This window comes from Curtobacterium sp. PhB115, assembly GCF_003752025.1.
Taxonomy (GTDB): domain Bacteria; phylum Actinomycetota; class Actinomycetes; order Actinomycetales; family Microbacteriaceae; genus Curtobacterium.
The window spans coordinates 493320-550990 of the sequence record NZ_RJKR01000006.1 but is presented as its reverse complement, the minus strand read 5'-3'; the positions used below and the strand labels follow the sequence as shown (position 1 = coordinate 550990).

The 57671-nt window shown below is 69.2% G+C and carries 55 protein-coding genes and 1 pseudogene (1 of these 56 only partly in view); 36 read left to right on the top strand and 20 right to left on the bottom strand.

The window, feature by feature from the left end:
* Positions 1–91: 91 nt before the first annotated feature.
* The 6 genes from gyrB to dnaA all read right to left on the bottom strand — a co-directional run bounded on the left by gyrB (position 92) and on the right by dnaA (position 8117).
* Complete coding sequence (gene gyrB, locus EDF19_RS08225) at positions 92–2095, bottom strand: DNA topoisomerase (ATP-hydrolyzing) subunit B (protein ID WP_123680405.1); 2004 nt, start codon at positions 2093–2095, stop codon at positions 92–94.
* Between the two features lie 133 nt (positions 2096–2228).
* Positions 2229–2729: a DUF721 domain-containing protein gene (locus tag EDF19_RS08220; RefSeq protein ID WP_123680404.1), complete on the bottom strand. Its 501-nt coding sequence runs from the start codon at positions 2727–2729 to the stop codon at positions 2229–2231.
* Positions 2729–4105, bottom strand: a complete 1377-nt coding sequence (recF, locus tag EDF19_RS08210; RefSeq protein WP_260217021.1) for a DNA replication/repair protein RecF — start codon at positions 4103–4105, stop codon at positions 2729–2731. Before recF ends, EDF19_RS08220 begins: the two co-directional genes overlap by 1 nt.
* Positions 4106–4136: 31 nt before the next feature.
* On the bottom strand, positions 4137–5024 hold the full coding sequence (gene gnd, locus EDF19_RS08205) for a phosphogluconate dehydrogenase (NAD(+)-dependent, decarboxylating) (protein ID WP_123292939.1): 888 nt from the start codon (positions 5022–5024) through the stop codon (positions 4137–4139).
* A 67-nt stretch (positions 5025–5091) separates the two neighbouring features.
* Positions 5092–6255 (bottom strand): DNA polymerase III subunit beta, encoded by a 1164-nt coding sequence (dnaN, locus tag EDF19_RS08200; RefSeq protein WP_123680403.1) that lies wholly within the window; start codon positions 6253–6255, stop codon positions 5092–5094.
* 407 nt (positions 6256–6662) lie between these two features.
* The gene (dnaA, locus tag EDF19_RS08195) at positions 6663–8117 is read right to left on the bottom strand and encodes a chromosomal replication initiator protein DnaA (RefSeq protein ID WP_123680402.1); all 1455 of its coding nucleotides are present in this window, start codon (positions 8115–8117) and stop codon (positions 6663–6665) included.
* 514 nt (positions 8118–8631) lie between these two features.
* On the opposite strand from dnaA, the gene rpmH reads away from it, so the two are divergent.
* The 8 genes from rpmH (at position 8632) to EDF19_RS08155 (ending at position 13631) form a co-directional block, all read left to right on the top strand.
* On the top strand, positions 8632–8769 hold the full coding sequence (gene rpmH, locus EDF19_RS08190) for a 50S ribosomal protein L34 (protein WP_022889115.1): 138 nt from the start codon (positions 8632–8634) through the stop codon (positions 8767–8769).
* Between the two features lie 48 nt (positions 8770–8817).
* Positions 8818–9168 (top strand): ribonuclease P protein component, encoded by a 351-nt coding sequence (rnpA, locus tag EDF19_RS08185; RefSeq protein ID WP_123680401.1) that lies wholly within the window; start codon positions 8818–8820, stop codon positions 9166–9168.
* Entirely contained in the window at positions 9165–9545 is a 381-nt protein-coding gene (yidD, locus tag EDF19_RS08180) for a membrane protein insertion efficiency factor YidD (protein WP_185022745.1), read from the top strand. The genes rnpA and yidD overlap by 4 nt, the downstream gene beginning before the upstream one ends.
* Before the next feature lie 8 nt (positions 9546–9553).
* The gene (gene yidC / locus EDF19_RS08175; RefSeq protein ID WP_123680400.1) at positions 9554–10525 is read left to right on the top strand and encodes a membrane protein insertase YidC; all 972 of its coding nucleotides are present in this window, start codon (positions 9554–9556) and stop codon (positions 10523–10525) included.
* Positions 10526–11035, top strand: coding sequence for a R3H domain-containing nucleic acid-binding protein (locus tag EDF19_RS08170; RefSeq protein WP_185022744.1), 510 nt, complete (start codon positions 10526–10528; stop codon positions 11033–11035).
* Positions 11032–11691, top strand: coding sequence for a 16S rRNA (guanine(527)-N(7))-methyltransferase RsmG (gene rsmG / locus EDF19_RS08165; protein ID WP_123680399.1), 660 nt, complete (start codon positions 11032–11034; stop codon positions 11689–11691). Before EDF19_RS08170 ends, rsmG begins: the two co-directional genes overlap by 4 nt.
* A gap of 81 nt (positions 11692–11772) precedes the next feature.
* Positions 11773–12666 carry a ParA family protein gene (locus tag EDF19_RS08160; RefSeq protein WP_311317099.1) on the top strand — a complete coding sequence of 298 codons (894 nt, stop codon included), beginning with the start codon at positions 11773–11775 and terminating at the stop codon, positions 12664–12666.
* A complete protein-coding gene (locus EDF19_RS08155) occupies positions 12666–13631 on the top strand; it encodes a ParB/RepB/Spo0J family partition protein (protein WP_123680397.1) in 966 nt (321 codons plus the stop codon). Before EDF19_RS08160 ends, EDF19_RS08155 begins: the two co-directional genes overlap by 1 nt.
* 1235 nt (positions 13632–14866) lie before the next feature.
* Here EDF19_RS08155 and EDF19_RS08150 read toward each other — a convergent pair.
* The 6 genes from EDF19_RS08150 to EDF19_RS08125 form a co-directional block, all read right to left on the bottom strand.
* Positions 14867–15349, bottom strand: a complete 483-nt coding sequence (locus EDF19_RS08150) for an ElyC/SanA/YdcF family protein (protein ID WP_123680396.1) — start codon at positions 15347–15349, stop codon at positions 14867–14869.
* Between the two features lie 164 nt (positions 15350–15513).
* Positions 15514–16476, bottom strand: a complete 963-nt coding sequence (locus tag EDF19_RS08145) for a D-alanine--D-alanine ligase (protein WP_123680395.1) — start codon at positions 16474–16476, stop codon at positions 15514–15516.
* Positions 16477–16528: 52 nt separating this feature from the next.
* A complete protein-coding gene (locus EDF19_RS08140) occupies positions 16529–17833 on the bottom strand; it encodes a PLP-dependent aminotransferase family protein (RefSeq protein WP_123680394.1) in 1305 nt (434 codons plus the stop codon).
* Positions 17834–17994: 161 nt separating this feature from the next.
* Positions 17995–18321, bottom strand: coding sequence for a thioredoxin (gene trxA / locus EDF19_RS08135; protein ID WP_123680393.1), 327 nt, complete (start codon positions 18319–18321; stop codon positions 17995–17997).
* A gap of 63 nt (positions 18322–18384) precedes the next feature.
* Entirely contained in the window at positions 18385–19380 is a 996-nt protein-coding gene (gene trxB / locus EDF19_RS08130; protein WP_123680392.1) for a thioredoxin-disulfide reductase, read from the bottom strand.
* Positions 19381–19447: 67 nt separating this feature from the next.
* On the bottom strand, positions 19448–23506 hold the full coding sequence (locus tag EDF19_RS08125; RefSeq protein ID WP_185022743.1) for a DUF6049 family protein: 4059 nt from the start codon (positions 23504–23506) through the stop codon (positions 19448–19450).
* A 125-nt stretch (positions 23507–23631) separates the two neighbouring features.
* Here EDF19_RS08125 and EDF19_RS08120 point away from each other — a divergent pair, with 125 nt between their 5' ends.
* The 8 genes and pseudogenes from EDF19_RS08120 (at position 23632) to EDF19_RS08085 (ending at position 30413) form a co-directional block, all read left to right on the top strand.
* Complete coding sequence (locus tag EDF19_RS08120; protein ID WP_123680390.1) at positions 23632–25068, top strand: CCA tRNA nucleotidyltransferase; 1437 nt, start codon at positions 23632–23634, stop codon at positions 25066–25068.
* 158 nt (positions 25069–25226) lie between these two features.
* Positions 25227–25610, top strand: coding sequence for a 30S ribosomal protein S6 (gene rpsF, locus EDF19_RS08115; protein ID WP_111083667.1), 384 nt, complete (start codon positions 25227–25229; stop codon positions 25608–25610).
* 3 nt (positions 25611–25613) lie between these two features.
* Positions 25614–26183 carry a single-stranded DNA-binding protein gene (locus tag EDF19_RS08110; protein WP_110862690.1) on the top strand — a complete coding sequence of 190 codons (570 nt, stop codon included), beginning with the start codon at positions 25614–25616 and terminating at the stop codon, positions 26181–26183.
* Positions 26184–26233: 50 nt separating this feature from the next.
* Complete coding sequence (rpsR, locus tag EDF19_RS08105; RefSeq protein ID WP_017887834.1) at positions 26234–26491, top strand: 30S ribosomal protein S18; 258 nt, start codon at positions 26234–26236, stop codon at positions 26489–26491.
* 14 nt (positions 26492–26505) lie between these two features.
* Positions 26506–26958, top strand: a complete 453-nt coding sequence (gene rplI / locus EDF19_RS08100) for a 50S ribosomal protein L9 (protein WP_123680389.1) — start codon at positions 26506–26508, stop codon at positions 26956–26958.
* A 664-nt stretch (positions 26959–27622) separates the two neighbouring features.
* Positions 27623–28987 carry a replicative DNA helicase gene (gene dnaB / locus EDF19_RS08095; protein WP_123680388.1) on the top strand — a complete coding sequence of 455 codons (1365 nt, stop codon included), beginning with the start codon at positions 27623–27625 and terminating at the stop codon, positions 28985–28987.
* A 2-nt stretch (positions 28988–28989) separates the two neighbouring features.
* A pseudogene (locus EDF19_RS08090) lies at positions 28990–29163 on the top strand (SDR family oxidoreductase); the annotation flags it as partial.
* A 209-nt stretch (positions 29164–29372) separates the two neighbouring features.
* A complete protein-coding gene (locus tag EDF19_RS08085) occupies positions 29373–30413 on the top strand; it encodes a LacI family DNA-binding transcriptional regulator (protein ID WP_221180631.1) in 1041 nt (346 codons plus the stop codon).
* 25 nt (positions 30414–30438) lie between these two features.
* On the opposite strand, the gene EDF19_RS08080 is transcribed toward EDF19_RS08085, so the two are convergent.
* Entirely contained in the window at positions 30439–31662 is a 1224-nt protein-coding gene (locus tag EDF19_RS08080; RefSeq protein ID WP_260217018.1) for an MFS transporter, read from the bottom strand.
* A 153-nt stretch (positions 31663–31815) separates the two neighbouring features.
* Here EDF19_RS08080 and EDF19_RS08075 point away from each other — a divergent pair, with 153 nt between their 5' ends.
* From EDF19_RS08075 to EDF19_RS08060, 4 genes are read left to right on the top strand one after another with little or no spacing between them, the layout of a single operon-like run.
* On the top strand, positions 31816–32928 hold the full coding sequence (locus EDF19_RS08075) for a Gfo/Idh/MocA family protein (protein ID WP_123680385.1): 1113 nt from the start codon (positions 31816–31818) through the stop codon (positions 32926–32928).
* Positions 32925–33872: a hypothetical protein gene (locus EDF19_RS08070; RefSeq protein ID WP_123680384.1), complete on the top strand. Its 948-nt coding sequence runs from the start codon at positions 32925–32927 to the stop codon at positions 33870–33872. Before EDF19_RS08075 ends, EDF19_RS08070 begins: the two co-directional genes overlap by 4 nt.
* Positions 33869–34909, top strand: coding sequence for a Gfo/Idh/MocA family protein (locus EDF19_RS08065; RefSeq protein WP_123680383.1), 1041 nt, complete (start codon positions 33869–33871; stop codon positions 34907–34909). Before EDF19_RS08070 ends, EDF19_RS08065 begins: the two co-directional genes overlap by 4 nt.
* Positions 34906–35391, top strand: coding sequence for a heme-degrading domain-containing protein (locus EDF19_RS08060; RefSeq protein ID WP_123680382.1), 486 nt, complete (start codon positions 34906–34908; stop codon positions 35389–35391). The genes EDF19_RS08065 and EDF19_RS08060 overlap by 4 nt, the downstream gene beginning before the upstream one ends.
* 125 nt (positions 35392–35516) lie before the next feature.
* Here EDF19_RS08060 and EDF19_RS08055 read toward each other — a convergent pair whose 3' ends face one another.
* From EDF19_RS08055 to EDF19_RS08040, 3 genes are all read right to left on the bottom strand, one after another.
* Positions 35517–36500: an aldo/keto reductase gene (locus EDF19_RS08055; RefSeq protein ID WP_123680381.1), complete on the bottom strand. Its 984-nt coding sequence runs from the start codon at positions 36498–36500 to the stop codon at positions 35517–35519.
* Positions 36501–36502: 2 nt separating this feature from the next.
* Entirely contained in the window at positions 36503–37489 is a 987-nt protein-coding gene (locus EDF19_RS08050; protein ID WP_123680380.1) for an aldo/keto reductase, read from the bottom strand.
* A gap of 156 nt (positions 37490–37645) precedes the next feature.
* Positions 37646–38548 carry a helix-turn-helix domain-containing protein gene (locus EDF19_RS08040; protein ID WP_123680379.1) on the bottom strand — a complete coding sequence of 301 codons (903 nt, stop codon included), beginning with the start codon at positions 38546–38548 and terminating at the stop codon, positions 37646–37648.
* A gap of 101 nt (positions 38549–38649) precedes the next feature.
* Here EDF19_RS08040 and EDF19_RS08035 point away from each other — a divergent pair, with 101 nt between their 5' ends.
* The 5 genes from EDF19_RS08035 to EDF19_RS08015 all read left to right on the top strand — a co-directional run bounded on the left by EDF19_RS08035 (position 38650) and on the right by EDF19_RS08015 (position 42189).
* Positions 38650–39510, top strand: coding sequence for an aldo/keto reductase (locus EDF19_RS08035; protein WP_123680378.1), 861 nt, complete (start codon positions 38650–38652; stop codon positions 39508–39510).
* Between the two features lie 74 nt (positions 39511–39584).
* Entirely contained in the window at positions 39585–40265 is a 681-nt protein-coding gene (locus EDF19_RS08030) for a flavodoxin (RefSeq protein ID WP_123680377.1), read from the top strand.
* A gap of 40 nt (positions 40266–40305) precedes the next feature.
* A complete protein-coding gene (locus tag EDF19_RS08025) occupies positions 40306–41064 on the top strand; it encodes an SDR family oxidoreductase (protein WP_123680376.1) in 759 nt (252 codons plus the stop codon).
* 49 nt (positions 41065–41113) lie between these two features.
* Positions 41114–41956: an oxidoreductase gene (locus EDF19_RS08020; protein WP_123680375.1), complete on the top strand. Its 843-nt coding sequence runs from the start codon at positions 41114–41116 to the stop codon at positions 41954–41956.
* A complete protein-coding gene (locus tag EDF19_RS08015) occupies positions 41953–42189 on the top strand; it encodes an SDR family NAD(P)-dependent oxidoreductase (RefSeq protein ID WP_123680374.1) in 237 nt (78 codons plus the stop codon). The genes EDF19_RS08020 and EDF19_RS08015 overlap by 4 nt, the downstream gene beginning before the upstream one ends.
* A gap of 267 nt (positions 42190–42456) precedes the next feature.
* On the opposite strand, the gene EDF19_RS08010 is transcribed toward EDF19_RS08015, so the two are convergent.
* Positions 42457–43170, bottom strand: a complete 714-nt coding sequence (locus EDF19_RS08010) for a TetR/AcrR family transcriptional regulator (RefSeq protein WP_123680373.1) — start codon at positions 43168–43170, stop codon at positions 42457–42459.
* A gap of 39 nt (positions 43171–43209) precedes the next feature.
* Between EDF19_RS08010 and EDF19_RS08005 the strand changes: the two genes are divergently transcribed.
* From EDF19_RS08005 to EDF19_RS07995, 3 genes are all read left to right on the top strand, one after another.
* Positions 43210–44631, top strand: a complete 1422-nt coding sequence (locus EDF19_RS08005) for an MFS transporter (RefSeq protein ID WP_311317098.1) — start codon at positions 43210–43212, stop codon at positions 44629–44631.
* Between the two features lie 14 nt (positions 44632–44645).
* Complete coding sequence (locus EDF19_RS08000) at positions 44646–45287, top strand: NAD(P)-dependent oxidoreductase (RefSeq protein WP_123680371.1); 642 nt, start codon at positions 44646–44648, stop codon at positions 45285–45287.
* A 474-nt stretch (positions 45288–45761) separates the two neighbouring features.
* The gene (locus tag EDF19_RS07995; RefSeq protein ID WP_123680370.1) at positions 45762–46202 is read left to right on the top strand and encodes a VOC family protein; all 441 of its coding nucleotides are present in this window, start codon (positions 45762–45764) and stop codon (positions 46200–46202) included.
* Between the two features lie 72 nt (positions 46203–46274).
* Here the strand turns inward: EDF19_RS07995 and EDF19_RS07990 are convergent, their stop codons facing one another.
* Positions 46275–46688, bottom strand: coding sequence for a MarR family winged helix-turn-helix transcriptional regulator (locus tag EDF19_RS07990; protein ID WP_123680369.1), 414 nt, complete (start codon positions 46686–46688; stop codon positions 46275–46277).
* A 50-nt stretch (positions 46689–46738) separates the two neighbouring features.
* Between EDF19_RS07990 and EDF19_RS07985 the strand changes: the two genes are divergently transcribed.
* The 5 genes from EDF19_RS07985 (at position 46739) to EDF19_RS07965 (ending at position 54037) form a co-directional block, all read left to right on the top strand.
* Positions 46739–47473 (top strand): alpha/beta fold hydrolase, encoded by a 735-nt coding sequence (locus EDF19_RS07985; protein WP_123680368.1) that lies wholly within the window; start codon positions 46739–46741, stop codon positions 47471–47473.
* A 20-nt stretch (positions 47474–47493) separates the two neighbouring features.
* On the top strand, positions 47494–49545 hold the full coding sequence (locus EDF19_RS07980; RefSeq protein ID WP_123680367.1) for a GMC oxidoreductase: 2052 nt from the start codon (positions 47494–47496) through the stop codon (positions 49543–49545).
* A gap of 217 nt (positions 49546–49762) precedes the next feature.
* Complete coding sequence (locus EDF19_RS07975) at positions 49763–51259, top strand: MFS transporter (protein WP_123680366.1); 1497 nt, start codon at positions 49763–49765, stop codon at positions 51257–51259.
* A gap of 34 nt (positions 51260–51293) precedes the next feature.
* Positions 51294–51959 (top strand): TetR/AcrR family transcriptional regulator, encoded by a 666-nt coding sequence (locus EDF19_RS07970; protein ID WP_123680365.1) that lies wholly within the window; start codon positions 51294–51296, stop codon positions 51957–51959.
* Between the two features lie 47 nt (positions 51960–52006).
* Positions 52007–54037 (top strand): hypothetical protein, encoded by a 2031-nt coding sequence (locus EDF19_RS07965; protein ID WP_123680364.1) that lies wholly within the window; start codon positions 52007–52009, stop codon positions 54035–54037.
* Positions 54038–54055: 18 nt separating this feature from the next.
* On the opposite strand, the gene EDF19_RS07960 is transcribed toward EDF19_RS07965, so the two are convergent.
* Positions 54056–54511 carry a MarR family winged helix-turn-helix transcriptional regulator gene (locus tag EDF19_RS07960; RefSeq protein ID WP_123680363.1) on the bottom strand — a complete coding sequence of 152 codons (456 nt, stop codon included), beginning with the start codon at positions 54509–54511 and terminating at the stop codon, positions 54056–54058.
* Positions 54512–54683: 172 nt separating this feature from the next.
* Between EDF19_RS07960 and EDF19_RS07955 the strand changes: the two genes are divergently transcribed.
* From EDF19_RS07955 to EDF19_RS07945, 3 genes are all read left to right on the top strand, one after another.
* Positions 54684–55337: a hypothetical protein gene (locus EDF19_RS07955; RefSeq protein ID WP_123680362.1), complete on the top strand. Its 654-nt coding sequence runs from the start codon at positions 54684–54686 to the stop codon at positions 55335–55337.
* Between the two features lie 155 nt (positions 55338–55492).
* A complete protein-coding gene (locus tag EDF19_RS07950; protein ID WP_123680361.1) occupies positions 55493–56377 on the top strand; it encodes a S26 family signal peptidase in 885 nt (294 codons plus the stop codon).
* On the top strand, positions 56374–57228 hold the full coding sequence (locus tag EDF19_RS07945; protein WP_123680360.1) for a LamG domain-containing protein: 855 nt from the start codon (positions 56374–56376) through the stop codon (positions 57226–57228). Before EDF19_RS07950 ends, EDF19_RS07945 begins: the two co-directional genes overlap by 4 nt.
* Before the next feature lie 57 nt (positions 57229–57285).
* Here EDF19_RS07945 and EDF19_RS07940 read toward each other — a convergent pair whose 3' ends face one another.
* Positions 57286–57671 carry the 3' portion of an alpha/beta fold hydrolase gene (locus tag EDF19_RS07940; protein WP_123680359.1) on the bottom strand. The gene runs 352 nt beyond the window's last position, so 386 of the gene's 738 nt are visible here — the last part of the coding sequence; the start codon falls outside the window, past its right edge; the stop codon is at positions 57286–57288.

The window sequence follows — 57671 nt, the reverse complement described above, 5'->3', positions numbered from 1 at the left end:
GGTTCCGTTGGTCGCGCCGGGCGCGACCACAGGTGGTCGGGACTGGTCGACGCGGCTCACGCCGCGCCTCCAGGCCTGGATCTCGAGACGGTCAGATGTCCAGGAACCGGACGTCCTTGGCGTTCTGCTGGATGAACTGGCGACGTGCGTCGACGTCCTCACCCATCAGCGTCGAGAAGACGCTGTCCACCGCGGCGGCGTCCTCGAGCGTGACCTGCAGGAGCGTGCGGGTGTCCGGGTTCATCGTGGTGTCCCAGAGCTCCTTGTAGTCCATCTCGCCGAGACCCTTGTAACGCTGGATGCCGTTGTCCTTCGGGATCCGCTTGCCGGCGGCGATGCCAGCCTGCATGAGGGCGTCGCGCTCCCGGTCGCTGAACACGTACTCGTGCGCCGCGTTCGACCACTTCAGGCGGTACAGCGGCGGCTGCGCGAGGTACACGTAGCCGCGCTCGATGAGCGGACGCATGTAGCGGAACAGCAGCGTGAGCAGCAGCGTGGTGATGTGTTGGCCGTCGACGTCGGCATCGGCCATCAGCACGATCTTGTGGTAGCGGGCCTTGTCCGGGTCGAAGTCCTCGCCGATGCCGGCACCGAACGCCGTGATCATCGACTGGATCTCCTGGTTGGCGAGCGCACGGTCGAGCCGGGCCTTCTCGACGTTCAGGATCTTGCCGCGCAGGGGCAGGATCGCCTGGGTCATCGGGTTGCGACCCTGCACGGCGGAACCGCCGGCGGAGTCACCCTCGACCATGAAGATCTCCGACAGGGTCGGGTCCTTCGACTGGCAGTCCTTCAGCTTGCCGGGCATGCCACCCGACTCGAGCAGCCCCTTGCGACGGGTGGTCTCACGGGCCTTGCGGGCCGCGAGCCGGGCCTGCGACGCCTGGATCGCCTTGCGCACGACGTCGCGCGCCTGCGTCGGGTTGCTCTCGAACCAGTGCGTCAGCTCGGTACCGACGACGCGCTGGACGAACGACTTCGCCTCGGTGTTGCCGAGCTTCGTCTTCGTCTGGCCCTCGAACTGCGGCTCGCCGAGCTTCACCGAGATGACGGCCGTCAGCCCTTCACGGATGTCGTCACCCGTCAGGTTGTCGTCCTTCTCCTTGATGATCTTCGTCTCGCGCGCGTAGCGGTTGACGAGGGTCGTCAGTGCGGCACGGAAGCCCTCTTCGTGGGTACCGCCCTCGTGCGTGTTGATCGTGTTCGCGAAGGTGTGGACGCTCTCCTGGTACGAGGTGTTCCACTGCATCGCGACCTCGAGCGCGATCTTGCGCTCGGTGTCCTCGGACTCGAAGCCGATGACGTCCGGGTGGACGAGGTCGGCCTTCTTCTGCGCGTTGATGTACTCGACGTAGTCAGCGAGACCACGCTCGTACATGAAGGAGTCGCCCCGAGCCTCTTCCCCTTCGGCGGGGGTGCGCTCGTCGCGCAGGTTGATCCGCAGGCCCTTGTTGAGGAAGGCCATCTGCTGGAACCGGGTGCGCAGGGTCTCGTAGTCGAAGACCACGGTCTCGAAGATCTCGGCGTTCGGCCAGAAGGTGATCGTGGTGCCGTGCTCGTCGGACGGTTCGTCCTTGGTCAGCGGTGCGACCGGGACGCCGTCGGTGTAGCTCTGGCGCCAGACGTGACCCTGCTGGCGGACCTCGACGTCGAGCTCGGAGCTCAGTGCGTTCACGACGGAGGAACCCACACCGTGCAGACCACCGGACACCGCGTACGCGCCGCCGCCGAACTTGCCGCCGGCGTGCAGGACGGTCAGGACGACCTGGACCGTGGAGACACCTTCTGCCGCGTGGATCCCGACCGGGATGCCGCGGCCGTTGTCGACGACGCGGACGCCGCCGTCTTCACGGATGGTGACGTCGATGGTGTCGCAGTACCCGGCGAGGGCTTCGTCGACAGAGTTGTCGACGATCTCCTGGACCAGGTGGTGCAGACCGCGGGGCCCCGTCGAACCGATGTACATACCGGGACGCTTGCGGACCGCCTCGAGCCCCTCGAGCACCTGAATCTGGTCTGCTCCGTAGGACGGTTCGCTCTGCGGGGTCTCCTCGCCGAGCGGGTTCTGCGGGTCGTCTTCAGATTCTGATGCCATGTCGAGCGTGCTCCTGCCTGCGCGCGGAACGCCCGCGCACTGCACCTCTCAGTCTACCGCAGAGGCCCCTCTTTCGAGGGCTCATCCGGCCCTCAGACGGGCTTTTTTGGCACTGCAGGATGATTTCGTCGGCTCAACCGTAGGTGTCGCGAGGACCGCGCCCCTGGACCGTCCTGGGGCCGCGTTTCCAGGTGGGGGCGTCCGGGCCGGAAACCCTGATCGACTCGACCCCGGCTTCCGGGTGCCGTTCGGCGATCGTCGTCGTGACGCTCGAACGCATGAGTCGGAGCTGCGTCGCCCAGGCCGTCGAGTCGCAGCGGATGACCAGCGCACCGTCGTCGATGGTCACCGGGGTGGAGTGCTTCGCGAGCTCCTCGCCCACGACGCTCGGCCAGTCGACGAAGAGCTCGGAGCGGGCCAAGGGCTCCGTCCACCCGAGCTCGTTCGCCAGGGATCCGACCACGTCGCCGAGTCCCCGGGGTTCGCGGCCGCGACCGTACGGGACGGTGTCGGCGTCGAACTCGCGGGCACGGCGGCGTCGGGCGTCGACGCCGCGCTTGGAGGGGTCACCGAAGACGGCGCGGAGGTGGCGGTAGACGCGGGACGGTTCGGTGGGCTTCCACGGTCGGGGCATCAGGTGCCGGCTTCCGTGGAGGTGCCGGTCGGGTCGGCGTCGGTGCCGGTCCCGTCGGCGCCGGTCCCGTCGGCGCCGGTCCCGTCAGCGCCGGTCCCGTCAGCGCCGGTCCCGTCAGCGCCGGTCCCGTCAGCGCCGGTCGCGTCAGCGCCGGTCCCGTCAGCGCCGGTCCCGTCGGTCTCCTGCCTGGAGGCGCGGCTCGTGTCCGCCTCGTCCGTCACGATGGTGCCCGCCTCGATCCGCACCGTGTGCGCGGCCAGCTGCGCGGGCACGTCACCGAACACGGCCGCCGTGATGAGGACCTGCTCGTAGTCGGCCACCGCGTTCCCCAGCCGTTCGCGCCGTGACTCGTCGAGTTCGGCGAACACGTCGTCGAGGATGATGATCGGGTCCCCGAGGTTCGACTCGGCACGCAGGATCGACGCACTCGCGAGCTGGATGGCGAGCGCGAACGACCAGGACTCCCCGTGACTGGCGTACCCGCGCGCAGGTAACCCGTTCAGCTGGAAGAGGACGTCGTCGCGGTGCGGTCCGACCAGGGTCAGCCCGCGGTCGAGTTCGTCGCGGCGCCGCCGCTCGAGGGCCGCGGTGAAGGCCTCCGCCGCCGACGCGACGGTGACCGGTTCGTCCGGGGTCCCGAGCACGGGGTCGGTCGCGGCCGCAGCCTCGGGGTCGCCGCCGCGGATCGAGAGCACCCCGGCGATCGAGGCATCGTGGGACGCACCGGCGACGGTGGCGTAGGCCTCCGCCACGAACGGAGCGAGCCGCCGGGTCAGGTGGTCCCGTGCCGCGACGATCTCGGCGCCGAGTCCGACGAGCCGCTCGTCCCAGACGTCGAGGGTCGAGAGCGCGTTCGCCTTCGCGCCGGTCGCCCGGGCGGACTTCAACAGGGTGTTCCGCTGCCGGAGCGTGCGGTCGTAGTCGGCGAGGACACCCTGCATCCGGGGCGCGATCTGCCCGAGCAGCTCGTCGAGCATGCGCCGGCGGCCGGCCGGTTCGCCGCGGACCAACGCCAGGTCCTCCGGGGCGAACAGGACACTCGTGCAGTAGCGCGGCAGTTCACGGGGCTTGATCGCTGAGCGGTTCACCTGTGCGCGGTTCGCTCCGGTGCGGTTGATCTGCACCTCGGCGAGGATGCTGCGGTCCTCGTGGGCGAGCCGGGCCCGGACGATCGCGGCGTCGCAGCCCTGACGGACGAGCGCCGCATCGGTCGGGACGCGGTGCGAGCCCAGGGTGGAGAGGTACCCGATCGCCTCGACCAGGTTCGTCTTGCCCTGGCCGTTCCGTCCGACGAACAGGTTCGGCCCGCGTGCGAGGTCGACGTCCGCCTCCCGGTAGTTCCGGAAGTCGGTCAGTTGGAGATGGTCGACGTGCACGCGGGCCGAGTCCGGGTTTCCCCGGGTGGTCCTAGGACTTCTTGACGGCGTGACCGCCGAACTGGTTGCGGAGCGCAGCGACGGCCTTCATCGTCGGCGAGGCGCTGCCCTGCCGCGAGACGAAGCGCGCGAAGATCGACGCCGACAGCGCCGGCATCGGGACCGCGAGCTCGATGCCCTCTTCCAGCGTCCAACGGCCCTCGCCCGAGTCCTCGACGTAGCCCTCGAGCTCGTCGAGCTTCGGGTCCTCGTTGAGGGCGAGCACCATGAGGTCGAGCAGCCAGGAACGGACGACCGTCCCGCGCTGCCACCCGGCGAACACGGCGGGGACGTCGGTGATCAGGTCCTTCGCCTCGAGGAGCTCGTAGCCCTCGCCGTAGGCCTGCATGATCGCGTACTCGATGCCGTTGTGCACCATCTTCGCGTAGTGGCCGGCGCCGATCGGGCCGGCGTGCGAGAAGCCCTCTTCACGGGGGCCCTCGGGGCGGAGCGCGTCGAACACGGGCATGGCGAACTCGACGTCCTTGACGTCACCGCCGACCATGAGGCCGTAGCCGTTGTCCTTGCCCCACACGCCACCGGAGACGCCGGCGTCCATGTAACGGATGCCGCGTGCACCGAGCTGCTCGGCGTGCGTGGTGTCGTCGAGCCACTTCGAGTTGCCACCGTCGATGACGAGGTCACCCTCGTTCAGGACGCCGGCGAGCTCGGTGATCACGTCGTCGGTGATCTTGCCGTGCGGCACCATCACCCAGACGAGTCGCTGACCCTCGGGCAGTGCGCCCGCCAGGTCGGCGAGGCTGGCGACGTCGGAGACGGCGGGGTTCGCGTCGTAACCGGTGACCTCGATCCCAGCGTTGCGGAGACGGGCACGCATGTTGTTGCCCATGCGACCAAGGCCGACAAGACCGATGTGCATGATTTCCTCTTCTGTTCGTCGTTGCGCTGATGCCGGGGTGGTGCGCCAGCGCAGGGAGACTGTTGCGCTATCGCAGCAGCAGGTTGGGCTGCAGCAGGTACCGGTATCCGTCGGTCGCCGCAGCCTCTTGCGAAGTCTGGCCGGTGATGAGCACCGGGCCCGGCTTGTTGGGGTTCTCCGTCTTGGTGAAGGAGATGCGGACGAACTCGGAGTGCACCGCGTTCAGTCCGTCCAGGAGGAAGGCGGGCTTCAACGAGACCACCGTGTCCTCACCGGTCAGCAACGCACTGATCGACTCTGACGCCTGCGCTTGTTCGGATCCGATCGCCTCGAGCGTGAGCCCGTCGACCGAGAAGGAGAACCGGAGCGCTGCTTCGCGCTCCAGGACGAGGGAGACCCGTCGGACGGCTTCGACCAGTTCCGCGGTGTTGATGACCGCGTGGTCGTTGACCGTCTCGGGGAAGAGCCGGCGGACCGGCGGGTAGTTGCCCTTGATGAGCAGCGACGTGACCGTCTTGTCGGCGGCGTGGAAGGCGATGAGCTCGCGGTCCGATCCGCCACTGATCGACACCGACACCGTGGCTGCCGAACCGAACGTGCGGCCGACTTCCTGCAGCGTGCGGGCCGGGACCAGCGCGTGCAGCGGAGCGGGCGCCTCGCCGTCGGCGTCACCGGCACGGCCGGAGTCCCACTGGATCGTGCGGACGGCGACGCGGTAGCGGTCCGTGGCGATGAGGGAGACGTCGTGTTCGCCGACCTCGAGCTGCACCCCGGTGATCACCGGGGTCACGTCGTCGCGGCTGGCGGCGACGGCGACCTGGGACACGGCTTCCGAGAAGGCGTCGCCCGGGATCACACCGGTCTGCGGACCGATCTCGGGGAGCGTCGGGTACTCCTCGACCGGCATGGACAGCAGCGTGAAGTGCGCCGAACCGCAGGTGACGGAGATCTTCGATTCCTCGGTGGTGAAGGTCACCGGGGCGTTCGGCAAGCGGCTCGCGATGTCGTTCAGCAGGCGACCCGAGACCAGGACTGTGCCCGGCTCGTCGATCTGCGCCGCGATGGACGTCTGCGCCGAGACCTCGTAGTCGAACGAGGAGAGCGTCAGACGATCACCGTCCGCGTGGATCAGGACGCCCGACAGGATCGGGAGGGTCGTGCGCTGTGGGAGGAGCTTCACCGCGAAGGAGACGGCTTCGGAGAAGACGTCCCGGTTGACCTCGAACTTCACAGCTGGAACCCCTGTCGATCGGCTTGGACTGTCCGGCCGCCCCATTCTGGCACAGGCGGACGGGGGCCGGATTTCTTGTCATCCCGCCGTCCACAAGGTTGTCCCGCGGAGATTGATCGTTAACCAGGAGTAATGGTGTTAACGCCTGTGCACACTGTGGATAACCCTGTGCATCCCGCTCGGCCGTAGGGAACTACACGGTTGTGACTTGGGGACGGTCTGTGAGCGTTAACGGGATGAATGAATCTCATCTATCCACTTCCATCCCCAGTCTCCACAGGTGACCCCGCACCTGTGTACAACCGGGCGGCGTGTCCTCCACAGTTATCCACAGGCTATCCACACTGTGAGAACTCCGGCCCATGGAACCGTCTCAGATGGTGGATGAGCCCGGAGACTGCCCGATCTCAGCGGTACCGGCGGTCCTGCTTGATGCGGCTCGTGAGCTCGGTGACCTGGTTGTAGATCGACCGCCGCTCCTTCATGAGCTCGGTGATCTTCTTGTTCGCGTACATCACGGTGGTGTGGTCGCGGTTGCCGAAGAGCTGCCCGATCTTGGGCAGGGACAGGCTCGTCAGCTCACGGCAGAGGTACATCGCGATCTGTCGAGCGGTCGCGATCGCCTGGGACCGGGAGGACCCGTACAGGTCGTCGACGGAGAGCTTGAAGTACTCCGCGGTGTGGTTGATGATGTCCGTCGGCGCGACGACGTTGTCCTCGTCGAGGGTGATCAGGTCCTTCAGGACGGTCTGCACCAGCGCCATGTCGACGGCGGTCCGGTTGAGGCTCGCGAACGCGGTGACCCGGATCAGGGTCCCCTCGAGCTCACGGATGTTGCTCGACACCTTGGACGCCATGAATTCGAGGATGTCGTCGGGCACCTGCAGGTGGTCGGACTGCGCCTTCTTGCGGAGGATCGCGATGCGCGTCTCGAGCTCGGGTGCCTGCACGTCGGTGATCAGGCCCCACTCGAAGCGGGAACGCATCCGGTCCTCGAACCCGGTCAGGTGCTTCGGCGCCACGTCGGACGTGATGACGACCTGCTTGTTGTGGTCGTGCAGCGTGTTGAACGTGTGGAAGAAGGCTTCCTGCGTCGAGTCCTTGCCCTGGAGGAACTGGATGTCGTCGATGAGCAGGATGTCGATGTCGCGGTACCGCTGCTGGAACTGGTTCGAGCGGTTGTTCGCGATCGAGTTGATGAAGTCGTTGGTGAACTCCTCGCTCGACACGTACCGGACGCGGATCCCCGGGTAGAGGCTCTCGGCGTAGTGCCCGATGGCGTGGAGCAGGTGGGTCTTGCCGAGGCCGGAGTCGCCGTAGATGAAGAGTGGGTTGTAGGCCTTGGCCGGTGCTTCGGCGACCGCGACGGCTGCTGCGTGCGCGAACCGGTTCGAGGAGCCGATCACGAAGTTGTCGAAGTTGTACTTGGGGTTGAGCCGTGACTCCGGCCGACCGCTGGTGCCCGGGGAGTCGATCTGGCTCGGGACGAACGGCGCCTCGATGTACTGACGGGGAGCGGCGCTCTGCTCGACGGCTTCCTGCACCGGCTCGGCGTACTCGGGGACGTTGGGGTCCACCCGCGGCTCCGACGCCATGTCCGGGTTCACCGTGATCGCGAAGTTGGCGACCGAGTCGTCACCGATCCGGGCGACCGCCTCGGTGATCGGGATCCGGATGCGCTGCTCGAGCATGCCGCGGGTGAGGTCGTTCGGCACCTCGAGGTAGAGGGTGCCGGCGAGCACGCCCTTCGGCTCGACCAGGTTCAGGAAGCCGTGCAGCTGCGGCGTGATGCGGGCGTCCTCGGCGAGGAGTGCGAGTACCGATGACCAGAGGTCCTCGACGGGGTCGGCCGGCATCGTCATGTCGCGCTCGTCTCCAGGGGTCGTGTGTGCGGTCGCTGCCGGACGTCTGCGCGTCCCACGGGGTCGGACATGCCGGATCGACGTGGGTGGCGCGCGTTCGGACCGTGGCGTTCCGGGCGGATTCGTCAGTGGCTCCGGGGGCTTCGTCGACGCCTCGTGCCGCGTGGCTTCCCACAGGGTTGTCCACAGTGTTGTCCACGACCGTTCCGTGTCCTCCGACAGGATCACTTCCCTGTCGTACCGGGCCACGGAGCCGATCGATCACCCCACTGTAAAGGACCGGGGCAGGTCGCACCGAACGGAAGTTGTCCCCAATGTGGAGAATGGGTCGGGAGGACCTCCGTCGGCTGCACGACCGCCGGAGGGATCCGGTCAGCGTTTGACCTGCCCGCCGCTGTCACGTACCGTTAACCAGTTGACTGCGGCCGTTCGGTCGCGCCCATCTGCGCCGTTCGACACCCGGACGGCTACACATACGTGACGGCTCGCCGCGAGCAGCCGTGTGGAGAACATCATGAGCAAGCGCACCTTCCAGCCGAACAACCGTCGCCGCGCCAAGAAGCACGGCTTCCGCCTCCGCATGCGGACGCGTGCCGGCCGCGCCATCCTGTCGGCGCGTCGCGCCAAGGGCCGCACCGAGCTCTCGGCCTGATCAGGCGCATCTGCCTGATCCGGTCCTCGGTCTGACCCCGGCATCGCAGTGTTGGCCAGCGCCAACCGCATCGTCCGCGGGGACGACTACCGGAACGTCGTGCGTCGTGGTCGCAAGAGCGCCACGGCGCACGTCGTCGTGTCCGTGGTCCGTCGCTCGACGGATCCGTCCGGACCGACACGGTTCGGCTTCATCGTCGCCAAGACCGTGGGCAACGCCGTGACCCGGAACCTGATCAGGCGACGGCTCAAGGCGATCGCGCACGAACTGCTCACCGAGACCCCCACCGGGTTCGACGTCGTGGTCCGCGCACTGCCAGCCGCATCGCAGGCCGGATGGCCTACCCTGCTCGAAGACGTCGTGCGCTCCTTCGCGCGCGGGGTGGAGAAGGCAGCATGAACCGCACTCTGTGGACCCGGCTGGCCTGGGTCGCCGCGTTGCTCCCACGCAACGCGTGCGTCGTCGTGCTCCGCGCCTACCGTGCAGTGATCTCACCGCTCTACGGCAACGTCTGCCGGTACCACCCGTCGTGCTCCCGGTACGCCCTCGAAGCGATCCAGCAGTACGGCGTCGTCCGCGGGTCCGCGATGGGTGCCTGGCGCATCGCCCGCTGCAACCCCTGGGCTGCAGGCGGGATCGACGACGTCACTGAACGTAGTCGACCGTTCGTCGTCAACCGGTTCGGGTTCGTCCTCGCGCCGATCCCGAAGCAGCCGCACCCTGCGGTCGGAACGGCCCGGCCGGTCCTGCTCCCCCAGCGCACTCGAAAGGCGTAGCCGTCCCCATGGACCTCATCGGTACGATCCTCTGGCCGCTCAAATGGGTGGTCTCGGCCATCCTCGTCGGCTTCCACTGGGTCTTCGAGAACCTCGGCATGGACCCCGGAGCGGGTATCACCTGGGTGCTCTCCATCATCTTCCTGACCTTCGTGGTCCGCGCCGCGCTGATCCCGATCTTCGTGCGCCAGATCAAGTCGCAGCGCCGCATGCTCGAGGTCGCGCCGCAGCTGAAGAAGATCCAGGACAAGTACAAGGGCAAGAAGGACCAGTTCTCGCGTGAGGCCATGAGCCGCGAGACCATGGCGCTGTACAAGGAGACCGGGACCAACCCGCTGAGCTCCTGCCTGCCGCTGCTGCTGCAGATGCCGATCTTCTTCTCGCTGTACTCGGTGCTCCACGAAGCGCAGATCAACAAGGTCGGCATCGGTCTGCTCACCGATGACCTCGCGAAGTCCTTCGGCAACGCCGCGCTGTTCGGCGCTCCCCTGCACGAGACGTTCACGAACGCCTCCGGCTGGGAGGTCCGCGCGATCGCTGGCTTCATGATCGTCGTGATGACCGCGTCGCAGTTCATCACCCAGCTGCAGCTCGTCGCGAAGAACATGTCCCCGGAGACCAAGGCGTCTCCGATGTACCGCCAGCAGCGGATGATGCTCTACATCCTCCCCCTGGTCTTCATCATCTCCGGCCTGAGCTTCCCCCTCGGCGTCATGTTCTACTGGCTGGCCTCGAACGTCTGGACGATGGCGCAGCAGTACTTCGTCATCCGCAGCATGCCGACGCCCGGCTCCGAGGCCGCGCTGGCCCGTGAAGCCCGTCTGGCGAAGAAGGCCCAGCGTCGTGGCACCACGGGGACCCCGGTGCTCGCCGAGGCCGGTGCCGGCGCGAGTGCCGCCGAGATCGAGGCCGTGCGCGTCACCACCCAGCGTCAGCAGCCGGTCGGCAAGCAGCGCTCGAAGAAGAACGGGAAGAAGTAAGTGACCGAGCAGGACACCGCCGCAGCTGTCGAGACCATCACGGACGAGACCGTCCCGGACGAGGACGCCCGTGACGAGGCGGACATCGCGGCCGACTACATCGAGGAACTCCTCGACATCTGCGACCTCGACGGCGACATCGAGATCGAGGAGCGCGCCGGACGCGTGTACCTGTCCGTGACCGACGACGGCGAGGCGCTCCGCGTCCTGTCGAAGCCGGACACGGTGACGGCGCTGCAGGAGCTCACCCGGATCGCCGTGCAGGCCGAGACCGGCGAGTTCAGCCGCCTCATCCTCGACGTCGGTGGCTCGCGGGACGCCCGCGCCTCGGAGCTGCAGCGGCTGGTGGACACCGCCGTCGAGCGCATCGAGGCTGGATCGTCCTCTGCAGCGCTCCCCCCGATGTCGTCGTACGAGCGCAAGCTGGTGCACGACCTGGTCGCCGAGAAGGGCTTCCACTCGGAGTCCGAGGGCGAGGGTCGGGACCGCCACACGGTCGTCACCCGATGACGGAGCCGGTCTCCCCTGCAGAGGCCGCACCGGTCCTCGAGACCGAGCCGGCTGGCGCAGTGACGCTGTTCGGCGCGCAGATCGACGTTGCTCGGTCGTTCACGAACGAGCTTGCTCGCCGGGGTGAGGAGCTGGGTCTGATCGGCCCACTCGAACTGCCGCGGCTCTGGACGCGACACATCCTCAATTCCGCGCTGTTGGCACCCCTCCTGGAGGCCCGTGGCCGGGTCGCCGACGTCGGGTCCGGTGCAGGGTTGCCGGGTCTCGTGCTCGCGATCGCCCGTCCGGACGTCGCCTTCACGCTCATCGAGCCGATGGAGCGTCGAACGGATTGGCTCACCAGTGAGGCGGAGCGGCTGGGCCTGACGAACGTCACGGTCGTCCGTGGCCGCGCCGAGGACGTCGCGGACAGCATCGTGGTCGACCAGGTGACGGCCCGCGCGGTGAGTGCTCTGTCCAAGCTGATCCCCCTGACGGTGCCGCTCGTGCGCTCTGGTGGCCAGCTCATCCTGATGAAGGGTGCGCGGGTCGACGAGGAGATCGAGAAGGCTCGGAAGGTCATCCTTCGTAAGCGCCTCTCGGACGTCGAGGTGCTCGAGCTCGGAGACGGTGTGGTCGACGAGACCACCCGGGTCTTCCGGGCTACAGTTGACTGACGCTGCGGCTCGGGTCGGTCTCTCCGACCGCCGGCGGCTCCGCGTTTCACGTGAAACATCGAACCGGGGAAGAGGCACTCGTTGAGTTCATCGACCGACTACGACGCGTCGACACCGCTCGCTCGCGAGATCGCCGACCTCAACCGTCGTCGCCGCGCGATCGCGACGCAGCAGTTCCCGCTCCCGGACAAGACCCGCATCATCACGGTCTCGAACCAGAAGGGCGGCGTCGGGAAGACCACCACGACGGTCAACTTGGCAGCTGGGCTTGCTCACGGCGGCGCCCGCGTCCTGGTCATCGACCTGGATCCGCAGGGGAACGCCTCCACGGCGCTCGGTGTCGACCATCAGGCTGAGGTGGCGAGCATCTACGACGTGATCGTCGACGAAGCGGCGATGGCCGATACGGTGCAGCGCTCGCCCGAGTCGGACACACTGTGGTGTGTGCCGGCAACGATCCACTTGGCCGGCGCGGAGATCGAACTCGTGTCGTTGGTCGCCCGCGAGCAGCGCCTTCGGACCGCGCTCGATCTGTACCTCGAGTCGCTCGACGAGCCGTACCACTACGTGTTCATCGACTGCCCTCCATCGCTCGGCCTCCTGACGATCAACGCCTTCGTCGCAGCACAGGAAGTCCTGATCCCGATCCAGTGCGAGTACTACGCGCTCGAGGGGCTCAGCCAGCTGCTGCGGAACATCGAGCTCATCGAGCGCCACCTCAATCCGAAGCTCCGGGTGTCCACGATCCTGCTGACGATGTACGACGGCCGCACGAACCTGGCGAACCAGGTGGCGAACGACGTCCGCGAGCACTTCGGCGATCAGGTCCTCAAGGCGATGATCCCCCGGTCCGTCCGCGTGAGCGAGGCACCGAGTTACGGCCAGAGTGTGGTCGCGTACGACGTCAACTCCACCGGTTCGCTCTCCTACCTGGAGGCGGCCGCCGAGATCGCAGCACGAGGAGCGCAGCACTGATGGCACCCAAGCGGACCGGACTCGGCCGAGGCATCGGCGCGCTCATCCCCACGGCGACGGACCAGCAGGACCGTCCGGTCGACGTGTTCTTCCCCACGGGGGGTTCTCCGGCATCGGCGCCGACGGCAGATGACCTGGTAGCGGTTCCCGGGGCTCGGCTCGCGAACCTGAACCCGCTGGACGTGATCCCCAACGCGCAGCAGCCCCGCAAGGAGTTCCGCGAAGAGGAGCTCCAGGAGCTCGTGCACTCCATCCGCGAGATCGGCGTCCTGCAGCCCATCGTGGTCCGCCCGATCGCCGGCGCGACGGGGACGGAGGCGCAGTACGAGCTGATCATGGGTGAGCGTCGCCTCCGTGCGACCAAGGAACTCGGCCTGAGCACGATCCCGGCGATCGTCAAGGACACCCCGGACGATGCGATGCTCCGGGACGCGCTGCTCGAGAACCTCCACCGGGCGCAGCTCAACCCGCTCGAAGAGGCATCGGCCTACCAGCAGCTCCTCGCGGACTTCGGCATCACGCAGGAGCAGCTCGGTCAGCGCATCGGCCGCTCCCGCCCGCAGATCACCAACACCATCCGTCTCCTGCGTCTGCCCTCCCCCGTGCAGCGTCGAGTCGCCGCTGGTGTGCTCTCCGCTGGGCACGCGCGTGCGATCCTCGCGGCGCCCGACGCTGAAGCGATGGAGTACCTGGCCGAGAAGATCGTCAACGAGGACCTCTCGGTGCGTGCCGCTGAGGCGATCGCGCAGCAGCTCGGAGCGAAGAACCCGCCCAAGACCGCGCCGCAGCCGACCAAGCGGCAGGCGCACTTCAACGATCTCGCCGAGCGCCTCGGGGATCGCCTGAACACGCGGGTCAAGATCGCGGTCGGCGCCCGGAAGAGCTCGGTGACGATCGACTTTGCGAACGGGGACGACCTCAATCGCATCCTCGGGGAGCTCGGGATCAGCGACGTCACCGAATAGGGCTGCCGTCGCACGCAGATCCGCTGTGCGACCGCCTGCGGCGCTGGATCTGTCCAGACGCCCATCCACTGGTCGGAGCAGAGAACGGCGCTCACAAACGGTCTGACGGCCCGCTCGGGTGCCATCACAGCAGCGGCTGGGCGACGCGAGAGTTCGCCTCATGCTTGAAATCGCTCCGGCCGCGCGTTGTGCCTGGCTGGCTGCGGGCAATGATGCGACCGGGCCGAAGCTGATCGGCTCCTCCCGCGGCGGCTGCCAGCACGTGGCGCCCAGCCGGGGCCCGAGAGCGGTACCGCGCAACCCGAGCGGCACCGCGCAGCCCGGGCGGTCCCCTGGAGCTAGCGCGGGCAGCGTGGGCCCGCGAAGTCCGAGCATCCCCCTCCCCCTCCCCCGCGCCACCGCGCAACTCGAGTATCCCGCGCCACGCGCGGCACCTGCCCGCACCGCGCGGATCGAGCTAGTGCGCTATGCGCGCCACCTGCACTACCCGAGCCACGGGCGCTGCCGGTGGGGGCTAACGCGCCACCGGTGCTTCGGGTGCTTCGGGTGCTTCGGGTGCCTCGGGCTCTACGGGCTCTACGGGTGCTGCGGGTGCTGAATGCGCTGAGGGCGCTACGGCCGGTGCTGGCAGTGCTGGCGGCGCTACCGCGCCCGCGGCGCTGCTGGCGCTACCGCGATGCCGGCGTTATCGGCGCTACCGGCGTTACAGGCGCTACCAGTGCAGTCCGAAGGGTGCCGTCCGGCCGCAGGGGCGACGTGCAGCCCGAGTGGCGCGGTGCGGCCCGAAGGGTGCCGTGCGGCGCGAAGGGTGCCGTGCGGCGCGAGGGGTGCCGTGCGGCGCGAGGGGTGCCGTGCGGCGCGAGGGGTGCCGTGCGGCGCGAGGGGTGCCGTGCGGCGCGAGGGGTGCCGTGCAGCCCGCAGGGGCGCCATCCGGCGCGAGTGGCGCGGTGCAGCCCGAGTGGCGCGGTGCTGCCCGAGGGGCGCCGTGCAGCCCGAAGGGGCGCCATGCAGCTCGAAGGGCGCCATCCGGCCCGAGTCCCGCGGTGCAGCCCGAGTGGTCCGAACAGCCCAGGCCGCCACGCAAATGAGCCGTCCCCCCGAAAGCGCAAGTTGGTCCGCCCCGCTGTCTGCTCAGCCCGGGCTGCTGCCGATCCCCGCTTTGAGCCAATAGTGGAGGAGTCGTTCCACGTGGAACATCCACCGCCCGGGGTGTTCCACGTGAAACACTGAGCGGCTCAAGAACGCAGCGCGCGGAGCTTCCACAGTCCGACCACGGCGAAGAGTGGCTTCACGATGCTCATCTCACCGAAGCGGTACTCCGGGACCGGGGCGAGACGCATCGCAAGGTCAGGGCGTTGGCGACGCAGGTACTCCCGCGCCTTCTCGGCGTGGAGGCTCCCTGATGCGAATGCGATCCAGTCGACGTCCTCAAGCATCGGCACAACGTTGCGGACGTTCTCCCAAGTAGAAGTACTGGCATCCTCCACGCGCACGGTCCCCTTCCACGCCAAATCCTCTCGGATGAACCGCGAGAGCAGTTCGGCCTCGGACACCGCGCCTCGCACCGCTCCCCCACTGCAGATGATCGCGCAGTGGTCACTCGCTGCCGCGCTCCGAACGGCGACGCGAGCGCGCCACCGGTTCACCATGTTGATGCGCGCCCCGGCATTCGCGAAGCCGAGCACGACAACCGCACCCGTCTCATGACGAAGTGGCATTCCACGCCCGAGCCGACGATCAGCCGCTCGGGCGTGCACGAGCTCAGACCACAACAAGACCGCGATGCCTACGGCTCCCACGGCGGCGCCGATCGGGAGGGTACCGACTGCACAGGCAAGCCGGTCCGAACCCGATGTTCCACGTGGAACGTGGCGCACCGCGATCAGCTCCGGTGGTCGCGGATGGCCTGTTCGGCGAGTTCGGCGTAGGTCCACCCGAGGTCGAAGCCCGAAGCGGACAGAGCCTGGGGAAGCAGCGACGTCTCGGTGAGGCCGGGCAGCACGTTGGCCTCGAGGAACCACGGGGTACCGGCACCGTCGATGATGAGGTCGACCCGGGACAGGTGGCGGAGGCCCAACGCTGCGTGGGCAGCGGTCGCTGCATCGGCAGCCGCGGCCGCGAACTCATCTGAGAGGCGAGCCGGCGTGTAGAACGTGGTCTCGCCGGCGTTGTACCGGGCCTCGAAGCCGTAGATCCCGTTGCGTGGCACGATCTCCACCGCAGACAGTGCGACCGGGCCGTCCCCGGTGTCGATGATGCCGACGGCAACCTCGGTGCCTCGGATGAGCTGCTCCACCACGACGTCGTCGCAGTACGTGTACGCCGTCACCATGGCGCGAGGGAGGTCCTTCACGTCATCGACGAGCGTGACGCCCTGAGCGCTCCCACCGCGAGCGGGCTTCACCGCGAGGGGCACGGGGTGCTCCCCCGCGATGGCCTCCAGGACTCCCACGGCACCGAGTTCGCGGAACACATCGTGGGACAGCGTCACCGACCGTGGGGTCCGGACGCCTGCCCGCGCGACCAACGCCGAAGCGGTGGGCTTGTCCCATGCCAACCGGGCTGACGTGGAACGCGAGCCGACGAACGGGATGTCCACTGCCTCCAGGATGCCCCGCAGGGCCCCGTCTTCACCGGACGCGCCGTGCAGTGCCGGCCACACGACATCCGGGCGTGACTTGGCGAGTGCGGGCAGGAGCAGGGCGTCCGCATCACGCAGGTCGACCTGCCAGCCGTAGCCGGTCAGCGAGTCGGCGACCCGCCGGCCGGAGCGGAGGGAGACGTCGCGCTCGTGGGAGATGCCTCCCGCGACGACGACGACGTGACGACGGGTGAGCTCGGCCATGCGAGAGTCCTTCGGTGTGGTGCTGAGGGAGGAGCGTCGTGGAAAGCGCTGATCAGGAGATGTTCGGCGGCGGTGCGCTGACCGAGGAGGTCTCTCGGACGACCGCGTTCGGACGCGTTGCCGGGCCGAACGTCTCGATCAGTTCGAGTTCGTCGTTGACGACGTTGGCGAGGCGCTTCACCCCGACCCGGATCTGCTCCGGCGTGGGGTAGCAGAACGACAGGCGGATGTGCCCGCCACCGCGACCGTCGGCGTAGAACGCGGTACCGGGCGTGTAGGCCACGAGCTCCTTGACGGCACGCGGCAGCATCCCCTTCGAGTCGAGGGACTCGGGCAGGGTGAGCCAGACGAAGAAGCCACCGTTCGGCTTCGTCCAGGACAGGTCCGGCAGGAACTCCCCCAGGGCGGACAGCATCGCGTCGCGGCGCTCGGCGTAGATGCCCCGGAAGGTGTCGACCTGACCCTTCCAGTCCGCTGCGTCGAGGTAGGCGTTCACGACGTACTGACCGAACGAGTTCGGCGCGAGGACCGCGGACTCGTTCGCGAGCACGAGCTTCTCGCGGATCGCGTGCGGGGCGAGCGCCCAGCCGACCCGGAAGCCCGGCGCGAGGGTCTTCGAGAAGGAACCGAGGTAGACGACGCCCTCTTCGTCGATGGACCGGATCGCCTGCGGCGCCGGCTCGTCGAACCAGAGCAGTCCGTACGGGTTGTCCTCGAGCACGAGGATGTTGTTCGACCGGCAGATGTCGAGCACCTCGATGCGGCGCTCACGGCTCATGGTGACACCGGCCGGGTTGTGGAAGTTCGGGATCGTGTACAGGAACTTGATCCGCTTGCCCTGCGTGCGGAGGTGCGCGATCGCCTCGCGCAGAGCCTCGGGCACGAGTCCGAGCTCGTCGGTCGTCACGTGCACCGTCTCGGCCTGGTACGAGCGGAAGACGCCGATCGCACCGACGTAGGACGGGGACTCGGCCAGGACGACGTCACCCGGGTCGATGAAGAGCCGCGTGACGAGGTCGAGCGCGTGCTGCGAGCCCGTCGTGACCACGACGTCCTCGGCGCTGGCACGGATGCCCTCGAGGCTCATCACGTCGACGATGTGCTCGCGGAGGGAGCGGAGGCCCTGCCCGCCGCCGTACTGCAGCGCCATGGCCGCGTGCTCGTTCATCACACGGTCCAGGGAGCCCGTGACGAGCTCTCTGGGGAGCGCGGAGACGAACGGCATGCCGCCGGCCAACGAGACCACTTCGGGCCGCGAGGCGACGGCGAACAGGGCTCGGACCTCGGAGGCGCTCAGCCCGGCGGTGCGCTGGGCGTAGGAGTCGTACCAGGGGTCGAGGCTGTTGCCGTTCGTCATCGATTGCTCCGATCAGTGAGACATTCCCGCCACACTACGACATCGACCCAGGAAACCCGGGTTCCGAGGCAGGGGCCGATCGGCAACGGGTGGCATGCGAACGCCCCGCCCTGCCTGCTTGGAGCAGGACGGAGCGGGGCGTTCAGCGGTGCTGGTGCGACCTACGCGAGGAACTCGGCGAGGTCGGCCTCGAGCGCGGGCTTCGGCTTGGCGCCGATGACGGTCTTGACGACCTCGCCGCCCTTGAAGACCTTCATCGCGGGGATCGAGGTGATCTGGTACTGCATGGCCGACTGGGGGTTGTCGTCCACGTTGAGCTTGACGATCTCGATCTTGCCGGCGTGCTCGGCAGCGATCTGGTCGAGGATCGGGGAGACGGCGCGACACGGGCCGCACCACTCGGCCCAGAAGTCGACCAGGATCGTCTTGTCGGACTTGAGGACCTCGTCCGAGAAGGTGGCGTCGGTGACGGCCTTTGCGTTGGACATGTGTGCTCCTTCGAGAAGTTCAGTGGGTACAACGGCTGTGCCGCTGCGGTATTCCGGGATGGGTCAGACGCGGGAGGTGACGTCGACCGTGACGGGCTCGACGGGCGTGACACCCTCGGCCTGGTCGGTCAGCGTGTCCTCGAGGTCGGCGAGGTACTTCTCCGCGTCGAGCGCGGCGACCGTGCCGGAGCCGGCGGCCGTGATCGCCTGGCGGTACGTCGGGTCGATGACGTCACCCGCGGCGAAGACGCCGGGCAGGTTCGTCTTCGACGACCGGCCCTGGACGGCGATGGTGCCCTCCGGAGCGATGTCGATCTGGCCGTGGATGAGGTGCGTTCGCGGGTCGTTGCCGATCGCGATGAACAGGCCGTCGAGCGCGAGTTCGCTCTCGGACCCGTCGACGGTGTCGCGCAGTGTCACGCCGGTGACGGCCGAGTCACCCGTGATGCCGGTGACCTCCTTGTTCCACGCGAACTCGATCTTCGGGTCGTTCATCGCCCGGTCCTGCATGATCTTCGACGCGCGGAGGCTGTCCTTGCGGTGGATGACCGTCACCTTGTCGGCGAAGCGGGTGAGGAACGTGGCCTCTTCCATCGCGGAGTCGCCACCGCCGACGACGGCGATGTTCTTCTGACGGAAGAAGAACCCGTCGCAGGTCGCGCACCACGAGACGCCGTGGCCGGACAGGCGCTCTTCGTCGGCGAGGCCGAGGTGGCGGTACGCCGAGCCGGTGGCGTAGATGACCGCGAGGGCCTCGTACGTCTCGCCGGAGCCGACGGTGACCTTCTTCACGTCGCCGGTGAGGTCGACGGAGACGGCGTCGTCGTACAGGACCTCGGCGCCGAACTTCTCGGCCTGTTCCTGCATCTTGATCATGAGGTCGGGGCCCTGGATCCCCTCGGGGAAGCCGGGGAAGTTCTCGACCTCGGTCGTCTTGGTGAGTTCACCGCCCGTCTCGACGCTGGAGGCGACGATGAGCGGCTTGAGCTCTGCGCGCGCGGCGTAGATGCCGGCGGTGAACCCGGCCGGGCCGGAACCGATGATGATGAGCTGGCGCATGCCTGAATGCCCTTCCGTTGCGTGCTGACCGGGTCAACACATCGTACCGGCGGAGCATTCCGCCGACTCAGCGACCGAGGCGCGCCTTGAGCAGGTCGACCGCGCTGCGGATCTCGGCGTTCTTCGCGACCACGAGGGCCCCGAAGTACACGACGACCATGACGGCGCCGGTGAGGACCAGCGTGATGAACGCGCTCGTCACGTCGGTCATCGCGAACCCGTGCACGGAGAAGGCGCCGAAGAAGTTCACGACGACGAGGCCGGCGACGCCCGCGATGAGCGAGGCGATCACGAACTGCACGTGGGAGCGGGTCACGATCGGCCCCTCGATGCCGTCGAGACGACGACGGACGAGCACAAGGGCCACGATCGTCTGGGCGGTCCCGGCGAGGGTGGTGCACGCCGCGATCCCGACGCCGATCGCCTGGCCCGGGAGAGTCGTGACGGCGGTCGCACCGATCACGAAGAGCACGGACTGGATGCACTGCATCAGGAACGGCGTGCGGTGGTCGTGCAGGGCCCAGAAGACGCGCTGGATGATGAAGAGCATGCTGAACAGCACCAGGCCCGGCATGTACGCGGTCAGGACAGCCGCCACCGACAGCGCGCCGCCGAAGGTGTTCTCGTAGATCCGGCCGAACGGCACCGAGACGACGATGAGCGCGACGGTCGCGAAGACCGTGAAGAGCCCGACGATCCGGAGCGACAGCGACAGGTTGCGGCGGACCGCTCCGAGGTCGCCGCGTTCCGCGTCGTGGCTCATCCGGGTGAAGTACGCGGTCGCGATCGACACGGTGATGATCGAGTGCGGCAGCATGAACAGCAGCCAGGCGTTCCCGAGCACCGCGTTGCCGGCATGGTCGTTGCCGAGCGACGCGACGCGGGACTGGACGACACCGGCGACCTGCGTGACGAGGATCATCGCGAACAGCCAGCCGGCGGCCGTCCCCGTGGCCTTGAGGCCGACGCCCCGCCAGCGGAAGTCCGGCCGGAAGCGCAGGCCGGCGCGACGCCAGAAGAACGGCAGGAACGCGGCCTGGGCGAGCACACCGAGCGAGGCGCTGCCGGCCAGGACCGCGATCTCGAGCGGTGTCCACCCGGTCGGGGACGTGTGCTCGGCACGACCGTCGAACATCGCGATGAAGACGATGAGGCCGGCGACGGCGATCACGTTGTTCAGCAGCGGCGCCCAGGTGAACGGGCCGAAGACCTGCTTGGCGTTGAGGACCTCGCCCAGCAGCGAGTACATCGCGTAGAAGAGGATCTGCGGCAGGCACCAGAACGCGAACGCGACGGCGAGGTCGGTGGTCGCCTGGTCGAAGCCCTTGCCGCTCGTCCCCGCGGACGTGCTGTACAGCCGCACCAGGGCCGGCGCGAGCAGCGTGCCGATGACGGCGATGACGATGAAGATCGACCCGCCGAGCGTCACGATCTTGTTGACGTACCCCTGGCCGCCGTCGTCGTTGCGCCGCATCGCGCGGACGATCTGCGGGATGAGCACGGCGGAAAGCAGGCCGCCGGCGATGAGCGCGTAGATGTTGTTCGGCAGCTGGTTGGCGACCGCGAACGCGTTGGCCGAGGGGCTGCCGTTCTGGCCGATCGCGTACGCGAGCACGAAGGTCTTCGCGAACCCGAGGATCCGGCTCACCATCGTGCCGGCGGCGAGCATGGCGCTCGCACGCCCGAGGCTGCGCTCGGCGACCGGCTCGGCGTCGACGGCGGGCTGGGGCTGGGTGGCGCTGATGGTCGGCTCCTCGGGATCGCGGCGGTCCGCGACGGTGCTGGGACGGGCGTCGGCCGGGAGGCCCGGTGCGGCCCCGGCATGCGCGGTCGCGGCCTGCAGGCGGTCACCTTCGCGAGCCGTGGTCGCGACCGGGGTCGCCGCACCCGGTGCGTCGGGCTGCACCTCGAGCGGACGGTTCGGGTCGTCGTCGTCCTCGTCGTCGAGTTCCCCGTTGCGGCGTCGGATGCGCTTCCGGATGCTCCGGAAGATGCCGAAGCCGAAGATCGCGATGAGGGCCACGGCCGCGGTGGCGGTGATCACGGTCTCCCACTGGGCCTGCACGTTCAGCTCGACGGTGGCGGGCTGGGCGACGGCGACGCCGGTGGGACTCGACAGCGACATGGTCAGTTCGACCTTGCCGTTCGCGACCGACTGCACGGGCACGGTGGCTCGCGTCGAGGAGTCCGGCTGGATCTTCACCACGATGTCGTTGCGGACGATGCGCAGGGCGGAGTTCGACGGCTGCACGGTCAGGTGCACGGTGACCGGGTAGATCGAGCTGTTCCGGATCGAGACGGGCAGCGAGGACCGGTCACCGAGCAGGGTGAGGCTGCTCGAGTCGACGATGCCGACCTTGGTGGTGTCGTTCGCCCAGGCGGCGGTGCGGGCCTCCACCGCCGTGGCGAGCCCGTCGTCGTCGCCGCGCCAGGCGTTCGAGGCGAGCGCGAGCAGTCGGAGCCGAGCGGGGGCAGTGAGCAGGTTCGGGTCGTCCAGGATCGTGGCGAAGGCACTGAGTCCCTGCTCGCCCTGCACGAGCCGCTCGAGCTGGTCGATCCGGGCGTCGCCGGTGGACGCGCTGCTGAGCGTCAACGACCCGGCGACGGCGTTCGAGGCGGTCGAGAGGTCGGCTGGTGCGACCCAGGCGGTGCTCTCGAGGGCGTCCAGCGCCTGGCTGAGCCGTGCTGAGTCGGACGGCCACTCGCGACCGAGGGTCAGCAGGATCGGCCCCGTCGCCGTACCGGCACGCGCCGAGGTGGCCAGCGTCGCGGTGAGCTCGGACATCGTCGAGGCGTAGGTCGCGCGGTCAGGAGCGGTCGCCGCACGACGGAGCAGGGACGACATCGACTGGTCGGAGACGAGCACGTGGTCGTCGCCGATCTTCTCGGATGCGGAGATCGTGGTGTCGGCACCGGCCGAGGTGTTCCCGCTCGAGACGATGGTGGTCTTCGTGCCGGCGCGCTCGAGTGCCGGCAGGTCGGCGGAGGACACGGTGCCGTCGGTCGGCCAGGCGATGGAGTCCATCGAGTACGGGAAGTCGAGCAGGGACTCCGTGGTCGGCAGGGTGTCCTGCGTCGCACCGGTGTCGGAGCCGGTTCCGGTGCCGGCGTCGCTCGTGGCGTCGTCGCTCGGGGCCTCGGTGCTGCTCGGCGACGACGTGTCGCCCGGGGTGGCCGTCGGAGTCGGTGCCGCGGTCTCGGCGCCGGGGAAGTTCTCGGTCTTCACGGACTGGTCGAGGGAGATCGGCGACAGGATGCCGTCGGAGCCGGCCTGGCGGAGGCCGGTGACGTCCGCGTCGGCGTACGCCAGCGAGAACGTCTCGTTGCGCAGGGACTCGAGGCGCGCGAGCCAGGTGGTCGCCGAGGACGGTGCGTTCTCGCCGAGGAGCCGGATCGACGCGATGATCCGCGGGTCGACGGCGACCGCGACGTTGTGGTCCTCGGCTGCGTCGAGCTGCTGGGTCAGCGTGCCGTCCACCGAGGTCGCCGCGGCGAGCACGGGTGCCGTGAGGACGCCGTCGGCGCTCTTCGGCACGGTCACGGGCATGGCGACCGAGACGCTCACCGGCACCTGCTCGAAGTCCGGGTACCAGGTGATCGCGGAGCGGTCCACGGCGAAGGTCTCGCCGGCCGTGTACTCGGCCGCGATGCGTCGCGCGCCGAACGAGGAGTAGCCGCCGAGTGCCACGTTGCCCGAGACGATGGAGACCGTGTCGATCGTCACCGAGCGGTGCGCCGGGACGGCCGGGATGTCCACGGAGTCCATCGGGGCGCCGAGGTAACCCGTTGTGGTGGTGTCGGCGAGCCAGTCGGCGAGGACGTCTCGCGTGCTCACCGACCGGAAGATGTCGAACTCGGCGGTGCCGGCGGGGACGGCGGTGTCGGTGTCGTTCGTGACGGTCACCGAGAGCGTGAGGTCCTGGTCCCGCTGGACGATCCCGCGGTTCGCCGGGGCGATCGAGATGGTCGTCTTTCCGGCGTCCGAGGAGTCCGGATCGGCGACGTGGGTCTTGGCGGAGGAGACCGTCGCGGCGTCCGCGTGGTCGGTGCCGAGGGGCGCGACGACCAGGCCGAGCGCGACGAGGGTCGACGCGGCTGCGGCGAGCGTGGTGCGGAGGATGTGCATACGGTGACGGGCCACGGGGTCGGTTCGGGCCAGCACGAGTGTATGAGGCCCGACCATGAAGAGGTCCCGTGCGCGCGGGGTCTGTTGAGAACTCGGGGCGCCGATCTGGGAGGATGAGGACCGTCATGCAGTCCGTTGCCCAGGCCGTCGAACGACTCGACGCACTCGCCGCCACCGAGCCCGTCGACCTCCTCGCTCGGGCCTTCGCCGACGCCGGACACGAACTCGCGCTGGTCGGCGGCCCCGTCCGTGACGCGTTCCTCGGCCGTCCGGTGACCGACCTCGACTTCACGACGGACGCCCGTCCGGACGACGTCCTGCGCATCATCGAGCCGATCGCGAGCGCCACCTGGGACGTCGGCCGACAGTTCGGCACGATCGCCGCCCGGGTCGCCGGCGAGCAGGTCGAGATCACGACGTACCGCAGCGACGTCTACGACGGCGAGACCCGGAAGCCCGAGGTGGCGTTCGGCGACACGATCGAGGACGACCTGCTCCGCCGGGACTTCACCGTGAACGCGATGGCGCTCCGACTGCCCGACCGCGAGCTCGTCGACGTGCACGGCGGAGTGGAGGACCTGCTCGCAGCGCGACTCCGGACGCCGCAGCCCGCTGTGCTCTCGTTCCGCGACGACCCCCTCCGGATGATGCGTGCCGCACGCTTCACCGCGCAGCTCGGTTTCACCGTCGACGACGACGTGCGCGACGCCATGCAGGAACTCGTCGAGTCGATCGACATCATCTCGGCCGAACGCGTGCGCGACGAGCTCGTCAAGCTCCTGAACACGAACGACCCCGTCCCCGGCATCCGCCTGCTCGTGGACACCGGCCTCGCAGAGCGCTTCCTGCCCGAGCTGCCGGAGATGCGCCTCGAGATCGACGAGCACCACCACCACAAGGACGTCTACGAGCACTCCCTCACCGTGCTCGAGCAGGCGATCGGCTACGAGGCCGAGCGCCACGCTGGCGATCCCCCGGACACGGTGCTGCGGCTCGCGGCGCTGCTGCACGACATCGGCAAGCCGGCGACCCGCAAGCTCGAGCCCGGCGGCGCCGTGAGCTTCCACCACCACGACCTGGTCGGCTCGAAGCTCGCGAAGAAGCGGCTGCGCGCCCTGCGCTTCGACAACGACACGATCGCCGCGGTGTCCCGCCTGATCGAGCTGCACCTCCGCTTCTTCGGGTACACCGAGGGCGCCTGGACCGACTCGGCCGTCCGGCGCTACGTCCGCGACGCCGGTCCGCAGCTCGAGCGGCTGCACGAACTCACCCGCTCCGACGTCACCACGCGGAACCGGCGGAAGGCCGACCGGCTGGCGTTCGCGTACGACGACCTCGAGGACCGGATCCGCGTCCTGGCCGACCAAGAGGAACTGGACTCGATCCGGCCCGACCTGACCGGGGACGACATCATGCGGATCCTCGACATCCCGCCGGGACGTGCCGTCGGCGAGGCCTACCGCTTCCTGCTCGAGGCGCGCATGGACGACGGACCCCTCGGGCCGGAGACGGCCGAAGCGCGCCTGCGCGACTGGTGGGCCGCCCGGGACGCGACCGCCTGACGGACGCGACGGTTCTGCACAGCCGGTGGCGCGCCTCCAGGCTGTCGGGTAGTCTGTGCAGGTTGCCCCGCGCGTGTCTGCGTGTCGAGGCACATGCATCAACCCTCCTGCCCCGGGAACTGCCCGGGGCCGCTGAGACCAGAGGAGGTGGGTTCCGCATGCACCAGTACGAACTGATGGCGATCCTCGACCCCGAGATCGATGAGCGCACTGTCGCTCCCAGCCTGGACAAGTTCCTCGCGGTCATCCGCAACGACGGTGGCACCGTCGACAACGTGGACGTCTGGGGCCGTCGCCGGCTCGCTTACGAGATCGCGAAGAAGTCCGAGGGCATCTACGCCGTCGTCGACTTCACGTCCTCCCCCGAGGCCGCCAAGGAGCTCGACCGTCAGCTCGGTCTCTCCGAGGCCGTGCTCCGCACGAAGGTCCTCCGCGCTGAAGAGGGCATCGCGCAGGTCGCCGCCCAGAAGCAGCGTGACGAGGCCCGCGCGGCCCGCAAGGCCGCCAACGCCTCCGCGACCGCGACCGCGAGCGCCGAGTAACCCGTGGCCGGCGAAACCGTCATCACGGTGGTGGGCAACCTCACCGCGGACCCCGAGCTGCGCTACACGCAGAACGGGCTCGCGGTGGCGAACTTCACCATCGCCTCCACGCCTCGCACGTTCGACCGTCAGGCGAACGAGTGGAAGGACGGCGACGCGCTGTTCCTCCGTGCGAGTGTGTGGCGGGAGTTCGCCGAGCACGTGGCGGGGTCGCTGACGAAGGGCTCGCGCGTCATCGCGCAGGGTCGTCTGCGTCAGCGTTCCTACCAGGACCGTGAGGGCCAGCAGCGCACGAGCATCGAGCTCGAGGTCGACGAGATCGGCCCGTCGCTCCGCTACGCCACCGCACAGATCACCCGCGCAGCGGGTGGCAGTGGCGGCGGTCGTGGCCAGGTCGGTGGCGGCGGCAACGCCCCCGCAGGCAACGGCGGCGGCAACTGGAACAACAACGGTGGCGGTCAGTCGGACGCGCCGTGGTCACCGCAGGGTGGCCAGCAGGGCGGCGGCAACGCACAGTCGAACGACGTGTGGAGCACCCCCGGCGGCAACTTCGACGACGAGACCCCGTTCTGATCCTCCTGGTTCCGACGGACACACAACTTTTCTTCTAAGGACAAATCACTATGGCTGGAAAGAGCACCGGCGACCGCCGGAAGCCTCGCGGCAAGGGCGGCAAGAACGCCGCTCCCGCGAAGTCGATCAAGGTCGGCGTCATCGACTACAAGGACGTTGCGACCCTTCGCAAGTTCATCTCGGAGCGTGGAAAGATCCGCGCCCGTCGCATCACCGGCGTCTCCGTCCAGGAGCAGCGCCTCATCGCCCGTGCCGTGAAGAACGCCCGTGAGATGGCGCTCCTCCCCTACGCCGGCTCCGGCCGCTGATCGGAGGTCGACACATGTCGAAGCTCATCCTCACCCACGAGGTCTCTGGCCTCGGTTCCGCTGGCGACGTCGTCGACGTCAAGAACGGCTACGCCCGCAACTACCTCATCCCCCAGGGCTTCGCTGTCGCGTGGTCCAAGGGCGGCGAGAAGCAGGTCGAGTCGATCCGTGCCGCGCGCACCGCGCGTGAGCTCGCCACCATCGAAGAGGCACAGGACCTCAAGATGAAGCTCGAGAACGCGACCATCTCCCTGTCGGTCAAGGCCGGCAAGGACGGCCGTCTGTTCGGCTCCGTCCGTCCGGGCGACGTCGCTGACGCCGTCCAGGCGCAGGGCGTCGGCTCGCTCGACAAGCGCAAGGTCGAGGTCCCCGCGACCATCAAGACCGTCGGTGACCACGAGGCCACCGTGCGTCTGCGCGAGGACATCACTGCCGTGATCTCGCTCAAGGTCGTCGCTGCCAAGTAGCACTGACGTTCCGCTCCACGACGGGCGGGTCTCCTCCGGGAGGCCCGCCCGTCGTTGCGTTGGCGGCAGGGGGTGTCGCCGCGCGGGCGGCGTCGGCGGCATCGGCGGCGTCGAGTGAGCAGAAGATGTCGCCTCCCGCCGCCTCACCCGACATCTTCTGCTCACTGCATGCGCGTGGTCGCTTCGTGACGGACGGGAGGCCCGGCTCGTTCCGCGTCGGCGGGCTCGGCTTGGCTGGATGGTTACCTCTCAGGCACTGCCCGCCTTGCTGGGAGCGGCCCGAGAACACTTCCCACAGGAGGGGTCCTTGTCAAGTCGTTTTACACAGCAGAAACGTGTCAAATCGGAACCTTCAACGCGTACTTGAACCCCACTTCTCCACACACCGTGTGGAACAGAAAACCCCAGGTCAACCGGTCGAAAGTGTGTTCGTCTAGCGAGTTGTGCACAGCCTCATCCACAGTTGTCCACACAGACTTCCGGCGTGTTCCCGCTTCTCTCCACAGAGTTATCCACAGGGCCGTTTGTTGGGGATAACTCTTCGGCCGTAGCTTGGGCCAGCGACTCGGGGATGTCGGTCGCTGGGGATAGAAATGCAGCACGGGTCCGGCCCGTGGGTTCCGGCCCGAACGCTCCGGCCGTGTCGTTCAACAGAGGAGTCAGTGTGTCGATCGCGCATCTCGAGCCCGCACCGCAGGAGTACGCGGAGCGCGGCATGGAACGCACCCCGCCGCACGACCTGCTGGCCGAACAGTCCACGATCGGCGGCATGCTCCTGTCGAAGGACGCCGTCGCCGACGTCATCGAGACCGCCCGCGGTGTGGACTTCTACGTCCCCAAGCACGAGGTGATCTTCGACGCGATCCTGTCGCTCTACTCGCACGGTGAGCCCACCGACGTCATCGCCGTCACCGACGAGCTGACCAAGACCGGCCTGCTGTCCCGAGGCGGCGGCGCCGAGTACCTGCACAGCGTCACGAGCATGGTGCCGACCGCTGCCAACGCCGGGTACTACGCCGGCATCGTCGCCGAGAAGGCCGTGCTCCGTCGTCTCGTCGACGCCGGCACCCGCATCGTGCAGATGGGTTACGCGTCCGAGGGTGAGGTCACCGACCTCGTCAACAGCGCCCAGGCCGAGGTCTACAACGTCGCCGGCGGGGTGCAGACCGAGGACTACGTCCCCCTGACCGACGCCATCTCCGCAGCCCTCGACGAGATCGAGGCCGCCAAGGGCCGCGACGGGCAGATGACCGGCGTTCCGACCGGGTTCGCCCAGCTCGACGGCCTGACGAACGGCTTCCACCCCGGCCAGCTCATCATCGTCGCTGCACGACCCGCCCTCGGCAAGTCGACCCTGGCGCTCGACCTGTGCCGTGCCGCCGCGATCAAGCACGACCAGACCGCCGCCTTCTTCTCACTCGAGATGGGGCGCGCCGAGATCGCGATGCGTCTGCTCTCCGCCGAGACCAGCGTCCCGCTGCAGAACATGCGCAAGGGCACCGTGGACTCCCGCGACTGGACCACCATCGCGCAGACCCGCGGACGCATCAACGACGCCCCGTTCTTCATCGACGACTCCCCCAACATGACCCTCGTCGAGATCCGCGCCAAGTGCCGACGACTCAAGCAGCAGCACAACCTCAAGCTCGTCGTCATCGACTACCTGCAGCTGATGACCTCGGGCAAGAAGGTCGAGAGCCGCCAACAAGAGGTCTCCGAGTTCTCGCGTGCGCTCAAGCTCATGGCGAAGGAGCTCCAGGTCCCCGTCATCGCGCTGTCCCAGCTGAACCGTGGTCCCGAGCAGCGCGCCGACAAGAAGCCGCAGATCTCCGACCTGCGTGAGTCCGGCTCGATCGAGCAGGACGCCGACATGGTCATCCTGCTGCACCGCGAGTCGGCGTACGAGAAGGACAACCCGCGGCAGGGTGAGGCGGACCTGATCGTCGCGAAGCACCGTAACGGTCCGACCGACACGATCACGGTGGCGTTCCACGGGATGTTCTCGCGGTTCGTCGACATGCCGCAGTAGGCCTCGTCGCGGCCTGGGAGGAAGCAACTTCCGACATCACCGAGCAGATCAACTCCTCGATCCCGCTCGGACGGATGGCCGTACCCGAGGAAGTCGCCGAGGTCGCTGCGTTCCTGCTCAGTGACCGGGCGTCGATCGTGACCGGCGCGATCGCTCCGGTCGATGGCGGCGCCGGCGCATGTTCCCGGGCGGTCTTCCCGCTCCAGCACGTGGTACCGGTGCACATACGGATCGCACCGGGCCGCGGACGACCGGGAGTGCGCGGCCGTCTGACCGGTACGCGTCCAAGGGGCGGGCGGAAGGCCCGGTGCGGGCCCTCCAAGAGCGTCCCGTCCGCGGTTGGCGGCCGGAGGAAGTCCCCTCGACCTGCCGTAGGGTCGGTCCCGTGGACGAGACGCGATCTGAAGTGCGGACCGCGGGGTCGCGGCTCCCGACGATGCGCGATGTCGCGGAGCACCTCGGGGTCTCGCGCCAGCTCGTCTCCCTCGTGCTCCGGGGCGCTCCTGGCCCGAGTCAGGAGTCGCGGACGCGGATCCTGCAGGCGGCGCAGGACCTCGGGTACCGCCCGAACGCGTCCGCTCGCCTGCTGCGACAGCGACGGACGAACTCGATCGGCCTGATGATCGAGATGCGGAACCCGTTCGAGGTGCGCTTCACCGAGCGGTTCGTCTCCGCCGCTGCCGAGCAGGGGTTCTCAGTGGTGGTCGGGGTGCACACGGCGGAACGCTCGACGGACGTCGTCGTCTCCGAGCTCATCGCGCAGCGGGTGGAAGCGGTCGTCGCGTTCAATCCGGATCCCCACGCTCCGGCGCTGCAGGACGCCCTGGCACGTGTGCCGGTCGTGTGGCTCGGCGAGAAGGCGCCCGGTTCGGCGATCGACAACGTGCGGGTCGACGAGGCCGGAGGGCTCCGGCAGGTCGTCCGGCGGCTCGTCGAACTCGGCCACGAGCGCATCGCCTACGTCGGCGGTGAGGGTGGGACGGTCGGTGTGGACCGAGCAGAGGCGTACCGAGACGCGATGTCGGCAGCCGGGCTCGACGCGTTCACCTCCGTGATCGCCAGTGGCTTCGGGGAGGAGGACGGCGCGGCGGCGGCTCGCGCGTGGGTCGCCGACGACTGTGCCGACCGTCCCACCGCGCTGGTCGCCTGCAGTGACTCGAACGCGGTCGGGATCCTCGCGGTGCTGGCCCACGAAGGCGTCGCCGTACCGCAGTCCGTGTCGGTCGTCGGGTTCGACGACAGCTACGTCGCCGCGCTGTCGTACAACGCGCTGACGTCGGTCCGTCAGGACGTCGAGGTGACGGTGGACGTCGCGCTCCGGATCGTCGTCGAGCGGCTCTCCGACGAACCGGGATCACCGTCAGAGGTGCTGACGCGGACCGTGCTCACGGAACGCGCGTCGACGGGCCCCGCGCCGACCCGTTGACGACGGACAGCGGATCGGCGAACCGTCAGCGCACCTTGCGGATCGGGATCACGACGACCGCTCCGACCAGGGCGACGATGCCGGCGCCCCAGAGGAGCAGCGTGTAGTTGTCACCGGCGCCGATCCCGAGCAGGAACAGCCCCAACGCCGGTGCGAGGGACTGCGGGAGCGCGTTCGCGATGTTGATGACGCCGAGGTCCTTGCCGGCGTGCTCGGGGTCGGGCAGCACGTCGATCGTCAGAGCGGTGTCGACGGCGGCGTAGATGCCGTACGCGAAGCCGAGGACGATCTCCGCGAAGTAGAACATCCCGATCGTGCCGGCGTGGGCGAGGACGATGAGCCCTGCGGCGAACAGCACGGTGGACCCGGCGACGAACACCTTACGGCGGCGCAGTCGGTCCGAGAGCCAGCCGGAGACGGTGAGGCTCACGAAGAGTGCGATCGTGTAGAGCAGGACGCCGAGCGCCACGACGCCGACCGCGTCCTTCGCAGACAGTCCGAGCTGGTCCTGCGTGTAGAGCAGCCGGTACGTGGTGAACATGTACGTCGCCAACGTGATGAGGAACCGCGACCACCACGCCAGCCCGAAGTCGGGGTGACGGATCGGGTTCGTCCAGAAGGTGCCGATGACCTGGCGCCACGAGAACGGCTTGACGGGGGTCTCGGGCACGCGGTCGGGGGTGACGAAGACGTACACGATGACCAGACCGATGCCGACGATCCCGGGCAGGACGAACAGCACGGGCAGGTTCGCGACGAGGTACACCGCCAGGTAGGTGCCGGCGAGGATGGACACGTTCTGCGCGAGCGCGAGGATGCTCGACGCCCGACCGCGCTGCTGCTCGGGGACGTTGTCGGCGAGGCTCGCGATGAGCGCTGCCGACGCGGCGTTCGACGCGACCTGGCAGAACAGCCACGCGAAGGTCAGCATCAGCACCGAGGTCGACGCGGACACCCACGCGAGCCCGAGTGCGAGTGCGATGATCCCGCCGACGAGCCACGGGCGACGGCGACCCCACCGGGTGCGGGTCCGGTCGCTCAATGCCCCGAACAGCGGGTTTGAGATCATCGCTCCGAGGGCGCCGAACGGCAGGACCGAGCCGACGATCGACGCCGGGTCTGACGGGTTCATCTCCTGTGCCTTGAGCTGCAGGCTCACCACCACGGGCGACAGGATCGCGACGAAGATCCCGAACTGCGCGAGGAACAGCGCTCCGAGGTACTTCTTGCCGATCGGTTCCGTGCTCACGGCCACGGTGTACGGGTGAGCGTCTTGCGGTCTCGTCGTCATCGACGTCTCCTCGGTGCGTCAGTGCAGCACGACTTAGCTCGTGCTAAATTCTCGGATGAGCGAGATGTTATCTCGTGCCAACAACTTTCGCGAGAGCATGAGGAGAACTGCATGCCGATCACCCAGCTTCCCGAACCCGAACTGTTCACCGCCCGGACCGGCGAACCCGCCCTGCGCTGGGGACTCATCGGGCCCGGTTGGATCGCCGGTGAGTTCGTCTCCGCGGCGCATCGGCACACCGCGCAACGCTTCACAGCGGTGTCGTCCCGCTCCGCCGACCGCTCGGCCGCGTTCGCCGCCACCCACGGGATCCCGAGCGCACTCGATGACCACCGCGCGCTCGTCGACCACCCCGAGGTGGACGTCGTCTACATCGCGACCCCGCAGAGCGAGCACGTCGAACTCGGGCTCCTGGCGATCGCAGCGGGCAAGCACGTCCTGATCGAGAAGCCGATCGCGCTCACCGCAGCCGAAGGGCAGCAGCTCGCCGATGCGGGCCACGCCGCGGGCGTGCTCGTGATGGAGGCGATGTGGAGCCGCTACCTCCCGCAGATGTCGGTGGTCCGACAGCTCCTGGCCGACGGGCTCCTCGGCGACGTCGAGGCCGTGCACGCCGACCACGGCCAGGCGATCCCGGCCGACCCGCAGCACCGGCTGTACCGCCCCGAGCTCGGTGGCGGGGCGCTCCTCGACCTCGGCATCTACCCCGTGCAGTTCGACTCGATGGTCCTCGGCGCACCGACCGAGGTCGTCGCCACCGGCGGCATGACCCAGACGGGCGTCGACGCCTACTCGACGCTCGCACTCCGCCACGGCGGCATCGTCCAGTCGACGATCACGACCACGATGCTCACCCGCACCCCCACCCGGGCGTCCATCTCCGGCAGCGCCGCACGGCTCGATTTCGACTCGTTCTTCTACACGCCGTCCGCATTCAGGGTGCTGGCGAACGACCCCAACGCACCGACGGACGGACCGGACCTCGGCTACACGGACGGCACGGGCCTCCGACTGTTCGACGGATTGTCGTGGGAGGCGACCGCCCTCGCGACCTTCGTCGGCGAAGGCCGCACCGAGTCGCCGCTCCACACGCTCGACGAGACGATCTCGATCCTCGCGACGATCGACTCCGCGAAGGAACAGCTCCGCGCGGACGCTGCGGGCGCCGAGGACCGCAACGGACTGGAGCCGGACGGGATCACCGAGGACGGGGTCGCCGCGTGACCGGCGAGACGCTGCTCACCGGACAGCGCACCCGCATCCGCGTGTTCGACGTCGCCACCCGGACCGCACGGACCGTCCACGAGACCACCGAGATGTTGTTCGAGGCCCCGAACTGGACCGCCGACGGGCGTCTCATCGTCAACGGGGAGGGCGTGCTCTGGTCCCTGCCCGTCGCCGGCGGCGAGCCCGAACCCATCACCATCGATGGCATCCCCGCCCTCAACAACGACCACGTCCTGCACCCATCCGGCGACACCATCCTCGTCTCCGCGAACGACTTCCACCTCTACGAAGCCCCGATCGGCGGCGGCACCGCCCGACGCATCACCTCGGCGGACGGCCCGCTCCACTTCTTGCACGGTGTGCACCCTGACGGAAGCACGCTGGCGTACGTGCGGCTCGAACCACAGGGCGACGACTGGTGGGCGAGCGCGACCATCCACGAAATCGGCATCGACGGCAGCCGGGATCGCGCGGTGACGACGCACCCCGGGCCAGCCGATGGTCCCGAGTACTCCCCCGACGCTGCGTGGATCTACTTGAACACCGAGCAGTTCACGCCGGGTCGGGCGCAGATCGCTCGGATTCGGCCGGATGGGTCCGACCTCGAGCAGCTGACTTTCGACGAGCGTGTGAACTGGTTCCCGCACCTGAGCCCGAAGGGCGACTGGGCCGTGTACCTCAGTTTCCCGGCGGGCACCACAGGTCACCCGGCCGACAAGGACGTCGAACTCGTGCTGATCGACCTGGTCGACGGTCCCTCGATGGCCGGCCCGCAGGCCGGGGTCTGGTCGGCCGGCGAGGTGGTCGCCCGGTTCAACGGCGGCCAGGGCACGATCAACGTCAACAGCTGGTCACCTGACGGCAGCGCCTTTGCCTACGTCGACTACCCCGTTGACGGCGAGGAACACCCGGCCGTAGACAACCAGGAGCACCACGTATGAGCGACTTCGTCTTCCCCGCAGCCGACGGCCCATCGCTGACCGACACCCCGGTACTCCGATGGGGTGTCGTCGGGACCGGTCAGATCGCCGGTGACTTCGTCGACGCCCTGCACGCGCACACCGCGCAGCGCGTCGTCGCGGTGACCAGCCGGACGACCGAACGCGGAGACGCGTTCGCGGCCGTGCACGGTGTCGAACGTACCTTCACCGACGCACACGCGATGGCGGCCGACCCGGGCGTCGACGTCGTCTACGTCGCGACTCCGCACCGGCAGCACCTCGAGGGTGCCCTCGCCGCGATCACCGCCGGCACCCCGGTGCTCGTCGAGAAGCCGCTCGGCCTGTCCCCTGGCGAGGCGGCGTCGGTCGCGGCGGCGTCGCGCGAACACGGCGTCTTCGCGGCAGAGGGGATGTGGACCCGCTACCACCCCGGGTTCCGTGTGCTCGCGAAGCTGTTGGCGGACGGTGCGCTCGGGGACGTGCTCCTCGCCCACGCCGACGTCGGCTGGCGGGTCCCGCTCGACGTCCCCACGCGGTTCCTCGACCCGGTCGAGGGCGGCGCGCTCCTCGACATGGGCATCTACTCGATCTGGTTCGCTCAGTTCGCGATCGGCCACGCGACGAGCGTCGCTGCCAGCGGTCGGTTGCACGACGTCGACGGCGGTCGGGTCGACGTCGCGTCGGCCGCACTCTTCACCGGTGCGACCGGCGCACGGGCGACCGCCACGTCCACACTCCTCGGGACCACCGACGGTCTCGCCTCGATCGTCGGCACCGCCGGGACCGTGCGGTTCACCGACCACTTCGTGTTCCCCGGACGGTTCGCCGTCACGATCGGCGGCGAGAGCACAGAATGGCGAGACCCGGACGGACTCGTCGGCCGCGCCGGACTGGCACACGAGGCCGTCGGCGTCGCAGCACTCATCGCCGACGGGCACACGTCCTCGCCGCTGCACTCCCTCGATGACTCCACCGCCCTCGCGACGACGCTCGCCGCCGTCCGCTCCGCACTCGACGAACAGGACACCCCTCGATGACCGGCACCGCAGACCTCGACACCACCGCACGACTGGAACTCCTCGCGACGCAGGACGTCGAAGTCCGCTTCTCGGACTTCACGCACGACGACGCCATCGCCCTCGGTCAGCGCATCATCACGCTCGCGCGGGAGCGCCAGCAGACCATCTCGACCTCGGTCTGGCTGGGCGAGCAGCTCGTCTTCCAGGCGGCGCTCGCGGGGACCTCGGCCGACAACGACGGGTGGATGAACCGCAAGGTCGCCGTCGTCCGCCGCTTCGACAAGGCGTCGCTGCACATCGCCGAGCAGATGCACGCCTTCGGCATCGAGGACATCGCGCACGCCCGGATGGTCGATCCGATGGACTACGCCTTCAACGGCGGCGCCTTCCCGATCCGCGTCGGTTCCGCCCAGGTCGGTGTCGTGGTCGCGTCCGGCGTCGACGACTTCGTCGAGCACGACCTGGTGGTCGAGGCGCTGCGCGCCCACCTCGAGCGCTGACGGCAACGGCCGCACCGTCCCCCCTGTCTGACGGGAGGCACGGTGCGGGCCCGCCACGGGCCTCCCGTCACGTTCGTCGTCTGTGACCGTCCACGTCGCTGGAGGGTCACATCGTCGAAACGACGTCAGGAGAAGTAGGTCGGCTCGCGGCGCACGTAAGCAGAGTCCAGAGCTGCGACGTCCTGGTCCGACAGCGTCACGTCGAGTGCGGCCACCGCGTCCGCCAGGTGGTGTGACTTCGTCGCACCGACGATCGGCGCGGCGACCACGGGGTTGCGGAGTACCCACGCGAGGGCGACCTGCGCCATCGCGACGTCGTGCTCCCTGGCGATGCGCTCGACAGCGTTCACGACGGCCTCGTCCTCAGGGATCCAGAGCGGCCGGCCCTTCGGGTCGGTGTCCGGGTTGGCCGTCCCTCGCGTCGTGCTCTTCTGACCCCACGGCCGCGCGACGACGCCGGCGGCGAGCGGGCTCCACGGGATGCTGGAGACACCTTCGTCGGCGAGGAGCGGGAACATCTCTCGTTCCTCCTCGCGCATGATCAGGGAGTACTGGTCCTGCATCGAGATGAACGGTGTCCAGCCGTTGGTCCTCGCAGCGGCCTGCATCTTGGCGAACTGCCACGCCCACATGCTCGACGCACCGATGTAGCGCACCTTGCCCGCCTTGACGACGTCGTGGAGCGCCTCCATGGTCTCCTCGATCGGCGTGTTCGGGTCGAAACGGTGCACCTGGTAGAGGTCGACGTAGTCCGTGCCGAGTCGAGTCAGCGACGCGTCGATCTGCTCCATCACCGCGCGACGTGACGAGCCGGACTCGCCGGGACCGTCGCCCATCCGGTTGAACAGCTTCGTGGCGAGGACCACGTCCTCGCGACGGGTGTACTGACGGATGGCGTCCCCGACGATGCGCTCGGAACTGCCGAGGCCGTAGACGTTCGCGGTGTCCCAGAACGTGATCCCGAGTCCAACCGCTTGCCGGAACAGCGGTTCTGCTGCTTCGGCGTCGAGCGCCCACCCCACTCCGCGGGAGCCGTCGCCGAAGCTCATGCACCCCAGTGCGATCCTGCTGACCTCGAGCCCGGAGTTGCCGAGTCGTGTGTACTCCATGTTCAGAATCCTCCGGCGTCACGGACGGTGTAGTGCTCCTCGAGCGCCGCGGTCTCCTCGGCGGTGAGCTCGATGTCGACGGCGGCTGCGGCGTCGTCGAGGTGGTGCGGCTTCGTGGCCCCGATGATGGGGGCCGTGACCACGGGGTTCTTGAGCACCCAGGCCATCGCGATCTGCGCCATCGGAACGCCGCGGTCCGCTGCGATCCGCTGCACTGCGTCGATGACGGGGCGGTCCCGCTCGGTGTCGGCGAAGAAGGTGTTGCCGACAGGGTCGTCGGAGGAACGCTTCGTTCCTTCGCCGGCGGGGCGGGCGACGCGCCCCTTCGCCAGTGGGCTGTAGGGGACGCTGCCGACGCCCTGGTCGGCGAGGAGACCGAACATCTCGCGCTCTTCCTCGCGGTAGAGCAGGGAGTACTGGTCCTGCATGGACACGAACCGGGTCCAGCCGTGCAGGTCGGCGGCGTGCTGCATCTTCGCGAACTGCCAGGTCCACATCGCGGACGCGCCGAGGTAGCGGGCCTTGCCGGCCTTGACGACGTCGTGGAGGGCTTCCATCGTCTCTTCGACCGGGGTCTCGGGGTCGAAACGGTGGATCTGGTACAGGTCGACGTAGTCGGTGCCGAGACGGGTCAGGGATGCGTCGATCTGTTGCATGATCGCCTTGCGCGACAGGCCGGCGACGTTCAGGCCGGGGCCGGTGCCGGGCTTGTCGGAGAAGTGGGCCTTGGTGGCGAGGACGATCTCGTCGCGCTTGGTGAACTTGCGGAGCGCTTCGCCGACGATGCGCTCCGAATCGCCGTAGGAGTACACGTTGGCCGTGTCCCAGAAGGTGATGCCGAGGTCGAGTGCCTGCCGGAAGTACGGCAGCGCGTCGTCTTGGGGGAGGGACCACTGCAGGTGGCCGCTGGCGGGGTCGCCGAAGCTCATGCACCCGAGTGCGATGCTGCTGACCTTCAGTCCGGAGTTGCCGAGTCGTGTGTACTGCATGGTGTCCTTTCGGGGGGCGGTCCGGCCGGACCGCCATGAGGTCGTGCTGGTGGTGCTCAGGCCTGGGTGGACGGGCGGAGCAGGATCTCGTTCAGGGCGAGGTGCCGCGGGCGGGAGAGTGCGAAGGCGATGACCTCGGCGACGCGGGTGGTGGTGTCAGGCATGAGGGTCCTCTCGAGTGGTGCGGCCGATCACGTCAGCCTCGCCGTCGGCTTCGGAACTCGCGGCGAGGCTGCCGAGGAGCGCCAGTCGCTCCTCCGTCGGTGATCCGACGGCTGCCGTGCAGGCGTACATGGTCCATCCGGGGCTGTCTGGCATCTCGAACGCCTCGTAGGTGAACTCGAGGTCGCCGACCTCGGGGTGGTGGATCCGCTTCGCCCCGGTGCGGTGGAATCGGACGTCGTGGGCGGCCCAACGGGTCCGGAACTCGTCCGACCGGGTCACGAGCTCGCCGATGAGCCCGGTGAGCGCCTTGTCGTGCGGGTTCTGCCCCGCCGCCTGACGAAGTGAGGCGACGATGCTGCTCGCGCCGGACACCCACTCCGGGTAGTAGATCCGCGCGGCCGGGTTGAGGAACGTGAACCGCGCGTTGTTGCCCTGCGCCCCCGGGTCGTCGAAGATCGGCGCGAGCAGTGCCCGTCCCAGCGGGTTCGTCGCGACGGTGTCCATCTGTCGGTTCCGCACCCAGGTCGGCGTTCCGGTGATGGTGTCGAGGAAGCGTTGCAGGCTCGGACGGACGACCGGTTCAGGGGACTTGATCCGTCGGCGGGCCGGCGTCGGGACCGCGCTGCGGGCGAGGTCGTTCAGGTGTTCGGTCTCGGCTTCGTCGAGCTGCAGCGCGCGGGCGATCGCCTCGAGCACCTCGGCCGAGACACCGGCGAGGTTGCCCCGTTCGATCTTCGCGTAGTAGTCGATGCTCGTCCCTGCGAGCATCGCCACCTCTTCGCGACGGAGCCCCTTCACTCGCCGCCGTCCGCCGCTGATGATGCCGGCCTGCTCCGGGGTGATGCGCGCACGGCGGGTGCGGAGGAAGTCGCTGACCTCGGCGTGGTTGTCCATGACCGCCACCGTACGACCGCCCGCCCGAGTGGAGGAGTGACTGCTGGTACACGGATAAGCCCGCCCTCCCACGCACGGGCGGGCGGGAGTGTCATGGACGCATGGCAAACGCGACCCCCACTGTGACGCTCAACAACGGCATCGAGATGCCGATCCTCGGCTTCGGCGTCTTCCAGGTCGACAATGATTCGACCGAGGCGGCCGTCAGCGCCGCCCTCACCGCCGGCTACCGTCTCCTCGACACCGCCGCCGCGTACGGCAACGAAGAAGCCGTCGGCGCCGCGATCGCGAAGAGCGGCATCCCGCGCGACGAGCTCTTCGTGACCACGAAGCTCTGGATCCAGGACGCTCCCGCCGAGGAGAACACGAAGCGAGCCTTCGATGACTCGCTCCGCAAGCTCGGCCTCGACTACGTCGACCTCTACCTGATCCACCAGCCGTTCGGTGACTACTACGGTCAGTGGCGCGCGATGGAGGCCCTCAACAAGGAAGGCCGTGCCCGCGCGATCGGTGTCTCGAACTTCGCCCCCGACCAGCTGCTCGACCTCATCATCAACAACGAGGTCGTCCCCGCGGTCAACCAGATCGAGACGCACCCGTTCAAGCAGAACACCGACTACCAGGAGCTCATGCGCGGTGAGGGTGTCCAGATCGAGTCGTGGGGTCCCTTCGCCGAGGGCAAGAACGGCCTGTTCACGAACGAGGTCCTCGAGGGCATCGGCAAGGACCACGGCAAGTCCGTCGCGCAGGTCGTCCTCCGCTGGCTGACCCAGCGCGGTGTCGTCGCGATCCCGAAGACGGTGAACCCGGACCGCATGGCCCAGAACCTCGACGTCTTCGACTTCGAGCTCACCGAGGCGCAGATGGCTCAGATCGCGGACCTGCACACCGGTGAGTCCCAGTTCTTCGACCACGAGGACCCCGAGATGGTGCGCTGGCTCAGCGCACGTCGCCTCAGCTGAACCACCCTTCGGACTGGAGGCGCGGTGCCAGCCCGCACCGCGCCTCCAGTCCGTTGTCCGGAAGGACCACTGCCATGGCCGAACCCGCCATCTCACGTCGCGCTCTGATCCGCGGCGCAGGTGCTGCGGCTGCTGCCGCAGCAGCAGCGAGCCTCGCTGCCTGCAGCACCGGCTCGTCCCCCGCCCCCTCGACCATCGCAAGGAGCACCGTGCCCTCGACCGACTCCGACGAGCGGATCCTGCTGGCGTACTTCTCCCGCCCGGGTGAGAACTACTGGAACGGCGGCCGGCGCACCCTCGACACCGGGAACACCGAGGTCCTCGCCGGACTGATCAGCGACCGGATCGACTGCGACGTCGTCCGCATCGAACCCGCCGACCCGTACTCCGACAGCTACGACGACACCGTCGCGCGGAACGTCCGTGAACAGAACGGCGACGCCCGGCCCGACATCGCTGGCGGCCTACCGGACCTGGCCCAGTACGACACCGTGCTCCTCGGCAGCCCCATCTGGAACGTCCAGCCCCCGATGATCATGGCCACCTTCGCCGAGGCGGTCGACCTCTCCGGGAAGCCCGTGCTGCCGTTCGTCACCTACGCGGTGAGCGGCCTCGGGTCGACCGAGTCCTTCTACCGCGACCTCGACACCGGAGCAACGCTCGGCGAGGGCCTCGCCGTTCGCGGCGAAGAAGTCCGGGACAGCGGCGCCGGAACCGACGTCGACCAGTGGCTCCGAGCCGCTGGACTCCTCTGAACCCACTCGACCGCCCCCGATCCATCCCGGAGGAAACGCCATGCCTGCCCAGCAACGCACCGTCCTCGTCGTCGGAGCCACCGGCAGTGTCGGACGGCACGTCGTCGACACCGCTGTCCGCGCCGGACACCGAACACGCGCACTTGCACGCTCGGCCTACAAGGGGCAGGGCCTCGCCCGTGGGGCAGAGGTCGTCATCGGCGACCTCACCGACGCTTCGACCCTCGTCGAAGCGGTCAGCGACATCGATGCCGTCATCTTCACGCACGGTGACAACAGCAACGCCGAAGCGGTGAACTACGGCGCCGTCCGCAACGTGCTGCGCGCACTCGACGGACGGCCGGTCCGGATCGCGCTGATGACCACCATCGGCGTCAGTGTCCGTCGCGCCAGCTCCGAGTGGAAGCGGCGCGGTGAGCGGCTCGTGCGTGCCAGCGGCAACGAGTACACCATCGTCCGTCCCGGCTGGTTCGACTACAACGACGCGGACGAGCTCCGCATCGCACCCCGTCAGGGCGACACCGAGACGACCGGTACGCCCGCCGACGGCGTGATCGCCCGCCACGAGATCGCTCGCGTCCTCGTGGAGAGTCTCACGAACCCCGCTGCCGGACACAAGACGTTCGAACTGGTCGCGGCGCGCGGGGACGAGCAGGACGACCTGACACCGGTCTTCGACTCGCTGCGCCCGGACGCGGCCGGATCCCTCGACGGGGTGCTGGACGCCGACAACCTGCCGATCGATCAGGAGCCGACAGCGGTACTCAGCGAACTCGACCACGTCCGGCCCCGCTCCTGACGAGCCGGCACCGAACCACCCACCGCATCAGCTCGACGAGAAGGACACCATGACCACCTGGCTCATCACCGGCGCCTCCAGCGGACTCGGCGCATCCCTTGCCCGCGCCGTCCTCGAGCAGGGCGACAACGCCGTCATCACCGCTCGCAACACCGACCACCTGACGGAGATCACCGACGCGTACCCCGAGAACGCCTTGGCGGTCTCGCTCGAGGTGGCCGACCACGACCAGGTCGTCGCCGCGGTCACCGCCGCGACCGAGCGGTTCGGTGCCGTCGACGTCCTCGTCAACAACGCCGGCCACGGCTACCGTGCCGCGGTCGAGGAAGCCGCCACCGACGAGGTCGACGAGCTGTTCGCCACGAACTTCTTCGGGCCCGTGGACCTGATCAAGGAGGTCCTTCCACAGATGCGCGCCCGCCGCGCCGGCACCATCGTGAACGTCTCCTCCATCGGCGCACCCCGTTCCAACCCGGCGTCCGGTTACTACACCGCGACGAAGACCGCACTCGAGGGGATGTCCGACGCGCTGAACCGTGAGGTCGGGCCGCTCGGGATCCGCGTGATGGTCCTCGAACCGGGGGCGTTCCGCACCGACTTCTCCGGCAGGTCGCTCAAGCAGTCCCGCACCGTGATCGACGACTACGCCGACACGGCCGGCAAGCGCCGCAAGGAGAACGACACCACACACGGCACGCAGCCGGGCGACCCGGACCGTGCCGCACGCGTGATCATCGACACCGTCGAGGCAGACGAAGCACCGTTCCGCCTGCTCATGGGATCCGACGCCGTGCAGATCGTCCGCGACGAACTGCAGGGCCGCATCGACGAGATCGACGCCTGGGCCGACGTCAGCCGCACCACCGACTTCACGCAGGAGGACGACTCGTGAGCACCTGGCTCATCACCGGTGCGTCCAGCGGGCTGGGCCGGGCACTCGCCGAGCACGTACTCGGCGCCGGACGCCACGTCGTCGCCACAGCCCGCGACCCGAAGGTCCTCGACGACCTGCGCACCGCCTTCCCGGAGACGGCCCTGATCGTGCCCGTCGACGTCACCGATTCCGCATCCATCCAGGCGGCAGTCGATGGGTTCAGCCGCTCGTGCGGTAGCCACGCCGATTGAACGGGCTCCAACGAGGGTCTGGCACTCGGTCGGATCTGCTGCGCCGAGGCACAGCCGGGAAGAGTCAACCTCACGGTACGTACAGTCCGCGCCGACCGTCCGTCTCGCTCAGCGCCGTTCCGGAGCTCGCCGATCGGTCATCGAGACGAAATCGGAGACGCTCGCTTCTGCGACAGCTGCGCGGAGACGGGATGCGCACCCGATGCGCACCCACCGGCACTCCAGCGCTGATGCCGCTTCCGCGTCCGCTGACTCACGCGACTCGGATCAAGACTCACCCGTGATGCCGGCAATGATCGCTCCGAGCTTCCACCGGTGACGGTCGTCCGGGTCGGATTCGTCGAGTCGCGCTCGCAACGCACGGATTTCCGGGAACTCGGTCTCCGGGAGCGCGTCGTACACCCGCCCGAGGCGGTCTCGTGCGGCCTGCATGGATGCGTCGGGTACATCGGCACGCTCCGCTCCCGCTCGGACTCGGCGTGCCCAGCTGGCTCGTTCGACCGCGGTCGACGCCGCGTACTGGTCGAGGAGGTCCGCTGCGGCCAGGAGTGACTCCTCAGCAAGGCCCGCTGTCCGGAGGAGGGCGAGGACACGTTCGGTGATGGCGAGGGAGTTCGGGCCGACCTGCGCCTCGATCAGGGCGACGAGAGCGATGTCGTCGTGGGTCGCGAGCACGTGGATCTGATCCGTGACGAGGCCTTCCAGTTCGCCTCGCCAGTCCGCGGGTTCCCCGTGTCCGACCAGCACGTTGGCCAGCGCGAGGTCGTAGGCGGCCTCGAGCAGGTCCTTGCGGTCGGCGACGTAGACGTAGAGCGACGCTGCTGCCGTGTCGAGGCGCGTCGCGACCTTCCGCATCGACACGGCGTCGACCCCGGACTCGTCGATGAGCAGCAGCGCGGTCTGGACGATCGCCTCGCGGCTCAGCGGTGGCTTGGCAGGGCGCGTCCGGGCTGAGTCGGGCCGATTGGTGTCGGGCGTCATGCGACCACTGTACGCGACGAACGGCGTTCGGGGCGTACAGTGTTCGTCACGAACAGTGTTCGCAACGAACGGCGTTCGGTGAAAGGAGTCAATGTGGAAGACCACAACAACCACAGGTGGGTCGCTCTGGCGGCCGTCCTCTGCGCAACCGCGATGGATCTCTTGGACTCGACCGTGATGGTCGTCGCTGCTCCCTCCGTGCAGGAGGCGATGCACGGAGGTGAAGCCGTCCTGCAGTGGCTGACCGCTGCGTACACGCTTCCGTTCGGGATCCTGTTGATCCTGGGCGGGCGACTCGGTGACCGACTCGGCCGCCGCAGGGTCTTCCTGATCGGCGCGGCCGGCTTCGTGGTCGCATCGCTCGCTTGCGCGTTCGCACCATCCATCGGCATCCTGCTCGCCGGGAGGGCCATCCAGGGCGCCTTCGGCGCACTGCTCATCCCACAGGGGTACGGCATCGTCGGCGCCCTGTTCCGCGACGAGCGCGAGCAGAGCCGGGCGTTCTCCCTCTTCGGCCCGATCAACGCGATCGCCGGGGTGGGTGGGCCCATCCTCGCCGGCGCGCTCATCGGTTGGGACATCGCCGGGAGCGGATGGCGTGCCATCTTCCTGATCAACGTCCCGATCGGACTCTTCGTCCTCATCGCCGCAGCCCTGTGGCTCCCGCACGACGACGGTCGACCTGGTGCACGCATCGACCTGGCCGGGGCGGCGCTCGTCGCCGTGTCAGCGGCGCTCCTCGTCTTCCCCCTGATCCAGGGACGCGAGTCCGGCTGGCCCTGGTGGTCGTTCGTGCTCCTCGCACTCGCGGTCCCCGCCGGATGGGTCCTGGTCCGCCAGATCCGAGGCAGCAGCGCTCCGATCCTCGAACCGAGCCTGTTCGGGAAGCCGACCTTCATCGCGGGTCTCGCCGTCGCAGCCGCGCTGTTCGCCGGCACCGGCGGACTCAACCTGCTGCTGTCGCTCTTCCTGCAGCTGAGCGGGGGCCAGGACGCCATCGCCACCGGGCTCGCACTCGCGCCCCTCGCGATCGGCATCGCTGTCGGCGCGCCGATCGCCGCACGCCTCCGAGCATCTGTCGGACGACACGGTCTGCACATCGGCTTCCTCGTCGAGGTCGTCGGCCTCGTCCTCATCGCCACAGCCGTGCTGATGGACCAGAACGTCGTCGTGTTCGAGGTCGGGATCTTCGTCACGGGTCTCGGCCAGGGCCTGCTCTTCGGCCCGGTCATCCAGACGATCCTCGGCACCGCGGACGGTCACGAGATCGGAAGCGCCGCCGGCGCCATGACCTCCCTGCAGCAGATCGCCACGGCGCTCGGCATCTCGATCCTCGGCACCGTGTTCCTCGCCAGCACCAGCACAGCCTCCATGATCACCGGCCTCGCCGTCGTCATCGCACTCATGGCCGGGGCCGCGCTGCTCGTCCTCCGCATCCCCACGCACGCCCACACCCGCTGAAAGGCACGCACGTCATGACCACCACCCCCCGCACACGGATCATCGTCCTCGGCGCCGGCGGGCGCACCGGCCGGCTCGTCCTCGACTCGGCCCTGCACAGCGGCCACCGGGCAGTCGCCCTCGTCCGCTCTCCGGAACGTGCAAACCTCGCCGCCCGTGACGGCCTCGAGGTCGTCGCTGCCGACGCTCGCGATGCCGTCGCCCTGCGGAGCACTCTCCGACCGGGCGATGTCATCGTCTCGGCAGTCGGCCCGTCCGGTCGCAAGTCGAACGGCCTGTACGCCGGTGTCGCGCGAGCCGTCGTCGACGCGACCGCCGGCGGCAGCCACCGCTTCGTCGGCATCACCTCCAGCGGGGTCCGCGACGACGACCCGAACCACCCCTGGTGGTACCGAGCGTTCATGGTCCCGTTCATGGAGAACACCTACGGCGACATGCGACAGATGGAATCGACGCTCCGGGCGAGCGACCTCCCCTGGACCTTCGTCCGGCCGGGACGGCTCCTCGACGAGGCCGCGTCCGGGAACTACCGGGTCGAGGACGGCAAGAACCCGAAGGGCGGCGTCAGCATCTCCAGGAAGGACGTCGCGGACTTCGTCATCTCCTGCGCGGACAACGAACACTGGACCCGCCGAAACCCGACCATGACCACGTGACAGAATCAACGGGTCCCGAGCCCGACGACGAGGTCGAGGCTGGTCTCCACATGCACCTCCTGCAAGCCGCCCGCTTGCCTGGCGCTCTGCGCGTCTCGGTCGGGTGGGCGCTGATGCTCCTCGGCCACTTCGCCGTGTTCACCTCCATCGCCCTCCCTCGAAGCCGCAGGGCTCGGCGGGGCCGCCGTCAGTGGCTCCCTGTTCGTCCTCGGTGTCACCGCGGGCCCTGCCGGCCGGGCTCCTGGTGTCACCGGTGCTGATCGTCGTCGCGTTCGGGGTGCTGGCGATCGCGCCCCTGTCGACCCCGCTCGTCGTGGCGGTCCTCGTTGTCTGGGGTGCCGGCTTCGCCGCGGCCGTGCTGTTCAACCAGCAAGCCGTCCTCGTCGCGGGCGATCGGCTCGCGGACCGGCCTGCTGCAGACGCGACCGCTCTCCGAGGGTTGTCCAGCCGGCGGTCGCTCTGGATAGTTGTCCCATGGCCATCACCCTCGACAACGTCGGCATCGCCGTCCGCGACATCGATGCCGCGATCTCGTTCTTCACCGACCTCGGGCTCACGGTCCTCGGTCGTGACACGGTCAGTGGCGAGTGGGCGGACACCGCGGTCGGTCTCGACGGCAACCACGCGAAGATCGCGCTCCTCCAGACTCCGGACGGGCACGCTCGCCTCGAGCTCTTCGAGTACATCCACCCTGCGGCGATCGAGACGGAGCCCACGCTGCCGAACGAGATCGGCATGCACCGCGTCGCCTTCAACGTCGACGACATCGACGAGGCCCTCGCGACCGCCGCTCGGCACGGCTACCACCCGCTCCGCGGCGTCGCGACGTACGGCGACATCTACAAGCTCACCTACCTGCGGGGGCCCAGCGGCATCCTCGTGATGTTCGCCCAGTCGTTGCGGCCCTCCGACTAGCGCGAGCCGTCGCCTGGAGGCGCGACCCGCGTCCGCAACGCGAGTCGCGCCTCCAGGCCCGTGCGTTCTCGGTCATCCCCCGTCGGTGAGCAGGCGGAGCGTGTCCAGCAGATCTGATCGCCGTCGCTCGTCGAGCGGCGCGAAGAGGTCGTCGAGCACGGTCGCGGCCACGGCGTGGCCCGCGCGGAGCGCTTCGCGGCCGGCATCGGTCAGTGCGTGCTCGAGACGCCGGCCGTGTCCTGCCGTCCTGGTGACGAGTCCCCGCTCGACGAGCCGTGTCGCGAGGGTCCCGAACGCCTGGTCGCTCTGGAACGTCGCGACGGCGAGCTCGTGGCCGGACGCACCCGGCATCCGGTCGACGGCACGCAGCGCGTCCCACTGCACGAGGCTGACCCCGACGTCCCGCAGGGCGGTGTCCATCGTGCGGTGGTTCCGGTACTGCGCCCGCTTGATCGCCTGCCCGAGGCCTTCGAGGTCCGTCGTCATGGTGCTACGATATCAACACATTGATATCAACATGTTTAGTCAGGAGTGCCATGAACAGCCAGCCGACCCGCACCGCCCTGGTCCTGCACGGCGGCGGCGGACCGCGAACCGTCGCACCGATCGTCGGGCACCTCGCACCGGACACGCACGTCCTCGCCCCCACGCACCCCGGTTGGGACGGCACGACGCGACCGGAGTCCATCTCGTCCGTCGCCGACCTCGCGCGGGCCTACCTCCTGCGGCTCGTCGAGCACTCTGAGCGCGACGTGGTCGTCGTCGGATCGTCGATCGGTGGCTGGATCGCCCTCGAGATGGCCGTGCAGGCGGCGGCCGACGAGCAGTACGCGGGGGTCCTCGGCGCCGTCGTGCTGATCGACACCGTCGGTGCCGTGGTCGAGGGTGAGCCGATCGCCGACTTCTTCGCCCTCGACGCCCGCGGTCTCGCCGAGGTCGCGTGGCACGACCCCGAGCGCGGGTACCTCGACCCCGCCCGGTTCACCGAGGAACAGCGAGCGGTGCAGCAGCAGAACGGCCGGACGATGGCCGCCGTCGCCGGCAGGGGCATGAGCGACCCGACCCTGCTCGGCCGCCTCGCCACCGTGGACGTCCCGACGCTCGTGGTCTGGGGCGCGAGCGACCGCGTCGTCACGCCGGCGTACGGTCGGGCGGTGGCCGGAGCGGTGCCCGGTGCACGCTTCGCCGAGGTGCCGGCCGCCGGACACCTGCCGCACCTCGAGGCACCCGAGGCGACGTGGGCGGTGATCGACCCGTTCCTGGCGCGCTGAGCCGCAGCTAGCGTGGGGGCATGAGCCGTACCGACGACGACGTCGACACCTTCCTCGGGGCGAACGGAGCGCGACTCCTGGTCCTCGCCGACCAGGTCGTCCCCGCGGACGAGCACCCCTCCGCGATCGAGGCCGGCGCCCTCGAGTTCCTCCGGCACACGCTGCACGACCGACCGGACTGGACCGCCCGCGTGGCCTCGGTCGTCGAGGTCGGGGTCGACAGCGCCGAGTGGGACTGGTTCGCCGGCATCGTGTCCGCGGGGTACTACGCCGACGCGGGCAACGGTGGCAACGACGGCGAGCGCTCGTGGGAGATGGTCGGCTGGCAGCCCGGTCCCCCGGCCGGCTGGGGCGTCCCGGTCCCGGTGCCGACCGCGCAGCCTGTGGTCACGCACCCGTCGGAGCTCGCCGCGCGGTACGACGCGATCGTGATCGGCTCGGGTGCCGGCGGCGGGGTCGCGGCGTGCGGCCTGGCCGAGTCCGGCCGTCGGGTGCTCGTGGTCGAGGCGGGCGCCTGGCCGGACACCGGCACGCTCGCTCGGGACCACCTCCGGAACCCCAGGTCGTCGTGGGGGCTCGAACCGCGCTCCGGCCCGGTCGACCTCGGCAACCCCCGCGTGGTGACGGACCACGACGGTGACCGCGTGGTCCGGCCGTCCGACTGGGAGTGGCACAACAACGCGTTCACGGCCGGCGGTGGCACGCGGGTGTACGGCGCGCAGGCGTGGCGGTTCGCGCCCCGGGACTTCACGATGGCGACCGACCACGGCGTGCCGGATGGCAGCAGCCTGGCCGACTGGCCGATCCGCTACGACGACCTGGCGCCCTGGTACGACCGCGCGGAGCGGGAGCTCGGGGTGAGCGGTGGCGCCGGCGACGGCACGTGGGCCGGGCCGCGGGAGCACCCGTTCCCGATGCCGCCGATCGCGTCCGGGCCGTCGCGGGAGCGTCTGGCGCGGGCCGCCTCGGCGCTCGGCTGGTCGACCGTGCACGTCCCGTTGCTCGTGAACTCGGTGCCGTACCTCGGGCGTGGGGCGTGCGAGCAGTGCGGCATGTGCATCGGGTTCGCCTGCCCGGTCGACGCGAAGAACGGCAGTCAGAACACGCTGCTGCCGCGGGCGTTCGCCACCGGCAACGCCTCGATCGTGCTCGAGACCCGGGCCGCGCGCCTGCGGACCGACAGCGCAGGGCGGGTGGTGGGCGTGGCCCTGGTCGGGACGGTGGACGGGGTCGACTGGCACGCGGACGTCGACGCGGACGAGGTCGTCGTCTCGGCCGGCGCCGTGGAGTCCGCCCGACTGCTGCTCAACAGCCCGACCGAGCGGGAGCCCCACGGGATCGGGAACGACCACGACCTGGTCGGTCGGCACCTGCAGGGACACCGGTACGGCGGGGCGATGGGCGTCTTCGACGACGTGGTCGAGGACGGGCTGGGCCCGGGGCCGTCGATCGCGACGACGGACTTCCGCCACGGTGTCCCTGGTCAGATCGGGGGCGGGATCATCGCGGACGAGTTCGTCGCCACGCCCTCGAACACCTACGCCTACCTGACCGGCTTCGGCCTGCTCCCCCGCGCCGGGATCGCCAGCAAGCAGGGCATGCGGGACCTCGCCCGCCGGAGCATGCGCCTCATGGGGCCGATCCAGGAGGTCACCTCCGCCGACGCACGCGTCCGGGTCGACCCCGCGGTGACCGACCGGTACGGGATCCCCGTGGCCCGGTTCAGCGGCGACGCGCACCCGGAGGACACGCGAGCACGGGACCACACCAGCGCTCGGAGCGCCGACTGGTTGCGCGCGGCCGGGGCCACCCGCGTCGCGGAGATGCGCGGCACCCTGTCCGGGACCAGCGGCGGGCAGCACCAGGCCGGCACCCTGCGGATGGGGACGGACCCGTCGACGTCGGTCGTCGACCCGTTCGGTCGGGTCTGGGGGCACGACAACCTACGGGTCGTCGACGGCTCGGTGCACGTCACCAACGGCGGGGTGAACCCGGTGCTCACGATCTTCGCGACGGCGATGCGGAGCATCGACCACCTGGTCGGGGGACGGGCTCTGGACGCGACCCACTGACGGACTGGAGGCACGGTGCGGGCCCGCCCCGTGCCTCCAGGCCGGTGAATGCTGGGTCCAGACCAGGAAAACAACCACTGGCGACCCCCATTCGCGGGCATACGGCGTGCGGAAGAGCGCAAAATTGGTCGTGACTCAAGTTTGGCATTGACACCGGGAACTCGGCACTCCTACGATCGGCTCACCCGAACACGCAGTGCTCCAACGGAGGAGTCCCATGACGACGACGTCAGAACCCCAATCGCCCCTGGGCTCGACACCCGATCGATCGAACAGGATCCCGTTCGGACGGCTGCTCGCGTGGTCGTCGTCGCACGCATCGCAGGCCGGATCCGTCATCGTCCTGACGTACTTCACGATCTACTGCACGGACACCCTCGGACTCGCCCCGGCGATCGTCGGCGGCCTGCTGCTCGCGAGCAAGATCGTCGATGCCGTCGGCGTGCTCTTCGCCGGGTGGCTGGTCGACGCGTCCCCGGAGACACGGTGGGGCAAGGCGCGACCCTACGACCTCGCGATCGTCGGCATCTGGATCTTCACCGCCATGCTGTTCTCCACCCCCGGCGGTCTCGGTGAGGTCGGGAAGTACGCGTGGGTGTTCGTGACGTACCTGCTCGTCACCGCGGTGTTCTCCCCGCTGTTCCTGGCGAACCAGCCGCTGTACCTCACCCGCGCCTTCGCGGACCGCGACGCGTACACGAAGGCGTCGTCCGCGTCCGGCGTCGTCATCGGGGTCGTCAGCCTCGTGATCGGCATCACGTTCCCCGTCCTGGTCGGGCAAGCAGGCAAGTCCACGACGGCGTGGTCGCACATGATCCTGGTGTTCGCGATCCCGCTGGCCCTGATCGGCCTGATCCGCTTCTTCACCGTGCGGGAGACGAACCGTCCCGACCCGGAGACGACCCAGCGGGCGACGCTCCGCGACATCACGACGGTGCTGCGGAGCAACCCGTACCTCTGGAGCGTCTCCGCGATCCAGTTCGTCATCGCCGTCCTCGGGAACTTCGGCGCGCTCGCCTACTACTACCGCTACATCGTGGGCAACGTCGGCCTGCTGGGCATCGCCGGCGCACTGGCGATCGTCATCCTGCCCGTGATGGTCTTCTTCCCCCGGATCATCAAGCGGTACTCCATCTCGGCGATCATCATGGTGTCGTCGGTGCTCGGTGCGATCGGGTTCGCGATGTACTCCTTCGCCGGGGCGAACATCCCGCTGCTCCTCGTCGCCGCGCTGTTCACCGCCGCCGGCAGCACACCGATCGCGTTCCTGCTGCCCGTCCTCGTGATCGACAACGCGACGTACAACGAGTCCCTCGGGAACCGGCGCCTCGAGAGCGTCGGCGGAGGCATCACCAGCTTCGCGCAGAACCTCGGCGTCGGGGTCGCTGCGGGTGTCGGCGGGATCGTGCTCTCGATCGCCGGGTACGACGGCACCCGATCGGTGCAGACGCCGTCCGCGACGCTCGGCATCATCGCGGTGAACAGCTGGATCCCTGCCGCGCTGTCGATCGTCGCCGCGGTCATCGCGTGGCGGTACCAGCGCTTCGAACGGGAGCTGCCGGTCATCACCGCGTCGGTGATGGTGCAGCGTGAGCGGGCCGCGAAGGAGTACGGCGTCGGGGCGGTCGCACCGACCGCGAGCGGCATCGCCACGCCGGTCGCGACCGCGGACAGCGAGACCCCGCTCCCCGACGACGGGCCCCCGCGCGCGTGAGCGCCCGCGGCAGCCACCCACCTACGGTGAGACGATGACCACCCCCGAAGGCACACGGAACAAGCGCGGCCCCTACGCCCGGTCCCAGCGACGCCGCGAGACGATCGCCCAGGCGGTCCTCGACATCGTCGACGAGCTCGGTCACGAGAAGGTGACCACGGCGCTCGCGGCGGAGCGCTCCGACACCAACGAAGCGACGCTGCTCTACCACTTCCCCACGAAGGACCACCTGGTCATCGCGGCACTCGAACTCGCCGACGCCCTCGCGTCGCACCGCGACCCGCGGACCGGCGACACGGGGCTCGCACCCGACCTGGACCTGGACGGCCTCCGAGCGGTCGCGAACGCCAGGACCCCGACCGAACTGCACCGGCGCCGCCTGTACCAGGTGGTCAAGGGACAGGCGGTGTCCGAGGACCACCCTGCCGCCGCCTACATCGCGCACCGCACGTCGGAGGGCATCCGGCTCTGGACCGCGGTGGTCGAGCAACAGCAGCGCGCCGGACTCGCACACCCCTCGCTGGACCCGGCGGCGGTGGGGCGGCAGGTCTTCGCACTGTGGGAGGGGCTCGCGTCCATGCACGCGGTCGACCCCGACCTGGACATCGGCGAGATGCTCCTCGACGGGATCCGCCGGCTCACCGGACGGAACTGGACCGAGATGGTCGCCGCGATGACCGACCCGACGGCAGGGCTCTGACCCGCCACGAACGACGTCGCCCCACCAGTGGGCGTGAGGAGAACGACATGACCGACACCACCCAGGTCCCCGAGTCGACCGGGAATCCCACCGAGGACCTCTTCGACCGCCCGTACACCGACGTCGACGAGTGGCGCGACGTGCCCGTGCGGCACCGCTACGTCCACGGCGGCTTCCACGGCACGGACACCCGGTTCTCGTTCTACTTCCCGCCGACGGAGCAGTACCAGGGGCGCTTCTTCCAGCACGTCACGCCGCGACCGCTGCGCGAGGACCTCGCGCAGACGGCGACCGGACAGGCTGACAAGATCGGCTTCTCGGCGTCGAGCGGCGCCTACTTCGTCGAGACGAACGGCGGTGGGGAAGCCGCCGGGGACCCGATGTCCGGGCTCGACCCGACCATCGGTGCCTGGGGAGCGAACGCGGCGGCAGCCCGGTACTCCCGGGTCGTCGCCGAGCAGGTCTACGGACCGCACCGCCCGCACGGCTACGCGTACGGCGGGAGTGGCGGCGCGTACCGGACGATCGGCGCCGCCGAGAACACCACGGGCGTCTGGGACGGCTACGTCCCGTACGTCGTCGGGAGCCCGATGGCGATCCCGAACGTCTTCACGGTCCGGATGCGGGCGCAGCGGATCCTGCGGGACGCGTTCCCCGACATCGTCGACGCGTCCGACGTCGGCAGCGACCGCTCACCGTTCGACGGGTTGACGGACGTGCAGGCGGAGGCGCTCGCCGAGGTGACCCGGATGGGGTTCCCGGCCCGCGGGTGGTTCGCCTGGGAGACGCTCGGCACCCACGCGTTCAGCGCGCTGTACCCGGGCATCGTGATGGCCGACCCCACCTACTTCGACCACGACTTCTGGAACGTCGACGGCTACCCCGGGGCCGACCCCGACGACGCCGTCCACCAGGAACGCACCCGGGTGGACACCACGGTGACCGGCCTGCTGTCCACGGCCGCAGCGGTGGCCGCCGGCGTGGTCGCGGACCGGTCCGGGTTCACCGGCGTCGGCGGTGTCGAGCCGGTCTACGAGGAGATCGGGGACGCCGACGTCGCCGCGTTCTCGCTCGCCCACACCCTCGACCACGACGTCGCCGGTGCCGAGCTCCAGGTGCGGACGGGTGCCGCAGCCGGTGCCCGGATCCGCTTGAGCGGCACGTCCGGGAACACTGCGGTGATCGACCTCGACAACGACGCGGCGACGATCGGTCGCATCGCCGTCGGCGACGAGGTCCGCATCGACAACTCGAACTTCCTCGCAGCCCAGACCTACCACCGGCACCAGGTGCCGGACGCCTCGTACCCGGTGTGGGACCAGTTCCGTGACGAGCACGGCCAGCCGAGGCTCCCGCAGCGGCCGTTCCTGCTCGGACCGGTGTTCGCTGCCCATGCCTCGGGTACCGTCCAGAGCGGCCGGATCGGCGACAAGGTGATCGTCGTCTCCAGCCTGCTCGACCGTGAGGCCTTCGCGTGGCAGGCCGACTGGTACCGGCGGAAGGTCGTCGAACACCTCGGGGACGACGCGGACTCCCTGTTCCGCCTCTGGTTCGTCGACAACGCCCTGCACGGGGACGACGAGCACCAGGAGTTCCCGACGCGCACCGTGAGCTACCTCGGTGTGCTCCAGCAGGCGCTCCGGGCACTCGCGCGGTGGGTCGAGGACGGGGTCGAACCTGCGGCGTCGACGCAGTACCGGGTCATCGACGGTCAGACGGTCGTGCCACCAGGTGCCCTCGAGCGCGGCGGGGTCCAGCCGGTCGTGGACCTGTCCTCCGGGGGATCCCGCCGGTTCACGGCGCGGGTCGGGGACGTCGTGGAGCTCACCGCGACGGTCACCGCTCCTCCAGGTGGAGGCGAGGTCGTCGCGGTCGAGTGGGACGACGGCCGCGGCGCAGGGTACCGAGCCGAGTCGGTGACCCCCGCGCGCACTGTCTCGTCGAGCAGGCGCCTGGCGTTCGCGGAGCCGGGGACGTACTTCGTGACGGTCCGGGCGACGGCACAGCCCGCGGGCGCGTCCGGCACCGGGCACGAGCTCGTCCAGAACCTCGACAGGGCGCGGGTGGTCGTCAGCTGATCGCCGGCGAGGACCCGGCTACTCCTCCGGGACCGCCGCAGCGGCCTGCTCGTACAGGCTCGTCGCCAGGTCGTTCAGCACCTCGTGCAGCTCGCCGCCGTGCGCGCCGTCGACCGCGCGGAGCATGGCGGCGTACCGCTGCCGGTAGTCCGCGACCACGGCGTCGCCCGGCGGCAGCAAGCGCAGCAAGGAACCGCGGCGGTCGGCCGGGTTCGGCGCGCGCTCGAGCAGGCCAGCGGTGCTCATCCGGTCGATCATGTTCGTCACCGCACCCGAGGTCAGGCCGAGGTACCCGGCGACCTCCGTCGGGGTGGAGTACCCGGTGTCGCTGATGAGCACGAGTGCCCGGAGGGCGTTCTCGTGCACCCCCGCTCGGGTGCTGAGCTGACTCACCAGGCTCGCGTTCGCGCGCACGACGGCGGCGAACGCGGCCATGAGGTCGGCTGCGTCGTCGTCGCTTGCTGCTGCTGGCACGAGGGAATCCTTGCATGTCGGGTACCAGGGGGACACGAGCGTCCCCCGCACTGGGGTAGATGGGCGAGTGGCTAACTTGGTGAACCAGTGACTATCTTAATGATTGAAGCAAATCCGCCCGAGTGACTTGCTTCCCCAACCTTCGAGCACCACCGAACCGATGAGGTACCCCGTGTCCACCAAGCTCCGCACCTCCGCACTGAAGCGGATCCGCTTCGCACCCGTGGCCCTCCTGGCCGGCATCTTCGCCGCCGTGCTCCTCTCCCTCTCGCTCACCGGCACGCTCTCCGGGTTCGCCGCGAGCATCACGAACAGCAGCAACACCGCCGGCAGCGGCACGCTGATCATGCAGGAGCAGAACGCCGGCGCCACGGTCACGTGCCTCAGCACCGACGGTGGATCGGTCTCGACGAACTCGGCGACCTGCTCGACCATCAACAAGTTCGGCGGCAGCACGACGATGACCCCGGGCAACACGGTCAACACCGCCATCACGATCAAGAACACCGGCACCGCGAGCGCCAGCACCTTCACGCTGAACCCGGGCGCCACCTGCACCCAGTCGACGAACGGCTCGGCCAACGGCACCGCGACCGACCTCTGCGCGAAGATGAACCTCGTCATCACCTCCGGCTCGACCACCGTCTTCAGCGGCACGCTCGCCAGCTTCAAGGGTGCAGCGGCGTCGGCCTTCACGATGCCGCAGGCCCCGGCCGCCGGTGCGAGCGTCCCGTTCAACTTCGCGGTGACCCTCGACTCGTCGGCGGGCAACACCTACCAGGGCCTCGCGGCCTCGGTCCCCATGACCTGGACGTTCACGGCCTGATCCCGCTCCGGGCCGGCTCCCCCCGGCCGGCCCGGAACGTCCCGTGACCCCAGACCGGCGACGCTCGACCGCACCCCCCGACGGTCGAGCGTCGCCACCTTCTCCACCAGCACCCAGCACCAGCACCAGCACCCCACGACCGACCGGAGCAGCACATGAGCCAGACCACGGCGATCCCGCTGACCGGCACGCTCGACCGCCCGATCCTCCGGGGCCGTGCCGTCACCCGCTCCGAGACGGTCCTCGCCTGGTCGGTCGCCGCACTCGCCGCACTCCTGCTCGGCGCTGCGGTCCTGTTCCTCTCCGCCGGCGGCCGCTGGTTCGTCGTCGAGACCCCCTCGATGGGCGAGGCCGCCCCCGTCGGCACCCTGGTGCTCGACCTCCCGGTCGACGTCGACACCCTGCACGTCGGCGACATCGTGTCCTTCGAGACCGCAGCGAACCAGGACGTCGTCTACACGCACCGCATCATCGCGATCGACGCGGACGGCGGCATCCACACCCGCGGCGACGTGAACGGCGCCACCGACCCGTGGACCCTCTCGCAGGCCGACGTCATCGGCACCCCCGCACTCCTGGTCCCGCACCTCGGCTGGCTCTTCCGCGCCGCTCCGATCCTGCTCATCGGCACCCTGCTCATCTGGACCCTGACCAGCGCGTTCACGGACCGGGTGACCCGCACCTGCCTCCGGATCGCCGGCGGTGCGCTGACCGCGTCGTACGCCGCGTTCCTCCTCAAGCCCTTCGTGAACGTCACGACCATCACGAACACCTCGAGCCCGACCGGCGTCGAGGCCACCGTCATCTCGTCCGGCATCTTCCCGGTCCGCATCGACGCACACGGCGGCAACACCGTCCACCTCGTCGACGGCGAGGTCGGCCGGGTCGTCATCCACGAGCTCACGGGGAACGGTCACTACCAGCTGACGTCGAACATCGCACTCGACCCCCTGGGCTGGGTCGCCCTGATCGCCGTGTGCCTGGTGCCGCTCGTGGCCTGCCTGGCCGTCGGCCGCGTCGAGGCGGTGCGTCCCTCGTGATCCTCCGCCGCCTGCGTGACGGCCGCGTCGTCGCCCTCCTGCTCGTGGTCGCCCTGGCCGTCGTCGTCCTGCTCAACCAGTTCGCACCGACCCGTTCCGCCTACAGCGCCACGGTTCGCGACGACACGAACACCGCTGCGACCGCCCCGTACTTCACGTGCACCGGTGCCGTCGGTGCGGACACCGCGAACGCCCTGTTCGCGTACCGGCTCACCGAGTCGACGAACGCGAAGACCGCCACCGACTGGTCGGGACGCGGCGTGAACGGCACCTACCAGGGCTCGATGACGGCGGTCACGCCCGACCCGAACGCCTGCCCGCGGGACACCGGCAGCGCCTACGTGCTGAACGGCTCCACGAGCTACGTCTCCACCTCGCGCTCCTACGCCAACCCGACGACCTTCAGTGAAGAGGTCTGGTTCAAGACCACGGTCGCCGGCGGACAGCTCATCGGCTTCGGCAGCAGCCAGACCGGTGGCTCCGGGCAGCACGACCGCAAGCTCTACCTCAACACGAGCGGACAGCTCGTGTTCGGTACCTACAGCGGCACGACCCAGGTCGTCACGTCGCCGAAGGCCTACACCGACGGTGCGTGGCACCACGCGGTGACGACGATGTCGCCGACGAACGGCATGCGCCTGTACGTCGACGGCACGCTGGTCGCGTCGAACGCTGCGTTCAAGAACCCGGAGCCCTACACCGGCTACTTCCGCATCGGCTACGACACGGTCAGCGGCTGGCCGGGGAGCCCCGCCAACCCCTACTTCACCGGATCGATGCGGTACGCGGCCGTCTACGGGACGGAACTGTCCGCCACCCAGGTCGCCGCACACGCAGCAGCGGGTCGCTGACGGCCTGGAGGCGCCGGGCGGGCCCGCCCCGCGCCTCCAGGCCGCCTGCCGGTCGCGTCAGCTCATCTCGGCCGGCTGCGCGACCGCGGCTGCGGCCGTGATCGCCGCGATCGCGGCCTCCGGGTGCGACACCATGGAGACGTGCGACGCCGCCACCTCGGTGATCGTCGCTCCAGCACGTTCCGCCATCGAGCGGAGCACCGCCGGTGGGATGACGAGGTCCTCGGTGCCGACGACCGCCCACACCGGGCGGTCCGACCACGACGGCGGTCCGGACGGTGCGGTGTTGGCGCTCAGCGTGATCGGCCGTTGCCGGGCGGCGACGAGTCCGCGGTCCTGGTCGGGCAGGTCCTGCGCGAAGTACCGGTGCACGGTCTCCGGCTTGAGGTAGGCCTCGAGGTCCCCCTCCGGCGAGCCCGGGTACGCGATCAGGTCGAGCACGC

Coding starts and splice junctions, on each gene's coding strand:
- dnaA (WP_123680402.1), bottom strand. CDS start 8,117: ATGACGATGCCGGCCGACCCCGTCGAGGACCTCTGGTCATCGGTACTC.
- gnd (WP_123292939.1), bottom strand. CDS start 5,024: ATGCACATCGGTCTTGTCGGCCTTGGTCGCATGGGCAACAACATGCGT.
- EDF19_RS08040 (WP_123680379.1), bottom strand. CDS start 38,548: ATGGACAACCACGCCGAGGTCAGCGACTTCCTCCGCACCCGCCGTGCG.
- EDF19_RS07980 (WP_123680367.1), top strand. CDS start 47,494: ATGAGCCGTACCGACGACGACGTCGACACCTTCCTCGGGGCGAACGGA.
- EDF19_RS08010 (WP_123680373.1), bottom strand. CDS start 43,170: ATGACGCCCGACACCAATCGGCCCGACTCAGCCCGGACGCGCCCTGCC.
- EDF19_RS08120 (WP_123680390.1), top strand. CDS start 23,632: ATGCAGTCCGTTGCCCAGGCCGTCGAACGACTCGACGCACTCGCCGCC.
- EDF19_RS07995 (WP_123680370.1), top strand. CDS start 45,762: ATGGCCATCACCCTCGACAACGTCGGCATCGCCGTCCGCGACATCGAT.
- EDF19_RS07965 (WP_123680364.1), top strand. CDS start 52,007: ATGACCGACACCACCCAGGTCCCCGAGTCGACCGGGAATCCCACCGAG.
- EDF19_RS08140 (WP_123680394.1), bottom strand. CDS start 17,833: ATGACGAACGGCAACAGCCTCGACCCCTGGTACGACTCCTACGCCCAG.
- trxA (WP_123680393.1), bottom strand. CDS start 18,321: ATGTCCAACGCAAAGGCCGTCACCGACGCCACCTTCTCGGACGAGGTC.
- EDF19_RS07975 (WP_123680366.1), top strand. CDS start 49,763: ATGACGACGACGTCAGAACCCCAATCGCCCCTGGGCTCGACACCCGAT.
- EDF19_RS08075 (WP_123680385.1), top strand. CDS start 31,816: ATGCCGATCACCCAGCTTCCCGAACCCGAACTGTTCACCGCCCGGACC.
- EDF19_RS08025 (WP_123680376.1), top strand. CDS start 40,306: ATGCCTGCCCAGCAACGCACCGTCCTCGTCGTCGGAGCCACCGGCAGT.
- EDF19_RS07990 (WP_123680369.1), bottom strand. CDS start 46,688: ATGACGACGGACCTCGAAGGCCTCGGGCAGGCGATCAAGCGGGCGCAG.
- EDF19_RS08065 (WP_123680383.1), top strand. CDS start 33,869: ATGAGCGACTTCGTCTTCCCCGCAGCCGACGGCCCATCGCTGACCGAC.
- EDF19_RS08030 (WP_123680377.1), top strand. CDS start 39,585: ATGGCCGAACCCGCCATCTCACGTCGCGCTCTGATCCGCGGCGCAGGT.
- gyrB (WP_123680405.1), bottom strand. CDS start 2,095: ATGGCATCAGAATCTGAAGACGACCCGCAGAACCCGCTCGGCGAGGAG.
- yidC (WP_123680400.1), top strand. CDS start 9,554: ATGGACCTCATCGGTACGATCCTCTGGCCGCTCAAATGGGTGGTCTCG.
- rpsR (WP_017887834.1), top strand. CDS start 26,234: ATGGCTGGAAAGAGCACCGGCGACCGCCGGAAGCCTCGCGGCAAGGGC.
- EDF19_RS08220 (WP_123680404.1), bottom strand. CDS start 2,729: ATGCCCCGACCGTGGAAGCCCACCGAACCGTCCCGCGTCTACCGCCAC.
- rplI (WP_123680389.1), top strand. CDS start 26,506: ATGTCGAAGCTCATCCTCACCCACGAGGTCTCTGGCCTCGGTTCCGCT.
- EDF19_RS07950 (WP_123680361.1), top strand. CDS start 55,493: ATGAGCCAGACCACGGCGATCCCGCTGACCGGCACGCTCGACCGCCCG.
- EDF19_RS08060 (WP_123680382.1), top strand. CDS start 34,906: ATGACCGGCACCGCAGACCTCGACACCACCGCACGACTGGAACTCCTC.
- EDF19_RS07970 (WP_123680365.1), top strand. CDS start 51,294: ATGACCACCCCCGAAGGCACACGGAACAAGCGCGGCCCCTACGCCCGG.
- EDF19_RS08000 (WP_123680371.1), top strand. CDS start 44,646: ATGACCACCACCCCCCGCACACGGATCATCGTCCTCGGCGCCGGCGGG.
- EDF19_RS08145 (WP_123680395.1), bottom strand. CDS start 16,476: ATGGCCGAGCTCACCCGTCGTCACGTCGTCGTCGTCGCGGGAGGCATC.
- rpmH (WP_022889115.1), top strand. CDS start 8,632: ATGAGCAAGCGCACCTTCCAGCCGAACAACCGTCGCCGCGCCAAGAAG.
- EDF19_RS08155 (WP_123680397.1), top strand. CDS start 12,666: ATGGCACCCAAGCGGACCGGACTCGGCCGAGGCATCGGCGCGCTCATC.
- EDF19_RS08150 (WP_123680396.1), bottom strand. CDS start 15,349: ATGCCACTTCGTCATGAGACGGGTGCGGTTGTCGTGCTCGGCTTCGCG.
- EDF19_RS07985 (WP_123680368.1), top strand. CDS start 46,739: ATGAACAGCCAGCCGACCCGCACCGCCCTGGTCCTGCACGGCGGCGGC.
- rsmG (WP_123680399.1), top strand. CDS start 11,032: ATGACGGAGCCGGTCTCCCCTGCAGAGGCCGCACCGGTCCTCGAGACC.
- EDF19_RS08055 (WP_123680381.1), bottom strand. CDS start 36,500: ATGGAGTACACACGACTCGGCAACTCCGGGCTCGAGGTCAGCAGGATC.
- yidD (WP_185022745.1), top strand. CDS start 9,165: ATGAACCGCACTCTGTGGACCCGGCTGGCCTGGGTCGCCGCGTTGCTC.
- rpsF (WP_111083667.1), top strand. CDS start 25,227: ATGCACCAGTACGAACTGATGGCGATCCTCGACCCCGAGATCGATGAG.
- EDF19_RS08125 (WP_185022743.1), bottom strand. CDS start 23,506: ATGCACATCCTCCGCACCACGCTCGCCGCAGCCGCGTCGACCCTCGTC.
- EDF19_RS08020 (WP_123680375.1), top strand. CDS start 41,114: ATGACCACCTGGCTCATCACCGGCGCCTCCAGCGGACTCGGCGCATCC.
- EDF19_RS08050 (WP_123680380.1), bottom strand. CDS start 37,489: ATGCAGTACACACGACTCGGCAACTCCGGACTGAAGGTCAGCAGCATC.
- EDF19_RS08035 (WP_123680378.1), top strand. CDS start 38,650: ATGGCAAACGCGACCCCCACTGTGACGCTCAACAACGGCATCGAGATG.
- trxB (WP_123680392.1), bottom strand. CDS start 19,380: ATGCGCCAGCTCATCATCATCGGTTCCGGCCCGGCCGGGTTCACCGCC.